Genomic DNA, 57,017 nt, shown 5'->3' on the forward strand with positions numbered 1-57,017 from the left:
TGGCTCGTGTCTGGACTCGGACTCGGTGCCCTCATCGTTGCAGGATTGGCCGGTCGGAGAAAGAATGCCTAACGTCGTCGTGGTGGTTCCCACCTACAACGAGATCGAGAACATCGCCTCGATCGTCGGTCGTCTGCGCCAAGCGGTGCCGCGTGCCCATGTGCTTGTAGTGGATGACTCGAGCCCCGACGGCACGGGGGAGCGCGCTGAAGAACTTGCCGCTGCTGATCCCGGAGTATCGGTGCTTCACCGGCCCGCGAAGGAAGGGCTGGGAAAGGCGTACCTCGCGGGCTTCGCGCTCGCACTGGAACGCGGCTACACCTACATTGTCGAAATCGACGCGGACGGATCGCACGACCCCGCCGAATTACCCGCGATGATCGCCCTCGCTAAGGCTGGCAACGATCTCGTCATCGGATCACGCTGGGTGCCGGGTGGATCAGTAAAGAACTGGCCGTGGTACCGCCACAGCGTCTCGCAGGCCGGAAACACCTATGCCCGACGAGTGTTGCACTCCGACATTCGCGATCTCACCGCGGGCTTTCGGGTGTTCCGCGCGAGTGCTCTGCGCGAGCTCGGCCTCGAAGGCGTATCGTCGCAGGGGTACTGCTTTCAAGTAGAGCTGGCCTGGAACTTAGAACGTGCGGGCTACCGAGTGACGGAGCATCCGATCACCTTCGTTGAGCGCTCAACGGGCCGGTCAAAAATGCATGCAGGAATTGTTGCAGAGGCACTGCTCAGGGTCACCGGATGGGGAATATCGGCGACCCTGAGTTCAGTACGTCGTTAGGCGCCGATCTTCTGCTGACCGCGACGGGCGCGCAGGAAGTCGAGACGCTCTTGAAGGAGCTCTTCTAGTTCGGGGCGAGTGCGACGTTCGAGAAGCATGTCCCAGTGGCTACGGGGAACCTTCACGTCGACCTCATCGAGTTCTACCAGCTCGCCGTTGTCATCGAGGAGTGTTCCTTCTTGACCCGTCTTGGCGTCAAGCCACTGCTGGGGAACTTCGGCGTCAGACGAGAACATCACTTCAAAAGTGTTTCCGTCGGTCGCCTTGTATACGCTCTTTTTCCGCGGGGAAAACTCGACACCCTCTTCGCTCTGTAGGCTCTGGGTACCAAGTCTCATGCCGCGCAAGCTGCGATCTGCCATCGTGTGGCCTCCTTCAATTCGCGGTTTCTACAAGTAATAAACCCTCTTGCTGAACGTATGCTTCCAAGCGCGCAGTCTTCACAGCGAGTTGTCAGCATTTGCCAACATTTCTCGCTGCCGTGAAGTGGAGTGTGCGCGACTTCGTTAGGCGCGCGATTTCACAACTTCGAGGGCGAGGTCTGCTCGGTCGGTGACGATTCCATCGACGCCGAGGTCGAGCAGGTGACGCATTCGCTGCGGTTCATTGATTGTCCAGACATGCATCTCTAGTCCGAGATCGTGCACGCGGGAAATCATCCGCTGAGTGGTCACCCGCAACCCTAGCGCTTTCTCTGGCACTTGGATGGCAACTAGCCCAGAAAGGGCACGGCGCATGGCGGGGGAGATGCCGGCTTTCGCGCTGATCAGAGCCATCAAGAAGCGGCGAGCGGAGGCTGAGCTCGCGATTCCGGGCAACTGCTCGACAATTGCGGCACGACGCGCTTCGTCGAATGACGTCACGAGAACGCGATCGACGGCTTTCATCTCGCGAATCGCACGCGCACTGGGAAGGACAGCGCCCTTGATTTTTACGTCCACGTTGAAGCGGGTTTCAGGGAACGCGTCGAGCGCTTCGGCGAGAGAGCAGAAACCTTGACCATCGCCCAGGTCAATACGTCGCAGCTCTGCCATCGTGAGTTGCTCTACCTTGATAGCCCGACCGGCAACGCGAGTGAGGCTGGGGTCGTGCGCAACGACGGCTACTCCGTCGAAGCTGACATGTACATCCGTCTCGATGAACTGAGCCCCCTCGGCGACAGCCTTCGCGAAAGCAAGCATCGTGTTTTCGGGTGCGTCAAGCGCAAGCCCCCGATGCGCGAACACGCGGGGGCCTGCGGGGGAGAGAAATGACGAGTTGGCGCTAGCGCGCGACTGGTCCCTTGCCACTAAAGAATCCTTCACCAATGCCCTTGAGCGCCTCCGTCAGTTCTGACGGGATGATCCACATCTTGTTGGAGTCACCTTCTGCAATCTTAGGCAGCGTCTGGAGGTATTCGTACGCCAAGAGCTTCGGGTCGGGATCACCCTCGTGAATCGCCGCGAAAACCGTCTTGATTGCGGCGGCTTCACCGTCGGCGCGAAGAACTGCTGCCTTCGCTTCACCCTCAGCTTCGAGAATGGCAGCCTGGCGCGAGCCTTCTGCCTCGAGAATGGCAGCTTGCTTGGTTCCCTCGGCGGTCAGAATCTGCGCACGGCGGTCACGCTCGGCACGCATCTGCTTTTCCATCGAGTCTTGAATGGAGAGGGGCGGGTCGATGGCCTTGAGCTCGACGCGTCCAACACGGATGCCCCACTTGCCGGTCGCTTCGTCAAGAACTACCCGCAGTTGGGAGTTGATGTTGTCGCGACTCGTGAGCGCTTCCTCAAGGTTGAGTCCACCCACGACGTTGCGCAGCGTGGTGGTCGTGAGCTGCTCAACGGCTCCGAGATAGTTGCCGATCTCATAAGTCGCGGCACGCGCATCCGTTACTTGAAAGAACACCACGGTGTCGATGGAGACCACGAGGTTGTCCTCGGTGATGACCGGCTGCGGTGGGAACGAGACGACCTGTTCGCGCAGGTCGATGAGGGGCAGCATCCGATCGATGAAGGGTACGAGGATGTTGAGGCCCGGGAGCAGGGTTTTGCGGTACTTTCCGAGGCGTTCAACTACGCCGGCGCGTGCTTGCGGAACAATGCGAATCGCACGGAACAGCGTCACGAGCACGAAAATGGCGAGGATGACGAGCAGAATCACCACGAATACCTGGCCTACAAAGCCAGCGGGATCAGTCACTTTTCTTCCTTTCTCGGCGACTACGAAGTCGCTCGAGGCTTGGTGGTGCCGGGGGTTCGTTTCTCAAGAACAACGACCGCAATGGCGCCTTCGATAGCCATCACGGAAATTCTTTTGCCCACTGGGATCGTGGAGGGGGCTGAACCGTCACCGATGCGTGCGGTCCAGGTTTCCCCGTTGTCGAGCTTGACCTCACCGATGCCCTTGGTGAACGAGCCGGTGACGTGGCCGCCGAGTTCGTAGAGCGCCTCGACGTTGCTTTTAGCGGGATCGGCACCTTTTTCGAGGTTCATCAGCAACACGGGGCGGATCGTGAAAATGAGAAGGCCGGCGATGGCCGCCGCCAGAGCGATCTGCACGTACCAAGGCCACCCCAAGAGGTTGGAGCCGAGGCCACCAATGAGCGAGCCGGCCGCAATCATGAGGAAAGTGAACTCAAGAGTGAGCACTTCAACAACGATGAAGAGCACGACGAGGGCCAGCCACAGAATCCACAAGTATTGGGTGAGGTCTACGAGCATTAGCTGGCGCCCTTCATCGTTGCGCTGTTCGACAAATCTTCAATCACGACGCTAGCACTTAGATCACTGCAGAGCGCCGCTTCGACCGCTAAAGTCGTAGCGTGAATAGCGATAATTCGAATCCTCTGGCCGCTCACTCGCTCGATGGCGCTCGCGCGCTCATCACCGGATCTTCGCGGGGGATTGGCGCGGACACCGCCGCCTACTTCGCGCAGGCGGGTGCTCGCGTTGCCGTGAACTACCGCAACAAAGAGGCTCGCGCCCTCAAGTTGGTGGCGCAGCTCAACGAGACCGATGGTTCCGCTATCGCTATCGGTGCCGACCTCACCGACCCCGAAACTGTCTCTGCGCTCTTCGAGACCGTCAAGGAAGAGTTCGGTGGCCTCGAGATTCTGGTGCTCAACGCATCCGGCGGCATGGAAGGCGGCATGGCGGAGGACTACGCCATGCAACTGAACCGCGACGCGCAGGTCAACTTCTTGAAGACCATGATGCCTCTGCTGCACCAAGGTTCGCGCGTCGTATTCGTGACAAGCCACCAGGCACACTTCATTCGCACGGTTGAAACCATGCCCGAGTATGTTCCTGTCGCGCTCAGCAAGCGTGCTGGCGAGGATGCACTGCGCGAACTGATTCCCGAGCTCGAAGCCAAGGGCATCAGCTTTGTTGTCGTCTCAGGCGACATGATCGAGGGCACCATCACAGCAACGCTGTTGCAGCGCGCCAACCCCGGTGCGATTGAGGCCCGCAAGGAGGCCGCCGGCCGCCTGTACAACGTGAGCGAATTCGCCGCCGAGGTTGCCTCTGCCGCGGTCGAGCCCGTGCCGGAAAACAACACCCGCTACGTCGGCGACGTTTCAGACTTTCTCAACAAGTAACGGTCTCCGGATGCCGGTGAACCGGGCCACCAGCCGGGTACTGCTTTTCGACCGCGATAACCGCTTCTTGCTCTTCCTCACGAAGGCGCCTGACACGAGCGGCATCTCACGCTGGCTGACGCCCGGAGGCGGTGTGGATGCGGGGGAGTCTCATCACGAGGCTGCCGTACGCGAGCTTCACGAGGAGACTGGGCTCGAGCTTTCCGCACTGGGTGAGCCCGTGTGGACTCACGATTTTGTCGCCGAGTGGAATCAGGCTGACCACGACACCGGTCATGCCGTGTTCTACGAGACCAGCGTGGACGCCTTCGAGCCGTCGCAGGAGTTCTGGACCGACGACGAGCGCATCGACGTGCTCGAACACCGCTGGTGGACACTCGACGAGCTGGCCGCGACATCCGATCGTTTCGAACCGGCCGAGCTCGTTGATCTCGTTCGGTCCCGCATAGAGAAGAGAAGCCAATGACTCGCCCCTTGCCGGAATACGCTGTCGCCGACCTCGAGTACTTGAACGTGCTCGATTGCGTTCGACTGACCAACGACGACGCGGTGGCGTTAGGTCTATTCGCCATTCAGGTCATCAAGGAGTGGGATCTTAATCTTGCAGTCGAGATCGCACTCGGTTCAGACGTGGTGTTCAAGGCAAAGCTCAAGGACACAAACGCCGAGAACGATTCCTGGCTTGCGGGTAAGGCTGCTGCTGCCGTGCGGTTCGAAGAGCCGTCGCTGCTGATCAAACTCCGCCACCTTGCGGCTGGCGCGCCATTTGAGGATCGCACCGACGTGGATCACGACCGCGTGAAAGCTCACGGTGGGTCCATACCTTTGCGAGTGGGCGGCAAGGTCGTCGGCACGCTCACAATGTCGGGGGAGCCGGATGCCCTTGATCATGAGGCAGCAGCGGAAGCGCTCGCTCGGTTTCTCGATAGTCGGCGACATCTTTTCTAGGCGACAGAAGTTGACATATCCTCTAGTAATGGGTGTATTCTCGAGATAGCAGCCACCGCACACTGTTTCACTGCCAACGTGAGCGAGCGCTACACCGAGACAGGGGAGTGGCATGAGTTCACCACTGATTCGCCTTGGCATCGCCGCGGCCATGATCAGCCTTGGCGCTCTCGCGGGGTGCACTTCGGCCGACCTCAACATCGTCGGAAGTGACTCGCGAGAGTTGGAAGTCGAGGACAGCACCGGCGGCAGCGATAGCCGCAGCGAGGCTCACGTTATGTCAGAAAGCCAGATTCTGGTCGAATTTGACATTCAGGATGAGAAAGTACTGGCTCAGAACTCACACCTGAGCGAATCAATCGACATGACTGCATTCACGCCGAAAACTGGCCGAGTCGCCATTTATTCAGACTGCATCGGTCCGGGACGACTCACGATTGCACTCGGCGACGGCACTGAAACGTCGCGTGAGTGCCGCACGAGCGCTGAAGATGCTGTTCACAGAGACGACCTGGTGATCGATGCGTCGGGACGCTATTCAGTTTCCATTTCCACAACCAACGAGCAGCCGTGGGCTGTGACAGTGACCGAGTTGCCGCCAGACTAGCCAGCGGAGCCCTCGAGGTCACCAGCTACCCTCAGCCCCTCTCGTCGCCACGGTTGGTATCCGATAATGCACATTATGTCAGCTTGTAAATGAAACGGCCCCTCACTACAGCTCATCCCACAGTAAGCACTGGAGGCTACAAACTATGGACTTCGTTATCGCCGTCGTTCTTGTCGGCGTTTTTCTCTACATACTCCACGGCGTCATCCGCAGTGCCGTTCGTGATGGCATCCTGATGGCTGACGAGGAACGCGCATCCACCAACACACTCCACTCTGAATAGTTCTCAGAGCTGTTACACAAAAGGAGCAGGCGGCCGATTCGACCGCCCACTCCCCTGCATCGTTATGAGAGCTCGAGGCTCAACGACTTAGTACTTGTATGACTGTCCGCCGTCGATGGGTAGGACGGTTGCGTTGACATAGCTTGCGTCATCGCTCAGCAGGAACGCGACGACTGCAGCAATCTCGGGCGCTTCGCCGAAACGCTTCGTGGGGTTGCCCTGAATGAACTGATCAGCGGCGCCACGAGGGTTCTCAGCATCCAACTGCTTCATGGAGTTTTCGACCATGGGCGTCCAAATGGCGCCAGGTGCGATGGCGTTGATGCGGATGCCGTGCTCCGCGTATTCAATGCCTGAGTTGCGAGTGAGGCCCACAACGCCGTGCTTGGCCGCTGCGTAGCCGGACTGGTTTCCGATTCCGCGGATGCCGCCAACACTGGCCGTGTTCACGACCATGCCGGATCCTTGCTCGCGCATGATCTTGAGAACCTTTTCGAGACCCAAGAAAACACCGCGGAGGTTGATGGCGACGACCTTGTCGAATTCGTCTGCGGAGAAGTTCTCGGTGAGGTTCTGCTTGCCTTCGATGCCGGCGTTGTTGAAGAAGCCATCGATGCGCTCAAAGCGAGCGATTGTCTCCGCTACGTAACGGTCGACATCCTCTTCCTTGGAAACGTCGGCGACGACCGTCAATACCTCGGCGCCGGGTGCAGCCTCAGCGACGGCCTTCACTGAGTCAGCCAAGCCAGCCTCGGAGACGTCGACGAGCGACAGTTTCGCGCCCTCCGAAGCGAGACGAACGGCAGCGGCGCGGCCGAGGCCGGATCCCCCACCAGTGATGAGAACTACGCGGTCTGAGAAGCGATTCATGAGTAACCTTTCGAGTGGTTGCGTCGCTCGCGGTTGAATTGAGCGACGATGGTTCATCGAACTTTTGTGCCCGACTTACCGATAGGCCTCGAAAAGTCAGTCGCGGCAAATCGAGCTTTATACAAGTTTGACTATACATTTCGATTCTGGATGTCGCCTCAGTGTTCGCTGGCCGACTCGCACCCTCTCCCCCGGAACCAGTCATAGAACCATCCGCTAGTATCAGCGGCGCTCGCGTTCAGCAGCCGCGCAGCCTGGATCTTCTAGGGGGCTCTTGCCATGATCACTCGTTCGACAACGTCACGCACGACACTCGCTCTTGCGCTGAGCGGTGTTCTTATCCTCAGCGCCTGTGCGTCTGGCACCACCGACTCCGAGGCCCCCGCGGTCGCAACGCCCGGCTCTGAGCCGACCACCGCAGCCTCCGCCATCGACATCCCCGATGAGTGGCCGGGAATCATCGATGTCACCGCAATTCCTCTCGGCGACGACAAAACCTCCACCTCCCCCGCCGTCGATTACCTGTATTCGTGCAAGACAGATTTCAGCGGGCGCGGGCCGGTAAACGGCGGGCCCTGGATCGATTACGACAACGGCACGTGGGATTCGACGACCAAGGCGATCGTCGAGGGCGAAGTGTCGTGGCCTCAAGCCTTCTATAGCGAAGAAGTCAGTCACGACATTCGCACCATTGTGACGGCCAATCTGCCCACCGAGCAGATGACCGGCACCTTCCCTATCGCGGACACTGATCCGGCGAAAGAGTTCGACCGCAACCCCAACGAGATTGACGAGAAGGTTGTCGAGCTCACCTTGAACGTTGATCCCAAGGTGGCTACTGAGCCAAGCTGCGTAGACATGGGTGCGGTTGGAGTGCTCAAGAATGGCGTGTACCTCTATAACGCGGTGGATGCTTCGGGCGGGGACGCGGTGGCGCACGAGACGCAAGACCTCTGCGACGGGCATCCGGATGGCGGAGATTATTACCACTACCACGGCGTGCCGTCGTGCCTCTTGGATGCCGCCCCTGAGACCGGATCAACCCTCGTCGGCTACGCCCTCGACGGTTTCGGAATCTACGTCGAGCGCGACTCCGCGGGAAACCTGCCCACCAACGCTGACCTCGACGAATGCCACGGCCGCACCAGTACCGTGCTCTTCGACGGTGTCGAGCAGGAGATGTACCATTACAGCGCCACGCTCGAGTTCCCCTTTACCGTCGGATGCTACGCCGGGGACCCTGCGCCCGTGCCGTCGCACGAGCACTGAGCAGCGGCCGCGCACGTGGGTGACATCGACGGCATCCGGGTATCGCGCGTATCAGGAGCATCTGCTGGCGCTTCAGGCAATCATCGATCAGGGATGAACAACTGAAATGCGCCCAGTTAGCCTCCGAGGGCCGGCGACCTCACTACTCGGCCCCGCGCGCCCGCGGCTCGGAGGGCTTTCACAATCTTTGTCTAATAGTTTTAGTGAGCACATCTGTTCCCTGCCCAAGCACCCGATGACAGGACCACCTGAATGCCACCCCGCGACTCGCAATCCTCCGCCAACTCATCCGCCGGCAAAGATCTCACGGTGAAACAGCAGCGCGATGCGCGCCGGGCGGAAAAAGTCGCCGCGATGAAGAAAAAACACGCTGCGGAGAAACGCCACCGGATGATCGGAATCGTCCTTGGCATTGTTGCCGCGGTCGGGGCGCTGGCGCTCGTCATCGTGTTGGTCGTGACGAACGGAACCCCGCGCACGAGTCCCGAGGCAATTGAAATCGAGGGACTTCAGAATTATCCGAACATCACCGCCGGCCATGTCACCGGGGCGGTTGAATACGAACAGAGTCCCCCTGTCGGCGGTGAGCACGCCGCGGTCTGGCTGAATTGCGGCGTCTACACGGAGCCTGTTCCCAACGAAAATGCCGTGCACGCTCTTGAGCATGGAGCCGTCTGGGTTACGTACAATCCGGAGCTAGTGTCCGGCGACGAACTCGAAGAGTTGCAAGGCACCGTGCCGTCGACGTATTCGGTACTGTCGCCCGTCGTTGATCTTCAATCTCCCGTCGTCATCTCCGCCTGGGCCAACCAGGTTGAACTTGATGGAGTCGACGATCCACGGATGCAGGACTTCGTCGATAAGTTCTGGCAGGGCGGCGATGCACCAGAGATCGGCGCTTCGTGCTCCGGAGGTATCGACGGCGGCGGACGCATCGCATGACCGACGGCGACAGCGGATCGCCACGCCACTCTTGGCTCCGTTTAAGCGCCATGGCTCTCGCAGCGATTCTGCTGGTTGGAGTTGGTGTTCTCGTCGGGCAGAAGTTGCTGCCGGCTGAATCCTCAGATCCCTTGACGACGAGTGCCGAAGCCGGTTTCGCGCGCGATATGCAAACGCACCATCTGCAGGCTGTCGACATGTCGATGATCATTCTGGAAAAGAGTGAGAATCAAGCCATACGAACCTTGGCCTATGACATTGCCACGGCGCAGGGCCAGCAAGCGGGTCAAATGTTCGCGTGGCTCATCATGTGGAATTTGCCGCAAGCGTCCAGCGAACCCCCAATGACCTGGATGATGGATGACGGCGAGCACGACTCGCACGGCACTTCGGATTCCGACTCCTCGACCGCGATGACGATGCCTGGGCTGGCTACCTACGATCAGATGGAAGCGCTCAGAGCGAGCACCACCGATGCTGACGCCATGTTTCTTGAGCTCATGATTGCCCACCATGCGGGCGGTGTTGACATGGCCGAAGGCCTTCTCGAGCGCTCGACGAACAATGTCGTGACGTCGCTGGCCGAGGGAATGGTTGCCGTGCAAATGAGTGAGATTACCTACATGAATGAGTTGCTCGAAGGTCTAGAGGAATAGAGCTCAGACTCCACGGCGACGAAACAGCACCCACGCGCTCGCTAGGCTGCCGGCCGCCCACAGAAACAGCACTGCCATCTGCGCGCCGGGTGGAGGCTGCAAAATGTTGCCAAACTGAAACCACGGCCAATCTATATTTGGATCGAGGGTTTCAGCGGCTTCGCGCCCCGACGGAAATATTCGGCCAATGTTGGTGAGCCACACAAGCGGGGTGTCGACGGTGACGCGCTCCATTTGGCTCGTCAGCGTCGACACGACGACGAATATCGTCGCCAGAGCGAAAAGTGCGCCGGAGGGCGACCGAGCGATCATGCCGACGCCGCACCCGAGTGCCGCGACTAACCCGAGCGCGATCGTTCCTTTTCCGATAGAGATCCACACGATGCTCGCTGACAACGTGGCGGGAAAACCTTGATCCTGCTGAATCGGTGTCGCCACTATCGCGGCCAGCAGTAACCCGATTGCCCCCGCTGTCATCGCCGAGGTGACGGCAACCCCTGTTTTCGCCGCGAGCACCCATCCGCGCAACGGTATTGCTGATAGAGCGGGGCGGATGTTGCCCGTAGCAAAATCTGAGGTGGCGATCGCGGCCCCCAGAGCTGCGATCAAGAACTGGCTCAGAGCTAACCCACCAGTTATCGCGGTCATTTGCTCGTAAAAGGTTTGCGCAGCCAAATCCCACGCAGTAATTGGCGCCACCAGAATGTCGGCAGCATTTCTGGTGCCAGCCCAGCGCCACGCCATGAAAACCATTGAACCCGCACTCAATGCCAGCAGCCACCGCGATGACGGCAGGCTAAACGCCTTCAGACCTTCGGATCGAACTACTCCCATGAAATTCAATCCACGGGCGGAGCTCTCTACGCCCATCGCCCGCCGCGAGACTCGCGACTGACGGCCAATGCGCGAGACTTCCAGATGCACTGACCGTCGCACGAAGATTGCAACTGCGGCTGCTAGGAGGAGCACTGATCCGGAGGCGAGCACCGCGAATCCCGTCAACGGCTCCAGCTCCGACGCGGACGTCCCTTCCAATACGAATGGCTCTGCCGGTGATCGCGTAGTGAGCGCTTGGAGCGCGCTGGCGGGGAGCAACTCGACGAACCGCGGCACCCAATTCCCCCCGAGATAGAAGAGTGTGCTCGGCATCAACAAGATAATCCCGACAAAGACGATTGAGGCAGAAACCGCTGATCGAGCGAGCGCGCCAAACGCAAGGCCCAGCACCGCGAAGCATGCAGCGCCCGCGACGACGCTGAGCAACAACTCAGCCGAACGATCGAGGCTGGCCAGGGTGTAACCGCGCGACGTCAACGTGATGGACGACATCCAGCCAGCGACAGCCGTCCCCGCCGCCACGGTAAGCGCGGAGAGACCCATGGCCGGCAACGTCTTCGCCAAGAGGAGCGATACGCGCGAGGGCACGGCAGCCAACGACGCCGCCAAAGAATCATCTGTGTACTCCGACGTTATGGCGATGAGACCCAGAGTCGCGGATAACACCGCCAGCGGTAACGCACTCACCGATATCGATTCGAAGAGCGCTGAGGTGCCATCGGCGTCCAGATCGGTGCCCACAACCAGTGGCACGAACAGCACGCGCACTGTCGCCAGCACAACCGGCAGGAGAAACATCAGCACCACGATGAGACGCGGCGCGCGAAGAGACCAGAGCTTGACTGACTCCGAACGAACAACACCCCAAGCCTGAGTGAGCCTCTTAGTCTCGACTCCGCGTGCAACCGCGGAACTCACTTCTCCGATCCCTGCCGGTATTCGACACTCGAATCGGTGAGCTGACGATACGTTTCTTCGAGGGATTCCACCTGAGTGCGAAGCTCAATAAGCGGGATGTTCAGCCGAGCCGCCAGTACTCCGACGTCTTCGGCAGTCGAACCCACGATGACCAACGTGTCGTGCTCCTCGGCAACGCTTGCGCCAGATACAACGAGCGGCTCGATCAACTCGCGCACGTTACGGCCACGCACGACGACGCGTTCTGCGCCTTGTAATCGCGCGAGGTCCGACAGCGGAGAATCCGCGAGCACCTTCCCGCGCCCGACAATGACGACGTGGTCAGTGGTGAGTGCAACCTCGCTAATCAGATGGGATGAAAGCAGCACTGTGCGTCCCTCCGCCGCAAAGTCGCGCACCAGCTCCCGAAACCACATCACACCATCAGGATCTAGACCGTTGACGGGCTCATCAAACACAAATACGTCGGGATCGCCCAGCATGGAGGCTGCGATTCCGAGGCGTTGCCGCATCCCCAACGAATAGTCTCCCACTCGACGAGAGGCCACAACGCTGAGCCCCACCTCTTCGAGCACGAATTCGACTCGCTCGTTAGATATCCCATGAGTGAGGGCAAGCGCCCGCAGGTGATCGAAGCCGGAGCGCCCCGGATGCGCGTTGCGAGCATCCAACAGTGCGCCCACCTGAAACAGCGGATTTTTTATCTTCCGATAGGTCCGGCCCCCGACGAGAGCCTCCCCCGAACTCGCCGTTTCGAGGCCAAGCAAGATGCGCATCGTCGTGGTTTTTCCTGACCCGTTCGGCCCGAGGAACCCGGTGACGCGCCCGGGCTCAGCAGTGAAGCTCAGGTCGTCGAGCGCACGCTTGTCGCCAAACCGCTTCGAGAGGTTGCGAAACTCAATCAAGTCAACTCCACATATTGATGGATCATCATGTTAGGTTGCCACGCGCTTCCGCTGAGCACCAGATTTCGCTGCCAATTAGCTGCGTTATCGCAATAATGGTCACTAGCGTCCGCGATTTCGCAGTGCCGCGACATCCGCACCACCAGGGAGGCACCCACCATGGCCAGCACGAGCAACCCCGACTCCCCCAGCGCCCACATGGCGGATAGCCACGACCTCATACGGGTACGCGGCGCTCGCGAGAACAATCTCACCGACGTGAGCGTCGACATTCCGAAGCGCCGGCTCACGGTCTTCACAGGTGTCTCCGGCTCGGGCAAAAGTTCCCTGGTCTTTGGCACCATCGCCGCCGAGTCGCAGCGGATGATCAACGAGACCTACAGTGCGTTCCTTCAGGGCTTCATGCCTTCGCTCGCACGCCCCGACGTCGACGTGCTCGAGGGTCTCACGACTGCGATCATCGTCGACCAAGAACGCATGGGTTCCAATGCCCGCTCGACAGTCGGCACCGCCACCGATGCCAACGCCATGCTGCGTATCGTGTTTAGCCGCCTCGGTGACCCGCATGTGGGATCACCGCAAGCCTTCTCCTTCAACGTGGCCTCCATCTCCGGCGCCGGTGCGGTCACCTTTGAAAAGGCCGGCGTCACGACCAAGGAGCGTCGCGAGTTCAGCATCACCGGCGGCATGTGTCCCACGTGCGAAGGTCGTGGCACCGTCAACGACATCGATCTCACGCAGCTCTACGACGACAGCAAGTCGCTCGCCGAGGGCGCGCTGACCATCCCCAACTACACCGCCGATGGCTGGATGGTGCGCATTTTCACCGAGTCAGGCTTCCTCGACCCCAATAAGCCCATCAAGAAGTACACCAAGACTGAGCTGCATGACTTTCTCTACAAAGAGCCAGTCAAGGTCAAGATGCAGTCGATCAACATGACCTACGAAGGATTGATCCCGAAAATTCAGAAGTCGATGCTGTCGAAAGACCGCGAGGCGATGCAGCCCCATATCCGCGCGTTTGTCGATCGGGCCGTCACGTTCACGGCCTGCGCCGATTGCGGAGGCACTCGACTCAATGAGGGTGCCCGAGCATCCAAAGTCGCGGGAATCAATATTGCGGATGCCTGCGCCATGCAGATCAGTGACCTCGCCGCGTGGGTGCGCGGGCTGAAAGAACCGTCGGTCGCCCCGCTGCTCGAAGCCCTGCAGCAGACCCTCGACTCCTTCGTGGAGATCGGGCTCGGCTACCTCTCGCTCGATCGCCCGGCCGGCACGCTCTCCGGCGGTGAAGCGCAGCGCACCAAGATGATCCGTCACCTGAGTTCGTCTCTCACCGACATCACGTACGTCTTCGATGAGCCAACCATCGGCCTCCACCCGCACGATATTCAGCGAATGAACGAGCTGCTGTTCCGGCTGCGCGACAAGGGAAACACCGTTCTCGTGGTTGAGCACAAGCCGGAAACAATCTCGATTGCCGACCATATTGTCGACCTCGGGCCAGGCGCCGGAACTGAGGGCGGCCAGATTTGCTTCGAGGGCAGTTTCGACGAGCTGCGCCAGAGCGACACGGTCACCGGCCACCACATTGACGACCGCGTCTCGGTCAAAGACACCGTGCGCTCCCCCAGTGGTGTCATGGAAATTCGCGGCGCCGCTACCCACAACCTCAAGAACGTCGACGTTGATATCCCGCTGGGCACTCTCGTGGTGGTGACGGGGGTCGCTGGTTCCGGCAAGAGCTCCCTCATTCACGGCTCGGTCGTCCCGCGTGAGGGCGTCGTGTCGGTGGATCAAGCCGCTATCAAAGGCTCACGCCGCAGCAATCCCGCCACCTACACCGGATTGCTCGAGCCCATTCGCAAGGCGTTCGCCAAAGCCAACGGTGTCAAGCCCGCTCTGTTCAGCGCGAACTCCGAAGGCGCCTGCCCCAATTGCAACGGCGCCGGTGTGACTTATACCGACCTCGGTGTCATGGCGACCGTCTCAACGCCCTGCGAGGTCTGCGAGGGGAAACGTTTCATGGCCTCGGTCTTGGAGTACAAGCTTGGAGGAAAGGACATCAGCGAGGTTCTCGGGATGTCCGTTGCCGAGGCCGAAGCGTTCTTCGGCGAAGGCGAGGCACGCACTCCCGCGGCCCACGCCATCCTCGACCGGCTCGTTGATGTCGGGCTGGGCTACCTGCGTCTCGGCCAACCGCTCCCCACGCTCTCGGGTGGAGAACGGCAACGCCTCAAGCTCGCCACCCAGATGGCCGACAAAGGCGACGTCTATGTGTTGGATGAACCAACCACGGGTCTGCACTTGGCCGATGTTGAGCGGCTCCTCGGCCTTCTCGATCGGCTCGTCGATTCGGGAAAATCCGTCATTGTCGTCGAGCACCATCAGGCAGTCATGGCCCATGCAGACTGGATCATCGATCTCGGTCCCGGCGCTGGAAACGACGGCGGCTCGATCGTCTTCGAAGGCACTCCGGCAGATCTCGTCGCGGCTAAGTCAACGCTCACGGGGGAGCATCTTGCGCAGTACGTTGCGTCGGCGCGCTAGACCACCACAACCCTGTTCGAGCGCCCCGCACAACCACCCCGTAGGGTTGCACCAACCACTAGCGCGCTGGAGCACTCATGACTTTCTTCGAATCAATCACCACAGTTTTTCGCAAGTACGCGGATTTCACCGGTGTCGCAAGCCGCCCCGAGTACTGGTGGTTCGCGCTGTTCTCGTTCATCACGACGTCGATTGCTGCCTCGCTTGACCCCTCGGCGAGCAGCGAAATGGGCAACTTTGGATTCTCTGTCGGTCTGAGTAGTGCGTGGTCGCTCGCCCTGCTTGTTCCGCAGCTTGCCGTCGCAGTGCGTAGGTTGCGCGATACCGGCCGCCATTGGACCAACCTCTTCTGGATCCTCGTTCCGATCGCCGGTGTCATCGTTCTCATCGTGTTCCTGACCCAGCCGAGCATCAACCAGCAGCCGACCACTCCCCCTCAGCCCACAGCGGCTCCATAAGGGTTTCATAGGAACCACCGCCACCATGGCTCTCATCACGATCAGGAGAGACCATGAAACGACGATTTTCCACGGTGGCCGCGACAAGCGTGCTGCTTCTTGCCCTTGCAGGCTGTACCGCAGCAGAGAGCACGGATGCTGAAACAAGCACCCCCACGGTCGAGGCGACAGAAAGCGCTACGACCGCGACCACGGCATCGTTCGCCGCGTCCAACGGAGACTGCGACGCTATGGCCGCAACGCTGCGTGAGGTTGAAAGCGCGAACCCCGATCTTGTCGACCCCGAGTTATCAGCAGTGTGCGATGGCGACACCCTGACGATCACCAGCAACAGCATCCCTGACTACCTCTACATCGCCACGACGCCTGGTTCGCCCAAGGTTTCTGAGGTCACGATGACTATCCCCGTAAACCCCACGGTGGCGGATGAACCCACCGACGTTCCTCTCCTCGGCGCTCTCGGCGTCGCCGTGAACGGCGTCCCCATCTATGGCCCCACGGAAGGCACGGGCGGTGACGTGAAGTCGCTCGCGGGTGCGCTCTCGGAGTGCGGCAGCCACAGCGGCCCCGCCGACTTCCACCTGCACTGGTTCGGTTACGCCGACGGCGTCGACTGCCTCTATGACGCGGATGAGGTCGAAACCGGTGAGTCGCTCGTGATCGGCTGGGCCGCTGATGGCTACCCGATCATGTCCGGAGTCGTGTGCTCCGACGACGAATGCAGCGAAACAGTCCAGCTCACGAGTAGCTGGCAGCTCACCGACGAATCGCTCTTTGCCACGGACACCTGGGCTGCCCACAGCTACGTCGAAGGCTCGGGAGACCTCGACGAATGCAACGGCCGCGTCGATAGCGACGGCCAATACCGTTACTACTCCACCACCACATTCCCCTACTTCGTCGGTTGCTACTACGGCGATGTCGCAGACGACGCCCTCGGCGGCAACAATGCTGCCAATCCCGGCGGCGGCGCTGGCGGCATGCCCGGAGCAGGGGGCTAACGATGCGCCGCACAACACGCACCGATGACGGTGCCCCCAACACCGCTCGCCGCAGCTTCCTCGCTTTCGGGGCGCTCGCGGTTGCAGGCACGGCGCTCGCGGCATGCACCGCCACAGACTCGGATGCCGCGGGCGAGAGCGCAGAAACTCCCAACGACACCGACATCGGTTTCTTCACTGACATGGCCCTGCACCACGAGCAGGCTCTCGCCATGTGCCAGCGAGTAATCGGACGAGACAACGGAGATTCCGTGCAGTCGCTGGCCGCTGACATCCTGCAGAACCAGTCGTTCGAACGCGGGGTCATGCACACGTGGCTCACGGTCTGGGGCGAAAGTACCGCCCCGCCCGAAACCGTCATGGGGTGGATGGGCATGGAAATGCCCGCAGCCGAAATGATGGGCCTCGCCACTGACGAACAGATGAGTTCTCTCGCCACGGCCACGGGTATCGCCCAGGGACGGCTATTTCTCACCCTCATGCGCGCTCACCACGTGGGCGGCGTCCACATGGCCGAGATGGCGACTGAGAATGCGGCAATCGCAAACGTGCGCACCACGGCAGAACGGATGGCCACGATCCAGAACTATGAAATAGGGATCATCGACCAGCTTGTGGCGACCACCTATGCGTAGCGAAGTGGCCGCGAGTAGCTAATCTGGGTAGATGAACGCGTGCCCGTGCCAATCGTCCGAGACCTACGACGAGTGTTGCGGCCGCTTCCATCGCGGTGAGGCACTCGCTCCCACGGCTGAACGCCTCATGCGCTCGCGGTACAGCGCCTACTCTGTCGGCGACACCGCCTATCTGCTGAAGACGTGGCATCCGTCTACCCGTCCCGCAGCGCTCGAACTTGATGCGGATGTGCGCTGGTTTCGACTCGACATTGTCTCGCGCACCGGTGGCAGCATGTTCGATACCACCGGCACCGTCGAGTTTCGCGCGCACTATCGGCACGATGGCGGAGCCGACCAGCAGCACGAGAACAGCAACTTTGTGCGCGAAAATGGCGCCTGGCTTTACGTTGACGCTATCTAATGAGTGAGAACCAAGGAGAACCGGTGAACTACATACTCTCGATCGATCAGGGCACCACCAGCACGCGCGCGATCATTTTTGATCACGACGGCAAACCGGTCACTTCGGGCCAGCTGGAGCACGATCAAATCTTCCCCAAGGCGGGCTGGGTCGAACACGACGCCACCCAAATTTGGAACAACACGCGCGAGGTCATCGGTCAAGCGCTCTCCAAGGCCAACATCACCCGCCACAGCATCGCCGCGGTCGGCATCACCAACCAGCGCGAAACGGCCATCATTTGGGATCGCGCCACCGGCAAGCCCGTCTACAACGCCATCGTCTGGCAAGACACTCGCACCCAGGCGATCATCGACCGCATTGCGGATGGCGACACCGACAAGTTCAAGAAGATCACCGGACTGCCCCTGGCGACGTATTTCTCGGCGTCCAAGATTGTGTGGATGCTCGACAACGTCGACGGAGTTCGCGAGCGTGCCGAGGCGGGCGAGCTCGCCTTCGGAACCCCCGACACGTGGGTGCTATGGAACCTCACTGGTGGCCCCGACGGCGGAGTACACGCCACCGACGTCACCAACGCGAGTCGCACGCTGCTGATGGACCTCGAGTCGCGCACGTGGAGCGAAGATATTCTCGCCGAACTGGGCATTCCGGCTTCGCTGATGCCCGACATCCGCAGCTCATCTGAGGTGTACGGCACCGTTTCGACCTCGAGTCTGCTGCGCGAAGTTCCCGTCGCAGGCATTTTGGGCGACCAGCAGGCAGCAACTTTTGGGCAGGCTGCCTTCGAAGCCGGCGAATCGAAGAATACCTATGGCACCGGAAACTTCCTCATCACGAACACCGGCACCGACATCGTGCACTCCGACAACGGACTCATCACGACGCTCGCCTACCAACTCGGTGACGACGCACCCCGTTACGCGATCGAAGGCTCGATTGCTGTAACTGGCTCGCTCATCCAGTGGCTGCGTGACAACCTCGGCATCATCTCTCGTTCCGAAGAGGTCGAAACTCTTGCCGCGTCAGTCGACGACAATGGCGGCGTTTACTTCGTGCCGGCGTTCTCTGGTCTCTTTGCGCCTCACTGGCGTCCGGATGCCCGGGGAGCGATTCTCGGCCTCACCCGTTTTGCGAACAAGGGTCACATTGCTCGCGCCGCACTCGAAGCCACCGCGTTCCAAACCAGCGACGTGATCGAAGCGGCCAATGCGGATGCCGACGTCGCGATGACGGAACTGCGAGTGGATGGCGGCATGGTCGCTAACTCCGCGCTCATGCAATTTCAAGCGGACATCCTCAACATGTCCGTCGTTCGCCCCGAAGTCGCCGAGACCACGGCACTCGGTGCCGCATACGCTGCCGGCCTCGCCGTTGACTACTGGAGCGGGCTCGATGAGTTGCGCGATCGCTGGAACGAAGGCGAACGCTGGGAGCCTCAGATGGATGCTGCTGAGCGTGAGCGCCTCATCCGCAACTGGAAAAAGGCCATCACCAAGACGCTCGACTGGGTCAACGAAGACACCGACTAGGCGGCTCTCGCTCGCCTAGCGATTAGTCGCGGCGACCCATTCGTCGAGCTTGGCGCTTGCGCGGCCGGAGTCAACGATGTCTTCGGCGCGCTCAAGCTGTTCGCGCAGTCGCTGCACGAGAGGTCGCCGGCTTTGATCGGCATCCTTCGCGAGTTCGAATGAGGCCAGTCCAGCGGCTGCGTTGAGCAAGACAACATCGCGCGCCGGAGACTTCTCCCCCGCCAGAATCGAGCGAATCACCTGAGCGTTGTACTCCGGGTCCTTGCCCAAGAGTGCTTCGATCGGCGCGCGCGGGATGCCGAGCTCAAGCGGGTCGAGATCGTGCTCGGTCACGAAGCCGCGCGATACTTCCCACACGTGGCTGTGACCAGTCGTCGTCAACTTGTCGATTCCATCGTCGCCTCGGTAAACGAGCGCCGTTGCTCCGCGCGTTTGGAACACACCCACGAGCAGGCTCACTCGCTCACGGCTACCAACTCCCACGGCCGAGGCCTGCGGACGAGCGGGATTGCAGAGCGGACCAAGAATGTTGAACAGGGTGGGAATGCCCATCTCACGTCGGGTCGGCCCAGCGTGGGCAAAGCCGGGGTGGAAAAGAGCGGCGTAGACGAAAGTGATGCCCACTTCATCCAGCACTTCAGCGACGCGTTCCGGGGTGAGATCGAGCTTGAGCCCCAAAGCACTCAGAACATCGGATGCTCCACTCTTGCTACTCGCGCCACGATTGCCGTGCTTAATAACGGGCACGTCCCCCGCTGCAGCGATCACCGACGCGACGGAGGAGATGTTCAACACAGCGCCGTAGGGGTCTCCGCCGGTGCCTACTATGTCCAATGCCATCGGATCTACGGGCAGAGGCAGGGCACTAGCCAGCGCAGCATCGCGGAATCCGACGACCTCGTCGACTGTTTCGCCCTTGATGCGAAGCGCGATCAACATGGCGGCCAACTGAGCGGATGTCGCTTCACCGACCATCACAGAATTCATCGCCCAGGAGGCTTGGCTGATCGACAAATCCTTGCCGGACACAAGCGTTGAAAGGATTTCTGGCCAAGTTGGGGATGCAGACATGAATGAAATCCTACCGATCCTGAGCCGACAGGCCGGGGATTGAAAAACTTACGCCGAGTTATCAGCCATAATAGATACGTGACCACAGCTGCCCTCAACCGCTCTCTTGGAGCCCAGTCTGTCCAGCGACCGAACACTGTTGCGGTCGGTACCATCGTTTGGCTTGGTAGCGAGGTGATGTTCTTCGCCGGCCTCTTCGCTATTTACTTCACGTTGAAGTCGACGTCCCCCGGATTGTGGGCGGAACAGACCGAAAAGCTCAACGTGCCATTCGCGACGACCATCACGATCATCCTCGTGCTCTCGTCCGTGACCTGCCAGTTCGGTGTCTTTGCCGCCGAGCGTATGCAAGTGAGCCGCACAGGTTCGCTGTTCGACATGCGCAAGTGGGGCATGACCGAGTGGTTCTTCATGACTTATGCCATGGGAGCTGTCTTCGTCACCGGCCAGGTCTGGGAGTACGCAACGCTCGTTTCCGAGCACGTCAGCCTGTCGAGCGACTCTTACGGCTCGGCCTTCTACATCACTACCGGGTTCCACGGACTCCACGTAGCTGGTGGCCTCATCGCCTTCCTGCTCGTGCTCGGTCGCGGCTTTGCCGTCAAGAAGTTCGGACACAAAGAGGCAACGACCGCAATCGTTGTTTCCTACTACTGGCACTTTGTCGACGTAGTGTGGATCGGCCTCTTCCTCATCATCTACGTGCTCAAATAAGAAACGGAATAGACGTAATGGCCTCAAAGGCAGCTCGCGCGTCAGGCGGATCTCGATCCGCTGGGCGACGCCATCCCCTTGCGACTGTAGCCCTTCTGCTCGTCGGCCTCCTGGGAACGGGCGGTGCATATGCGCTGTTCACTTCCAGTGCAACGGCAGAGACCAGCGCATCCGCTGAAGCTCTCGTAGAAGAAGGCGGAAAGCTCTTCGCCGCAAACTGTGCAACGTGCCACGGTCTCGACCTTCAGGGAACGACTCAGGGCCCCACGCTTATCGGCGTCGGTGCGGCAGCAACCGACTTCCAGGTCGGAACCGGTCGTATGCCCATGGCAATTACCGGCCCGCAGGCTGAAGTTAAGCCGGTGCAGTTCACCGAAGAGCAGATTCAAGCTCTTTCTGTCTTCGTCGCAGCGCAGGGCCCCGGCCCCGCAATCCCCGCCGACATGTACCTCACCGGCAAGGGCGACGTTTCCAACGGTGCTGAGCTCTTCCGCATCAACTGCGCAATGTGCCACAACGTTGCTGGTGCTGGTGGAGCACTGACCGAGGGCAAGTACGCCCCGGCACTCTCCGGCGTCACCTCAAAGCACGTCTACGAAGCCATGCTTACCGGCCCGCAGAACATGCCCGTATTCAACGACACCAACCTCACCCCTGAAGAGAAGGCTGACGTCATCACGTACCTCAAGTACCTCGATGAGACTCCTTCTGTTGGTGGATTCACGCTTGGATCACTCGGCCCCGTTTCTGAGGGTCTGTTCATCTGGATCTTCGGCCTTGGCGCGATCGTGGCAATCACGGTCTGGCTCACGGCTAAGTCAAACTAGTTAGCGACCGCTTCACAGCGGACGGTTGAAGGGATAAGAATGGCAGACGACCACGGCGACACCGCCGGCAGCACGGCTGCGGGTAAGGACGTCGAGAAGCACGGCGCTCCTGCACACAGTGCAGGCACCGCCGTCGTCGCAACTGATGAGGTGCCCAACCCCGGGTTCCTCCCGCATCGCCCCCGCGTAACGGACCTCGACCCCAAGGTCGACAAGCAGCAAGAGCGTCGAGTATCGATGCTGTTCGTGCTGTCGATCGTGGGCAGCGTGCTCGCAGTAGTCGCCTACTTTGCGTTCCCGATCGAGCCCGGCAACATGCAGTCGGTTCGCAACAACACTCTCTTCCTCGGCTTGGGAATCACCCTGGGCCTTCTAGGAATCGGTGTTGGCGCCGTTCACTGGTCCAAGGCGCTCATGCAGGGTCACGACCTCGTCGAGCAGCGCCACGGAACACGAGGCAGCGAAGAAACTCGCGCTAAGGCGATCGAAGTGTTCACGCTGGGCAACAAGGACTCCGGCTTCGGTCGTCGTACGCTCTTGCGCAACACCCTCATCGGTGCTCTCGTAGTAACGCCTCTTCCCGCCATCGTTCTTTTCCGCGACTTGGCACCCGCTGAGGACCCCGTAGGGCTGCTCAAGCACACCTACTGGGAAAAGGGCATGCGCTTGACGCGCGACCCCAGCGGAACCCCCATCAAGGCATCTGATCTCACGATCGGTTCTGCTTTCCAGGTCATTCCCGAAGGACTCAACGACTCCGAGCACCGAATCGAAGAGAAAGCTAAAGCTGCTGTTCTCCTCGTTCGCTTGAAGCCAGAAGACCTGCAGGTTTCCGAGGGACGCGAAGATTGGAACTACGACGGAATCGTCGCTTACTCCAAGATTTGCACCCACGTCGGATGCCCCGTTGCACTGTACGAACAGCAGACGCACCACTTGCTGTGCCCGTGCCACCAATCACAGTTCGACATCAAGCGCGAAGCAGCCGTAATCTTCGGCCCAGCAAAGCGTCCACTTCCGCAACTGCCGATCACGGTCGACTCAGAGGGCTACCTCATCGCTAAGAGCGACTTTGAAGAGCCCGTCGGTCCAAGCTTCTGGGAGCGCCAGCTATGACAACCACCCCCACCCAGGACGCACAGCCCAAGACGCGCGGACAGCGTTTCACGGGAGCTGCAGCGAACTACATTGACGAGCGCACCAGCATTTCTGGCCTCGTCAAAGAGGTAGGTCGCAAGATCTTCCCCGACCACTGGTCCTTCATGCTCGGTGAAGTAGCTCTCTATAGCTTCATCGTCATCCTGCTCTCGGGAACGTTCTTGACGTTCTTCTTCGAGGCGTCGATGGTTGAAGTTCACTACGAGGGTTCCTACGCACCGCTCAAGGGAATCGAGATGTCGGCGGCTATGGCTTCCACGCTCGATATTTCCTTCGACATCCGCGGTGGCCTCTTGATGCGCCAGGTTCACCACTGGGCAGCACTGCTGTTCGTGGCTTCCATCGGGTTGCACATGCTCCGCGTGTACTTCACGGGAGCATTCCGCAAGCCGCGTGAGATCAACTGGTTCATCGGTTTCGTTCTCTTCGTTCTCGCAATGGCTGAGGGCTTCACCGGCTACTCGCTTCCCGATGACCTGCTTTCCGGTAACGGTCTGCGCATCATCGACGGAATGGTCAAGGGAATCCCCGTCATCGGAACGTGGATCTCCTACCTCCTGTTCGGTGGCGAGTTCCCCGGAATCGACATCGTGAGCCGTCTGTACATCCTGCACATCATGTTGCTGCCGGCGATCATCATCGCTGCAATCGGTATTCATATGCTGCTGCTCGTGATCAACAAGCACACGCAGTTCGCTGGCCCCGGTCGCACCAACGACAACGTCGTAGGCTCCCCCGTCATGCCTGGCTTCGCAGCCAAGGCCGGTGGATTCTTCTTCATCGTCTTCGGTGTGATCACGCTGATTGCGTCGACGTTCTCGATCAACCCTGTCTGGGTCTACGGACCGTACGACCCCTCGCCTGTTTCTGCAGGTACTCAGCCTGACTGGTACATCGGGTTCGCCGACGGCGCCCTCCGACTCGTGCCGCCAGGGTGGGAAACCGAGTGGTTCGGCTTCACGTGGTCATTCAACATCATCGCTCCACTGGTGATCTTGGGTCTCTTCATCGCGATCGTCGCCTTCTACCCCTTCATTGAGGCGTGGATCACCGGCGACAAGCGTGAACACCACATTGCTGACCGCCCCCGTAACGCTCCGACCCGTACCGCTATCGGTGCAGCTGGCGTCACGTTCTACGCAGTTCTGTGGGCCGCCGCAAGCTCGGACTTGATAGCGACGCACTTCAAGCTATCGATCGAGGGCGTTATTCACTCTTGCCAGGCTCTGCTCATCTTCGGACCGATCATCGCGTACTTCATCACGAAGCGCGTCTGCCTCGGCCTGCAGAAGAAGGACCGCGAGATTGCTCTCCACGGCTACGAGTCAGGACGCATCGTTCGCCTGCCACACGGTGAGTACATCGAAGTTCACGAGCAGCTCTCCGAGTACGAGCGCTGGAAGCTCGTCAGCTACACGGACTACAAGCCGCTGATGATTCGCCCCAACGATCAGGGTCGTATCACCTTCGGACAGCGTCTGCGTGCTTCGGCTTCGCGTTGGTTCTTCGAAGACCGCATCGCTCCCGTTTCGCAACAGGAGATCGAGCAGTCCAAGGACGAGCACCACTAAGGCTGCTCCCCCGTTCTAACCCGTGTGGGCCTCACCGAATTTCTTTCGGTGAGGCCCACACGGCGTTAACGGGATGATCGACGGCGAATCTAGCGGCCGCGGCAAACTTAAGGTGGCCCTATGCGGAACCTGCGATCACAGCACCGTGGGGCGCCTCTCAAACGGAACCAGCGGTCCTGCGAACCCCACACCGCAGTTCATATTGCGAACACGAAGACCACGCGGCCCCGGACGGCCGCTTTCGCCGACTACCCTCTCACCTCAATACTCCAGCAAGAGTCCCCGTGGAGCCTCATCTGCACGACGCGCACGTTTGTCGGCTGCGCGAGAACAAGCGCTGCGGAACGAAGAACCCCCGGCTCAACCACCTTCGCGCACCCCAGGGCGTCGACTGGTCTACCCCGCTGGTTCCGGGTGGTCCCGGCTGCCCGACTATCCCGGACTGCCCGACTATCCCGGACTGCCCGGCTATCCCAAGCTCCCGGCTACACCAGACTTCCGGCAGTCCCGTGCTTCCGAAGCTTCGCTGGATAACGCAGGCTTCCTAGACTTCCAGAGCAGCGCAGGCCGCCCGAGCTGCCCAGACCTGAGCCGATCTCTCCTGCAGCCGCTAGAGCGCCAAACGGGGCCGACTCTCACGCCGAGTTCGCGTTCTCACTGAGAACGGGCGCGAGCGTAACGCACTAAGAACCCCGCGACTCCTGTGGGAGCGCATGAACAGTCTCGCTCAGGCGGCGAGCACAGAGAACCTCGTGGAGGTTCACAACGACTGCTGACGTCGCTCAGCAACCCGAGTTGGTCCCGCGTCGGGACGGTCACGTCACGGGTTAACCCGCGGCCTTATGGCGTGCAGATCTCCCGGGGCGATAGCAGAGGCGCAAACGGAGAATCCCGTCGCACACGGCCCAGAGACTGTCCTCAGTCGCGAAGCACGCAACGCGAACCGCGAAAATTAGAGTGGTTAGTCGAAGACGCGCTTCAAGAAGTCGGCGGTCGACATGTAGCCGATGCGCTCAAAGAAGTCTGCAGAACCACGGCTGGGAACGGTGAGCTGACGCACTCCCCGCTCGAGGCAGACGGCCTCCACCGCTTCAACGAGCCGAGTGCCGATACCGGTGCTTTGGACACTGCTATCCACTACCAGCTCTTGAAGTTGAGCTGAGCTGCCGTTGGTGTGGAGCAAGTGTGCGATTGTCGCAAAGGCGTAGCCGACAACCGCGCCAGCCGGCTGCGCTGCAACGAGCATGAGGGTGGTCGCCCGATCGTCGACCGCATGAGCGAAAGCAGAATCGAACGCTGCGCGATCCGGAGCGTACTCGGTACCCAGCTGCTTGAGCAGCTCGAATACCGAGGACGCGTCCTGAACAGTCGCGGGGCGAATCTGCGTCGCGTTAGTGAGCGAAGTATCCGCGGTAGTACTCATACGTCCACCCTACGAGGCTAACGACGAGAATTCCTCCGCCGATGAATGCAATCCATGGTCCGATCGCTACGCCCAAGAATACGAGCGAAGCAGCACCAGCGAGAACGATGGGCCACCAGCTCCAGGGGCTGAAGTGCCCCTGCTCGGCGTCGCCGTCTTCAATGTCGGCATCCAGGCGGTCTTCCGCCAGCTCAGCGCCCTGTGCCTTGTGAACCTTGTCGAGGTAGAAGGCAATCAGAGCCCAGAGCATTCCGCTCAGGAGAAGCGTGACGGTACCGACCCACTCGACCTGCTGATGAGCAGCATCGAGGAGCGACCATGCGGTGTACAGGCCGGCCAAGATGAAGAAGAAGACCGTGAGAATCCAATAGAGCTTGACGTTTGCATTCATCGGTTACTTCACCTTCTCATCTGCGAGGTCGTAGACGGGAGCTTCAGGAGCATCCTTGCCTGGACCAATACCAACCGGGATTCCCGCTTCGGGGTGGTTCAAGTCGAATGCTGGGGACTCTGAACGGATCCGAGGGATAGACGTGAAGTTGTGACGAGGCGGAGGGCAGCTCGTTGCCCACTCGAGTGAACGTCCGTAGCCCCACGGGTCATTGACCGTGACCTTGGGCGCCTTGCGGGCCGTCACGTAGACGTTGTAGAGGAACGGGATCATCGAGATCGCGAGAACAAATGCACCGATCGTCGAGACCTGGTTCATCCACGTCACGCCATCTTCTTCAAGATAGGTGCGGTAACGACGCGGCAGCGCGACGACGCCAGCCCAGTGCTGGATGAGGAACGTCATGTGGAAGCCGATGAACAGCAACCAGAAGTGGATCTTTCCCAAGCTCTCGTTGAGCATCTTGCCGGTCCACTTGGGCCACCAGAAGTAGAACCCGCTGAACATTGCGAATACAACGGTTCCGAAGACTACGTAGTGGAAGTGAGCTACGACGAAGTACGTGTCAGACACGTGGAAGTCGAGCGGCGGGCTAGCCAGGATGACACCCGTGAGTCCACCGAAGGTGAAGGTCACGAGGAATCCGATAGCCCACAACATGGGAGTTTCGAAGGTGATCGAACCGCGCCACATTGTGCCGATCCAGTTGAAGATCTTCACACCCGTTGGCACCGCGATGAGCATTGTCATGAGCGAGAAGAACGGGAGAAGAACAGAACCGGTGACGTACATGTGGTGAGCCCACACCGTGACCGACAGCGCAGCAATCGAGATTGTCGCGTAGATGAGGGTGCTGTAACCGAAGATCGGCTTGCGACTGAAGACCGGGAATACTTCAGAGACGATTCCGAAGAACGGAAGCGCGATGATGTACACCTCGGGGTGCCCGAAGAACCAGAAGAGATGCTGCCAGAGCAGAACCCCACCATTTGCCGGGTCATAGATATGACCGTCGAATACGCGATCCATGCCGAGGCCAAACATCGCTGCGGCCAGAACGGGGAACGCCATGAGGATCAGCAGCGACGTCACGAGGGTGTTCCACGTGAAGATCGGCATGCGGAACATGGTCATACCCGGAGCACGCATCGTAATGATCGTGGTAATGAAGTTGACTCCACCAAGAATGGTTCCGAAACCACTCATCGCGAGGCCGAAGACCCAGAGGTTTCCACCGATTCCAGGCGAGAACGTGGTGCTCGACAGCGGTGCGTACGCGAACCAACCGAAGGATGCCGCACCCTGAGGGGTAAGGAATCCAGCGACGGCGATCAGCGAACCGAAGCTGTATAGCCAGTAGGCGAAAGCATTAAGACGCGGGAAGGCGACATCGGGAGCACCGATCTGAAGCGGCATCAGCACGTTCGCGAAGCCGGCAAACAGTGGCGTAGCGAACATCAACAGCATGATCGTGCCGTGCATCGTGAACAACTGGTTGTACTGCTCACCAGTTGCCACGATCGAGAGACCCGGCTCAAAGAGCTGAGCACGGATGACCAGCGCCATTACACCGCCGAGAAGGAAGTAGAAGAATGACGTGATCAGGTACATGTACCCAATAGTTTTGTGGTCCGTCGAGGTGATCCAGTTCACCATGACGTTGCCCTTACGTTCGACGCTCATGAGCCCTATTCCTCGTCGCTGCTGCCGTTGCCGGGCAAGTTCTGGTTGACGTTGTATTCGAGTCCGATTTGACCCTCGAAGCCTGCGTCGCGCTGGCCCTCGATGTAGTCGTCGTACTCAGCCTGAGACACAACCTTGACGGTGAAGAGCATGAGCGAGTGGTACTCACCGCACAGCTCCGCGCACTTGCCCTGGTACGTGCCTTCCTTAGTGGGGATGAAGTACATGTAGTTGCTCTTGCCGGGGATCATGTCCTTCTTGTAAAGGAAGTCCACCACCCAGAAGGAGTGAATAACGTCGCGAGACTCAATCTTGATCTCGACCTTCTTGTCAACGGGAAGCACCAGCTGAGGAAGGTTGTCGACGTCGACAGTGCCGTCGGGGTTGAAGTCTGCCTGAACACCCGCGCTGTAGACGTTGTCGTCAACGTAGTTGAAGTCCCAAGCCCAACGCTTGCCGATGACCTCGATAGTCACGTCGGGGTTGACCTCGACCTGCTCGATGGCAGCCTGGTCACGCGCGGTGAACGCGAAGAAACCGATGACAAGGATCAGAGGCACGATCGTGTAGAACACTTCGATCGGCATGTTGTAGCGGAGCTGAACGGGTAGCCCGGTCTGTCCACGGCGACGGCGGTAAACAACCGCGGCCCAGATAATGAGGCCCCACGTGATGACACCCACCACAAGCAAAACGATCCACGATGTTACCCACAGCCCGATGATGCGGCTTGTGTGGTTAGTGGTTTCGGGATCTCCCGGGAGCCAGCCCTGCAACTGCTCTTGAGTACAGCCGGTCAGCACCAGCATCGTAACCAGAGCGAGTGGGATCGCTGCCCATCGAATTCGGCGGTTAGAGCGCACCTGTGACCTCTCGAAGAACACGGACTAATACCTTTCCAGTGTATATGCAGCGAGAGGGGGTAATGATTACCGCCTCGCCCCGCACAAGCGAAAAGGTGCACCAAATCGGCGCACCTTCTCGCAAAATTGCTATGAAATTAGTGAAAACTGTCGCCGCAGGCGCAGCTGCCTTCGGCATTGGGGTTGTCGATAGTGAACCCCTGCTTCTCAATCGTGTCTTCGAAATCGATGCTGGCACCGTCGAGGTACGGAACGCTCATTTTGTCGACGACAACCTCGACACCGTCGCCGAAGTCTCGGCTGACGTCTCCGTCGAGGAAGCGCTCGTCGAAGTAGAGCTGATAGATGAGCCCTGAGCATCCGCCCGGCTGAACGGCCAAACGAAGACGCAAGTCATCGCGGCCCTCTTGCGACATGAGGCTACGCACCTTGTTCGAGGCAGCCTCGGTCAGCGCAACACCGTGGGTGTCAGTTTCAACAGCGGAATCAGTCATGACGTAATTCTACGCCCGCCGTTCCAACTTTGCGAGCAGCAACGCCTCCGTGAGGATGGCGCGCTTGAAAACCCCGAGGTGGAGCGACTCGTTCGGGCTGTGAGCACGCGACTCTGGGTCTTCAACCCCGGTGACGAGAATTTGCGCCTCAGGAAAAACTTCGACGAGGTCCGAAATGAACGGGATTGACCCGCCGATCCCCGTCTCGAGAGGTTCGTTGCCCCAGGCCTCGTGCATTGCCGACTTGACGACTTCAACGGCCCATCCACTCGTGTCAACCAAGAACGGGCTGCCCTTGTCGACATCGGAGATCTCGAGGTGGGCGCCAAAGGGTGCGTTTGCTTCGAGATGGTCGCGAAGCGCTACGAATGCCTCCTCGGGATCTTGACCGGGTGCGATTCGGGCGCTCACCTTGACCGTCACGCTCGGCGTAAGAGTGTTGGATGCGTTCATCACGGTGGGCGCGTCGATGCCTGTCACCGTCACCGAGGGCTTGTCCCACAGCCTGCTCAACACGGTTCCATCACCAATCGACGAAACGCCATCGAGAAGTCCCGCTTCGTGGCGCAGCTTCTCTTCGCTGTACTCGGGGGTCTGCGATTCGCGACTAGTGAGTCCCTCCACCGCGACCGCGCCGTCTTCGCCATGAAGCGTCGCAAGCAGCTTGATCGCCGCGAGCATCGCATCCGGAACCGCTCCCCCGAACATGCCAGAGTGCGAGGCGTGCGCCAGAGTGGATACCTTGAGCTTGAACGTCACGTTACCGCGCAGTCCAACTGTCAGCGACGGGGTATTGATATCCCAGTTGTCAGAGTCGGCAACCACGATAACGTCGGCCGCAAGCTTCTCGCGGTTCTCCGTAATGAAGTTCGCGAACGAGCGAGAACCAAACTCTTCTTCGCCCTCGAAGAACGCTACGAGACCGAGATCAAAGTCGGTTCCGACCGTCTCCACAAAAGCGCGAATCGCGGCGACGTGCGCCATGATTCCGGCCTTATCGTCAGCCGCACCACGGCCGTACAGGCGGTCGCCGCGCACTGTGGGCTCGAAGGGAGGCGAATCCCAGTCTTCATCGTGGCCAGGAGGCTGAACGTCGTGGTGGGCGTAGAGCAAGATCGTGGGCTTACCGTTCTTGGCCTTCCGCGTTGCCAAAACCGCGGGATGCCCCAGCTTGTCACCCTCGATCGGCGCTCGCGCAAGCTCGACGGTCTCGAAAATACCGATGCCCTCGATCAGCGCTTTGGCCGCTTCTGCGCTGCGCTTGACTTGGTCTGCGTCGAAGCCATCCCACGATACTGAGGGAATGCGAACAAGAGCCCCGAGCTCGGCAACGGTGGCCGGCAGAGCCGCTTCCACGGCCTCGGTAAGGGGAACGAGCAGAGGATCGGGAGTCGTCGACGCTGACGTCGGCTGCGGCGTGTGAGTCATACGAGTAATCTTAGATCGACACCAACGCAAGGAACCCCGTGGCAAAAACATCTTCGACCGATAACACCCCTACTCCCGAGAACTCCGACGAGCACGACAGCGTCACCTCGGGCAAGGGGCGCCCTACCCCCACTCGCAAGGAGCGCGAAGCCGCAAACTTGCGCCCTCTCGTCTCCAATGACCGCAAAGAAGCGCGTCGCACAGCTCGCACTCAAATGCAGGCAGAGCGCGAACGAGCCCGCATTGGCATGGCGAACGGCGAAGAAAAGTACCTTCCGATTCGTGACCGCGGACCGCAGAAGCGTTTCGTCCGTGATTACGTGGATGCGCGCTTCAACGTAGGCGAACTGCTGGTGCCGATGATGTTCGCTGTGATCATCATGACCTTCTTCCCGCAGCCCGAGGTGCAGGTCATCGGCCTCATGGCGCTGTGGGGCTTTTTCCTTGTCGCCACTCTCGACGCCGTACTGCTCGGACTTCGACTGCGTAAGAAGATCAACGAGAAGTTTGGCGAGTCTCGCGCCGAACGCGTCCGCTGGTACGCCGCAATGCGCTCACTCCAGCTGCGCATCATGCGTCTTCCCAAGCCGCAGGTTAAGCGCGGCGAGTTCCCGGCCTAAGGTTCTTTCGTCCGAACGGCGCCGCGCGTGAGAACACTCGCGTGGGGCCGTTCAATGACGTCGCCGTAGCGGGCGTCGTCGTAGCGGGGCGACCTCAGCGCTGCGCTGCTAGGCGCCCTCTGAACGCGTCAGTTTCGCGAGCTTCGAGTTGATCGACCGCGCCCAGAACGGGCCGCGGTAGATGAACCCGGTGTAACCCTGCACGAGCGTGGCTCCTTCACGAAGCCGCTCGGCAACGTCTTCGGCGGTCTCGACTCCGCCGACGGAGATTACACAGAACTCTGAGGGCACGACCGCCCGGATGATGCGAAGCAGTTCGAGAGAACGCGCCGCGACCGGCTTGCCCGATACTCCCCCGGCCCCGGCGGCTGCGACCGTCTCGGCGGGCGTTGAAAGACCTTCACGGGAGAGCGTCGTGTTCGTCGCGATGATGCCATCGAGTTCGTCGACAGCGAGACGCGCGATGGCGCGAGCTTCGTCGTCCGTCACGTCGGGAGCGATCTTCACGAGAACCGGCGTCTGGCCCGCAGCCGACTTAACTGCGGTGAGCAAAGGCTTGAGCTTGTCGATCTCTTGGAGCCCTCGGAGACCGGGCGTGTTGGGTGAGCTGACGTTGACGACGAGATAGTCAGCAAGCGGCGCCAATGCCCGAGCGCTCGTAAGGTAATCCGCCACCGCATCGTCGACCGCGACCACTCGCGACTTGCCGATGTTGACACCAATGATTGGTCGACCTGCTCGGCGACGAGCACGCTCGATCACGTGGGCGGCTCGAATCGCTCCCGCGTTATTGAAGCCCATGCGGTTGATGACGCCACGATCTGCCACGAGACGGAACAGGCGAGGCTTCGGGTTACCAGGCTGCGGCAACGCCGTGATCGTGCCGACCTCCACGTGGCTGAAGCCCAGCTGACCCAGGCCCTGAATACCCACACCAGATTTGTCGAACCCGGCAGCGACACCAAAAGGCGAGTCGAAGGTAAGCCCCAGAGTCTCTACGCGCAATGAGGGATCAACCGGACGCTGCAACAGCTTTCCCACGCCAACTACGGGCAGCGCACGAATCACTGAGAACGCCAACGAGTGCGCGAACTCTGGATCGAGTCGCTTGAGAACAGTGCGGAAGAAAATGTCGTACATGGCTAACGGTGCTCTCAGCGGTAGGAGGTGGGGAGAATCAACAAGTCACCGCGGCGACTACGAAGCGGTGCCGTGGTCGAGACGAAGTTGGTTGATCGCGGCGTCAAAGTCGTCGAGCGAGTCAAACGCTTGATAGACGCTAGCGAAACGGAGGTACGCGACCTCATCGAGATCACGCAACGGCGAAAGAATCGCAAGACCAATCTCATTGGCGTCGATCTGAGCCGCACCCGTTGCGCGAATCGCTTCTTCGACCTTCTGGGCGAGCACCGCCAAATCGGTATCGGTGACGGGGCGCCCCTGGCACGCTTTACGTACACCACTGACGATCTTCTCGCGACTAAACGATTCCACGACGCCGTTGCGCTTGATCACGTTCAACGATGCGGTCTCGGTGGTGGAGAAACGGCGGCCACACTCGGGGCACTGGCGACGGCGACGAATCGAAAGGCCGTCGTCACTGGTTCGTGAGTCGACAACCCTGCTGTCAGGATGCCTGCAAAAAGGGCAATACATAGTTCCTCAAGAGTACCCGGTTAGCGATCGGTGAATCGCTTACTCACAGCCGAGCCGTGAGCCGGGAGATCCTCAGCGGTACTGAGCGCCACGATGTGGGGCTCAAGCGCACGCAAAGCGTCGTGGCTGTAGCGAATAACCTGCTGCGGACGCAGGAACGTGTACGCGCCGAGGCCGGATGAGAAGCGCGACTGGCCGCCGGTAGGGAGTACGTGATTCGAGCCGGCGAGGTAATCGCCCAAACTGACGGGTGACTGGTCACCGAGGAAGATTGCTCCGGCGTTATCGATCATGTCGAGTACCGCCCCCGATTCTTCCGTCTGGATTTCAAGGTGCTCGGGACCGTAAGCGTTACTGAGCGCAGCAGCGGCAGCCATGTCGCTAACCAAAACGATCGCCGACTGCTGCCCGTCGAGAGCCACGGAGGCGCGCTGAGAGTGCGGCGTTGCTGCCAGTTGTTCAGCAAGGTGCGTTCGCACGGCATCCGCTAGTTCTTCGGAATCGGTGACAAGAACGGCAGCGGCAAGCTCATCGTGCTCTGCTTGGCTCAGTAAGTCTGCAGCGACGAGGCGGGGATCGGCCGAGCCGTCCGCGATGATCAAGATCTCGGTGGGACCAGCTTCGGAGTCGATGCCGACTACACCACGCACAGCACGCTTGGCTGCGGCAACATAAACGTTGCCCGGGCCCGTAATGATGTCAACGGGGTCGAGTCCAAGTTCCTGAACGCCATAGGCGAAGGCACCGATAGCACCCGCGCCACCCATGGCATAAACCTCGTCCACGCCGAGCAGACCGGCCGCACCCAAAATCGTGGGGTGCACTGCTCCCCCGAAACTACGCTGCGGCGGGGAGGCTAAGGCGACCGACGAAACGCCCGCGATCTGGGCAGGAACGACATTCATGATCACGCTCGAGGGATAAACAGCCTTACCGCCAGGAACATAAAGACCCACACGGTTGACCGGCTGCCAGCGCTGAACAATCTCTGCCCCGTCACCCAGCTGCGTCATCATGGGCGGCGGCACTTGGGCCTTGCTCGCCGTGCGCACACGGTCAATCGCCAGTTCAAGGGCCTCACGAACGGATGGCTCAAGGGCACGAGTTGCTCGAGTGATCTCATCGGCGTGAATTCGTACACGCGCAGGAAGAACGCCGTCAAGGCGCTCGGCCTGGTCAAGAAGAGCTTGCTCGCCGTGCTCCCTCACATCGTTGATGAGCTGGATCGCGGCGGCGGAGGCCACCGACACGTCCATTTGGGCACGCGGGATGACACGAGAGAGTTCCGCACGGCTCAGAGCGGCGGACCGGAGATCAATTGTATTCAGCGACATGGCTTGACCATGCTAGTTCTTTCTCTGCTTGGAATTCGCCTTGGGCAATTAGGGTTGAGGTGAGCATATGGATAATTCAGACGTAGCAAACGGAATCGACGCCTTCAAGGCTGCCTTCAGGCGCCATGCCGCGGGTGTTGCCGCCATCACATCAGTCGCCCCGGACGGTCGCCCTGTGGGGTTCACTGCGACCTCTCTTGCGTCGCTCGCAGCCGTGCCACCCATGGCGACCTTCAACATGGCGCAAGTGTCGAGCTCGTGGCCCGCAATCACTGTCGGGAACCAGATCGCGATCCACATGCTGGGCCCCCACAGCCGCCACCTTGCCGAAACTATGGCCGCCGACCACGACCTGCGATTCGTGGGAGACCACTGGAAGCCCACCGAGAGCGGGCTCCCCCTGCTAGAAGGCGCGACCGCAGTCATGATCGGGCGCATCGTTGACGTGCATCCAGTGCACAACAACGCCGTTGTCGTAGTCGAGATCGAGCATGGCATCCTCGGCGACGAAGACGAAGCACTGCTCTACCACGAGCGCACCTATATGCGGCCAATAGAGCTGGAGCACGAATCGCCTAGCGTCTAGCTACCGCGCGCAGTCGCACCCCCGGTGGCCACGATTGAGCGGACTACCGAAGTACTCCGCAATCAGCCGAGCGAACCCGGCCCCAGCAGAGACTTCACTTCGCCATAAAGATCAGCGGAGACCTTTACTCGGTATGGGAGTTCGAACACTCGCGCGACATCGCCGCGAACGAGGCGCAAGCGCACTTCGACATCACCAGCGTGCCGGATGAGAACCTCGCCTAGGCCCGACACAACATCCGTCGTTGCCCGTTGTTCTTTCACCGTGAGCACGATCGGCCCCGAGCCCAAGCTAGGCCCTAGATCAGGCGAGAACATACTCACGGCGTGAAGGTTCATACCGTCGTCACGTGCGCTAGCTCGACCGCGCACCACGACGATGGAGTCATTGACTAGCCCAGGTGCAAATTCTTGATACGTCTTGCCCAAGAACATAACGTCGATCTCGCCCGCAAAGTCTTCTACTGTGACGATGCCGTACTGATTTCCGCTGTTGCGGGCAACTCGATGTTGCACGCTCGTCACGAGACCCGCGATGGAAACGTGCTCGCCATCGGCGACCGCGTCCCCCGACAACACCTCGGTGATCGTAAAGTCCTGATGCTTGGCAAGCTGAAGCTCGAGGCCGGACAGCGGATGATCGGAGACATAGAGCCCGAGCATCTCGCGCTCGAAGGCCAGCTTGTCGCGTTTCGACCATTCTGGGCGGTCAGGAACACCGTCGTCATCCTCGTCGAAATCGAAGATTCCCCCGAAGAGATCAACTTGACCGTTCGCCTCATTGCGCTTAAGGCTCACCGCGGAGTCGCAAGCACCCTCGTGAATTTCGAGCAATCCGCGGCGCGTTGCGCCCAAGGAGTCGAACGCTCCCGACTTAATCAACGACTCCACGGTTCGCTTGTTGGCGACCTGAATCGATACCTTGCGCAAGAAATCATGGAACGACTCGAAACGACCCTTTTCGGTGCGCGCGCGCACGATCTGCTCCACGACGGCGGCACCGACGTTACGCACTGCACCGAGGCCGAAGCGGATGTCGCCGGCGACGGCAGTGAAGTTGACGGTCGACTCATTGACGTCTGGCGCCAGCACCTTGATGCCCATGCGCCGACACTCGCTCAAGTACATCCCGAGTTTGTCTTTGGAGTCGCCGACGCTGGTGAGAAGCGCCGCCATATATTCGGCCGGGTAGTTGGCCTTGAGATAGGCAGTCCAATAGCTGAGAACGCCGTAGCCCGCACTGTGCGCCTTGTTGAAGGCGTAGTCGGCGAACGGCATGAGCGTTTCCCACAACACCTTGACAGCTTCTTTGCTGTAGCCGTTGTTTTGCATGCCGGCTTCGAAGCCGAGGAATTGCTTGTCGAGCTCTTCCTTCTTCTTCTTACCCATGGCGCGGCGAAGAACGTCGGCTTGACCGAGGCTGAAGCCAGCAACCTTCTGGGCAACCGACATCACTTGCTCTTGGTACACGATCAGGCCGAACGTTGTACCAAGAATTTCGCGCAGGGGCTCTTCAAGCTCGGAATGAATAGCATCGATGCCTTCAAGACCGTTCTTACGAAGCGCGTACTTCGTGTGCGAGTTCATTCCCATGGGGCCCGGACGGTACAGGGCGATTACCGCAGAAATATCTTCGAAGTTGGTGGGTTTCAGCTGCTTGAGCAGGGCACGCATTGGCCCACCATCGAGCTGGAATACACCGAGGGTGTCTCCTCGCGCAAGCAAGTCGTAGGTCTTTTGATCCGCATCCAGATCGAGATCTTCGATGATGAGAGGGGACCCGGTATTGGCCTCGATCATCTTGAGCGCATCTTCGATAACTGTGAGGTTTCGAAGACCCAAGAAGTCCATCTTGATCAAGCCAAGGCTCTCCAGCGGCGGCTGGTCGAACTGAGTGATAATCGCGCCATCATCTTCTCGGCGCATGATCGGCAACACATCGAGCAGCGGCTCAGCCGAAAGGACAACCCCGGCGGCGTGAACTCCCCATTGGCGTTTCAGCCCCTCAAGGCCAACAGCGGTTTCGAATACTTTCGCGGCTTCGTGATCAGTATCGACGATGCCCCGGATGTCGGCGGCCTCTTTGTACCGCGCCGCGTCCTTGTTGCGCACATCACCGAGCGAAATATCTTTACCCATGATGGCCGGAGGCATCGCCTTGGTGAGCTTCTCGCCCACCGAATACGGCATGCCCAGCACTCTCGCCGAATCTTTCAGCGCTTGCTTGGCCTTGATCGTTCCGTACGTGACGATTTGAGCTACTCGGTCGTCGCCGTATTTATCGGTGACGTAGCGAATGACTTCGCCGCGTCGACGATCGTCGAAGTCGACGTCGACGTCGGGCATCGAGACACGTTCAGGGTTGAGGAAGCGCTCGAAGATCAAACCGTGCGCGAGCGGGTCAAGTTCGGTGATTCCGACCGCATACGAGGCCATGGAACCGGCAGCGGAACCACGACCGGGCCCCACACGGATGCCCTGGGACTTGGCCCACTGGATGAAGTCAGCGACCACGAGGAAGTAGCCGGGGAAGCCCATCTGCTGAATAACATCAACTTCATACTTGGCTTGCGCCAAATGGGCCTCGGATGGCGCGTTATTGAAGCGCTTGTTCATGCCCCGCGCGACTTCTTTTTCAAACCAGGTCGCTTCGGTCTCCCCTTCGGGGACCGGGAAGCGCGGCATCAAGTCACGGCCTTCAAAGTTGATCTCGCTGCGCTCGGCGATCAACAGAGTGTTGTTGCACGCCTCGGGATGCTCGCGGAACAACGATCGCATTTCCGCTGCCGACTTGAGGTAGAACTCGTTGGAGTCGAACTTGAAACGGTTGGGGTCGTCAAGCGTTGAGGCCGACTGTACACACAGCAGCGCTGCGTGGGCGGTGGCATCGTGAGCATGCGTGTAGTGCAGGTCGTTGGTGGCCAGCAACGGCATATCGAGCTCTTTAGCGAGCTTGATGAGATCGAGCATCGTGCGTCGCTCAATGTCGATGCCGTGATCCATGACTTCGGCAAAGAAGTTCTCTTTGCCGAAGATATCTTGGAACTCAGCGGCCGCTTGACGCGCCTCGTCGTAGAGCCCCAAGCGGAGTTTGGTTTGCACCTCGCCACCGACGCAACCCGTGGTGGCGATGATGCCCTTGGAGTACTGACTCAGCAGCTCGCGGTCCATACGGGGCTTGAAATAGAAACCCTCGATGGAGGCGCGCGACGAGAGACGGAAGAGGTTATGCATTCCCTCGTTGTTTTGAGAAAGCAACGTCATGTGGGTGTAGGCACCGCTACCACCGACATCGTCGCGAGCTTGGTCGCTACGACCCCAACGAACTCGGGTCTTATCGCCGCGTGCCGTACCCGGTGTTACGTAGGCTTCCGTACCGATAATCGGCTTGATGCCTTTGGCCGTTGCCTGTTTCCAGAAGTCGTAGGCACCGAACATGTTGCCATGGTCGGTAATCGCAATTGCAGGCATTCCCTGCTCGACAGCGGCATCCAACAGCGGTCCGACGCGGGCAGCGCCGTCGAGCATCGAGTACTCACTGTGAACGTGCAAATGCACAAACGAGTCGTTATTAGCAGCCACAGACACTCCGAATTCTTTCGAAATCTAGCCTAAGCCAGCACCCCAGACGGACTCTAACTGACGCGCCCTAGTCGGCCCGAAGCACCTCAAGTGCTGCCTGAAGGTCGGCCGGATACGGCGACTCGAACGTGACCTGTTCGCCCGTGGCAGGATGGGCAAATCCCAGCTTGTGAGCGTGCAACCACTGGCGTGTGAGCCCCAGTCGAGACGAGATAGTGGGATCGGCGCCGTACATGGTGTCTCCGACGCACGGATGCCGTTGTGCGGCCATGTGAACCCGAATTTGGTGCGTTCGCCCGGTTTCGAGGTGCACCTCAACAAGCGCCGCCGAGGGAAATGCCTCGAGTGTCTCGTAGTGAGTGATCGAGTCTTTGCCGCCGGCAACGACTGCGAACTTCCAACTCGACCCCGGATGACGACCGATCGGTGCGTCGATAGTTCCGGCGAGTGGATCGGGGTGTCCCTGCACGATGGAGTGGTAAATCTTGCTGACCTCGCGGTCGTGGAACGCACGCTTGAGCGCCGTGTAGGCGATTTCAGACTTCGCAACGACCATAAGTCCACTCGTGCCCGCGTCGAGGCGGTGAACGATTCCGGCGCGTTCAGCCGCACCCGAGGTGGAGATCCGGTAGCCGGCGCCCGCAAGAGCACCGAGAACAGTGACGCCGTCCCAACCGATGGAAGGATGCGCGGCAACACCCGCAGGCTTGTCGATCACGACAATGTGCTCATCGTCGTAGATGATGCCCAGAGTGTCGAGCACCACTGGCACGATCTGCGGCTCGGTCTTTGATACCCACGACACTTCGAGCCACGCACCGGCAGCGAGCCGATCGGACTTGCCCACCGTGGAACCGTCCATGGTGACGCCACCACCGGCAGCTACCTCAGCGGCGAAGGTACGGGAGAAACCCAACAACTTGGCGAGAGCGGCATCAACTCGTTGCCCCGCGAGGCCCTCGGGAACCGGCAAGCTTCGAGTTTCCACTGATGCTCCTTGATAGTTATGACGAACGGTGTGACGCCACACTCCCCCGGCTTCGCCGAATGGGGTGCGAACACAGCAAAAGCCGCCAGCGGCGGTGGAGCCTAAGCTCGCACCGACCGACTGACGGCCACTGCAGAAAAACTAGCTACCGGAGAAACCCGAGAAGCTGGCCGGAGGCTGCTGTGCCGACTGAGGCGCAGCGAAGTCTTCGGGGGTGAGGTGACCAGAGGGCTGCGAGACCGGAGCCTGGCCCTGCTGAGCGGACTCTTGAAGCGAAGGGCCACCGGCGGTGACCAGGCTCGACGAGTCGAGCTCGTGCAGCTGGTCTTCGATGTAGCTCTTGAGCTTCTCGCGGTACTCGCGCTCGAAGTTACGCAGCGATTCGATGCGACCTTCGAGAGCTTCGCGCTGCTGCTCGAGAACTCCGAGCTGTTCGCGCTGCTTAGCCTCAGCCTGAGCAGTGATCTCAGCCGCAGCCGACTTGCTCTCGGCGAGAATCTCGGCAGCAGATGCCTGCCCCTCAGCAACAATTTCAGCGGCGGATGCCTGACCCTCAGCAATGAGAGCGTCACGCTTCTGCACACCTTCGCGGACGTGCTCCTCGTGGAGACGACGCGCGAGCTGAAGAAGGTTGTTGGTGCTGCTCGCGTCGTCAAGAACTGACGACACAGGCTCGGGAGCGGCGACGGCCGGAGCCGGCGCACTCTCGATAGCAGCGGGAGCCGGAGCAGCAATTGCTGCCGGCGCAGGAGCCGCGGCAGCTGCGCTACCGGCGGACTGCTGAAGTTCAGTCGCCCGAGCTTCAGCCGCACTCAAGCGCTGACGAAGCTCGTCGTTTTCTTGGTTAAGTCGGCGCAACTCAACAACAACCTCGTCGAGAAAATCGTCGACATCATCTTGGTCGTATCCCTCACGGAATTTTGTTGATTCAAACCGCTTGTTGACCACGTCTTCTGGAGTCAAAGCCATTGCCGCCACCTCTAAAACTTTCTTTCAACGTATACACAACGTTCAACGTTCGCGTCACGATCGTACTGACGGAACCTGATTAGTTGCCGCATGCTCTCTGACAAGAGTACATCGGCAGTCGCTAGTTCTAAAAGCCCCGCAAAATGGAGGTAAGAATTATGCACACAAGCATGACGAGCATCCACGATAGATCGAGCGCTCCGTTGCCGATTCTCACCATTGGCACGACCTTGCGGACCGCCTTGATCGGAGGATCAGTAATTGTGAAGACAAGCTCGGAAAGCACAAGACCGACGCCGCTGGGGCGCCATCCTCGAGCAAAAACGACGACGAGGTCGAGGATGAATCGCGCCCACATCGTAAACATGAACAAAGTGATGGCGTAGTAAGCCACCAGGGCAATAACAGAAACGGGATTCACCCCTCTAGGTTAGCGGGCTGTGAAGGGCCCGCCGCGCAGCGGGCTACTGGCCGAAGAAGGAGGCGTCGACGTCGGACTCGACCTCGGCCTGCTCGCCACTGACAGCAACGTGGGCGGGAGACAGCAGGAAGACCTTGCTCGTCACACGCTCAATCTTGCCGTAGAGGCCCAGTGAGAGTCCGCTAGCGAAGTCGACCAAGCGACGCGCATCCGGCTCACTCATCTGCGACAGGTTAATGATGACGGGGATGCCTTCACGGAAGTTTTCCGCGATCAGCTGAGCGTCCTTGTACTGGCGCGGGTGCACCGTCAAAATCTCGTTCATCTCTGCCTCCGCAGTGCTGGGCGCAGCACGACGCAACGGGGTAACCGGCGCGCGGTTAGAGCTCGCTGGAGCCGGTGCTGCTGCGACAGGGGCAACCGGCGCGGCTGGCGCAGTCGTTCCCTGCTCGTACTCGTAGTCCTCATCGGCGAGGCCGAGGTAGACCATTGTCTTGCGCAGTGGGTTGGCCATGATAATCCTCCGAATGGTGAAGCTTCTGCTTCGAGATTAACCATGGTCGGGTCGATTTCCCGTGATTGCCGTGCCAATGCGTAGGTGTGTCGCGCCTTCGCTGATCGCTTCTGCGAAGTCGCCAGACATGCCCATCGAAAGGGCTGAGGCTTCCGGATGCTGCAGCTGCACGCGCTCAGAGAGACCCCTCAACGCGGCGAACGCCGGCCGCGGGTCTTCACCTAAGGGAGCGACGCCCATGATGCCGCACAGGCGGAGCCCTGGAGCCGCGGCGACACGATCGGCGAAGGCCTCAAGGTCAGCCGGGACGACGCCACCGCGACCGTGGTCATCAGTGAGGTTGACCTGCACGAACGCATCAATTGGCGTCTCGGCCTCATCGTTCGCCAACGCGGTAATGAGCGAATCACGATCAACAGAATGAATCGATTGACAGTAGGCACGAACTTGCCGTGCTTTCTTGCTCTGGAGCTGGCCAACAAAATTCCATCGCAAGTCGAGATCAGCCAGTTCAGCTGCTTTCGCTTGCGCCTCCTGATGTCTGTTCTCGCCGACATCACGAACACCAAGCCCGTGCAACTCGCGCACGAGACTCGCTGGGTGGAATTTGGTGATCACGATACGCGTGATCGACGACAGATCGCGGGATGCCGCACGTGCGGCATCCGCGATCCTGTCGTCGACCTCGGCAAGTCGTTCGCCCAACGGAGTTAGGTCGACCATCGTGACTACTTCAGGAAGTCAGGAACGTCGAGATCGTTGTCGTTCTCGTCGTCATCGTCAAAGCTGCGGTCGATCGGCGTTGCCGGAACGACACTCGGCTGCGACTTCCAGTCAGTGTCCTTCGTCGACGCGGAGTCATCCGCTGCAATGTGCTCGGCCGGGGGCTCGGGCACAACGTAGTTCGTACGACGACCTTCTACGGGCTTAGCCGAAGGCTCTCCCCCGTCGAAGCCGGCAGCGATCACCGTTACGCGCACCTCATCACCGAGAGTGTCGTCAATGACGGCACCGAAGATGATGTTGGCTTCACGATGGACGGCCTCTTGAACGAGACGCGCGGCATCGTTGATCTCAAAGATACCGAGGTTGGATCCGCCCTGAATGGAGAGCAGCACACCGTGCGCTCCATCGATGCTGGCTTCGAGCAACGGGGAGGCAACAGCCAACTCAGCCGCTTTTATGGCCCGGTCGGCCCCGCGTGATGAGCCAATGCCCATCAGCGCAGAACCAGCACCCTGCATAACCGACTTGACGTCGGCGAAGTCGAGGTTGATCAGACCCGGGGTCGTGATCAGGTCGGTGATGCCCTGAACGCCGGCGAGGAGCACCTGGTCAGCGGTCGAGAAAGCCTCGAGCATGCTGATGCCACGGTCGCTGATCTCGAGAAGGCGATCGTTGGGAACGACGATGAGGGTGTCGACCTCGTTCTTGAGAGTCTCGACACCGATTTCGGCCTGAGATGAACGGCGCTTGCCCTCGAAGCCGAAGGGCTTCGTAACGACACCGATCGTGAGTGCACCGATCGACTTAGCGATACGGGCGACCACGGGGGCGCCACCGGTACCGGTTCCACCACCCTCTCCGGCCGTGACGAAGACCATGTCAGCACCCGCAAGTGCTTCTTCGATCTCTTCGGCGTGATCTTCGGCGGCACGACGCCCGACCTCAGGGTCAGCGCCGGCTCCAAGTCCGCGGGTTAGTTCGCGACCGACGTCAAGCTTCACGTCGGCGTCGCTCATAAGCAGCGCCTGGGCGTCGGTATTGATCGCAATAAACTCGACGCCTCGCAGGCCGAGCTCGATCATTCGGTTGACGGCGTTCACGCCACCGCCACCGATGCCGACTACCTTGATGACTGCGAGGTAGTTCTGGTTTGATGTCACTTTCGGCCTCCACTGGAAACTATCAACCTCGACTTGAGGTTTAAAGTTATGCTCAGTATGTATTTCTTTTGTTGAGAGTATGCGGATAGCGCCCCACACGGATGCACCGTGAGCCGCGTGTCGGAAAGTGTTCAGCCAAATCGGGGCACAGCGCACCACACCGAGGGCGCGGCACTAGCTGGGACGGAAAATTCCGTTGCTGGGAGCCGAGACATCGAACTCGCCGGCCTCGGCAGGATCCCGCTGAGAAATGAGAGCTTCGAGCAGCGCAGCCTTGCGTGCTGAGTCGCTAGCGCTACCCCACACCACGCGCTGGCCCACACCGGAGAGCACAAACGACACGTCGTCTTTTGTGGTCGCCGACACACTTTCCACACGGGCACGAAGATCAGCGGGCAGCGCGAGCAACACCTCAGTGACTGCGGCAAAGGCGGGGCTCGACGTATCTGCTCCCCCAATATCGATGAGCGGCACACCAGCGATCCGTTCAGCCGACTCTTGAATTGTGATCCCGGCAGGATCGACGAGCGTGAAGACGCCATCAATCGTGACCGAACCGATCGGCTCACGTTCGACGATGTGAACCAGAAGGGTATCCGGGGGCACGATTTCGGTCACGTAGCTGCGGATCAAAGGGAATACCGAGAGCTCGGTATTGATGGCGTCAAAGTCGAGCAGCGCGAGCGGCGTGCCCTCTTGAGTCTCTACCGCTGCTTGGATCTCAGCAGGATCAATACGGTTCGTGCCGTCGACGATCACGGTTCGCAGAGCCAAAATGGGCGAGAAAACAGCGACCGCGATGAGCCCGAGGAGAACAGCGACAAGAGCTGCAATCGAGAGCAGCGTGTATTTGCGAGTGCGAGCTCGACGAGTGAATCGACGCAGCTCAGCCTTCTCTGCCCGTCGTCGATCGCGCGCCGCACGACGAAGCTGCCGCTTGGCGACCACATCAGGACTTGGTTCTGCGCGGCTGAGCCGAAAACGGCTGCGCTCCCGTGGAGTGCGGGGTGCTTTCTTCCCGGCAGTCGGAGTGCTCGCCTCGCGCGCGGCACTCGGCGCTGGAGCGCGCGTGGCGGTGGGAGAACTGACCTTCGGTGCACGCGACGCCCGCAGTTTCTTCGAGGAAACCGCACTGTCACCACCGGTTGCACCAGAATCGGCGGCACCGCGCTTACGACGTGGCTTTGCCGATGCGGGGTCGGGCTGTTGCGCAGCCTTGTCGAATCCTTCAGGCCTCTTCACTCGGCACCTGATCTGCCCCGGGCGCGGTGTGCCCAGCCCCGCCGGAACGGCGATCGATTGCGGAGATGAGCTGCGGAATGATGCGATACACATCGCCACAGCTCAACGTCATCACGATGTCGCCCTCGCGAGCGACCTCGGCGACGCGCTGCGCGGCCAACTCCCAATCGGGAACAAAATCAACGCGCTTCGAGTCAACAAAGCGCGATGACACGAGCTCGCCGGTGACTCCCGGGATCGGGTCTTCGCGCGCCCCGAAAACATCGAGCACTACTGTGTGATCGGCAAGTCGCTCATACACTTCGGCAAACTCGGATGCCATATCGCGCGTGCGACTGAACAAGTGCGGCTGGTGAACGGCGATCAATCGCCCCTCGCCGACAACGCTGCGAGCCCCACTCAGCGCGGCTTCCACCTCGGTGGGATGGTGGGCGTAGTCGTCGTACACACTGACGCCATCGACCACCGCGTGCAGCTCAAAGCGGCGCTGAGTACCCGCGAACGTGGAAACCGCATCGATAGCAGCGCCCAGCTCGTGGCCAAGCCCGATCAGCACGGCAATGGCGCCCGTGGCGTTTATGGCGTTGTGGCGGCCAGGGACGGCGAGTTGAACTCGCTCTTCGCGACCGTCGACAACGATCGTGAAGGCTACCGGCCCTTGAGCCGTAATCGAGTGAATGCGAACCGTGGCATCCGCCGCTTCACCGAACGTGACGACGTTGTCGTGTTCAAGGCGCTGAGTTACGCGCACCGCTCCAGCATCATCACTCGACACCACCACAGCTTCGGTCGCCTTGGCAGCGAACTCAACGAACGCGTCATCGAACGCTTCGTGCGAGCCATAGTGGTCAAGGTGATCGGCGTCCACATTCGTAATGAGGGCGATCGCTGTGGAGTACAGCAAGAACGAGCCATCGGACTCGTCGGCTTCGACAACAAAGATGTCATCGGTGCCTGAGCCTGAGCTCGTGCCCAATCCCTGGATAATGCCGCCGTTGACGAAACTCGGCGATGCACCAAGTTCACGGAGCGCGGTGATAATCATTCCCGTGGACGTTGTCTTGCCGTGTGCCCCTGCAACAGCAATCAGTCGATCGCTACCGACCAGCCACGCTAAGGCCTGGGAACGGTGCAGTACCGGGATGCCGCGCTCAACCGCAGCGACGTACTCGGGGTTATCGGGCCAGAGCGCACCCGTGTAGACGAGAGCCTCAGCATCACCGAGGTTTGCGGCGTCGTGCCCGATAGCAATTGTGGCGCCGGCGGCGCGCAGCGACTCGACGTTGGCGTTCGCTGCGCGGTCTGAACCTGTCACGGTAATTCCGGCATCCAAGAACATGCGGGCGATGCCGCTCATTCCTGAGCCACCCACCCCGACGAAGTGCGCCGAGCGCAAGGGTCCGGGCAGCGGCATAGACAAATCGGGGAAGATCATGATGTCAATGGTAGATCGCGCGAGAGGGCCAGATCGACGAGCTCGAGCATCCGGTCGGTTCCGTCAAGAGAACCCACCGTGGATGCGCGGGCCGCCATATCAGCGATGAGTGCCCGTTTACGCAGCATGGGCACGAGCTCGGAGCTCACCCACTGGGGAACAAACTGGCTGTCCGCGACAAGAATGGCGGCGCCCGCATCCACGGCGGTGCGAGCGTTGTACTTCTGCTCGCCGTTGCCGACCGGGTAAGGAACATAGATTGCCGGGATGCCCAGGCCAGTGAGCTCCGCCACCGTCGAGGTTCCTGCGCGTGCGATTGCCAGGTCAGCAGCCGCGAGAGCCAGTTCCATCCGGTCGCAATATTTGACGACAACATACCCGGGGAGTTGAGGGTCCTCCACGGCATCGCGGTACTCCCCCGTGATGTGGAGCACTTGCCAACCGGCGCCGAGAATGCGGGTGATTGACGCCGCAATCGTGTCATTGATGCGCTTGGCGCCGGAGGATCCGCCCGTCACGAGCAGCGTCGGCTTCTGGGGGTCGAGCCCAAAGAACGGGTCAGCTTCGGTGCGGGCGGCGAAGCGATCGAGTGTCTCGATTTCTGCACGCAACGGCATTCCGACGACCACGCCACCACGGATGGGCGTGCGGTCGAAAGCAGTACCAACGAATGGAGTGAAAAACGATCCCAAGCGGTTGGCAATACCCGGGCGGCTATTTGCCTCGTGGATAACGAGCGGAATCTTGGCCTTGCGCGCCCCCAGATAGGCGGGTGCAGCGACGTAGCCGCCGAAACCGATGACAACATCTACCTGGCGTTCGGTGATGATCTCGACCACTTCGTCGATCGTTGCGCGAAGGCGAGCAGGAAACTTCAGCGCGGCGCGGTTGGGGCGACGAGGGAACGGGAGCTTAGCAATCGTGAGCAGTTCGAAACCGCGCTCGGGCACCAAACGCGCCTCAAGCCCTTCTTCGGTGCCCAAGACCAGCACTTCAGCTTCGGGCTCACGCACACGAATGCGTTCGGCGACAGCCAGCAAGGGATTGACGTGGCCGGCTGTGCCGCCACCCGCCAGTAAATACGTGGTCATCGACGTCCTCGAGCTCGATTTGCGGCCAACATGCGTGAACGATCCGCGGGCGACTGTACAGGAGCTTCCTGCACCGCGGCAGCCCCCTTGCCTGCAGCCTTTGGCTTGCCAGGGGTTGCGGCCGGGCGTGGCGTCGAAGCCCCCGGCTTGTTGCCAGCGCGGGCGAACGAGAGCACAACGCCAATAGCGAGCAGCGTGGCGATGAGCGCCGAGCCACCTGTCGATATTAGTGGCAGCGGTACTCCCAGAACGGGGAGAACACCAAGCACTACAGCGATGTTGACGAAGGCTTGACCAACGACCCACACCATTACACCGGCCGTGGTGATGCGCACAAAGCTGTCGTTCGTCGAGCGGATAATGCGCACGAATGCGACAGCGAGCGTGACGAAGAGGAGGAGCACAACGACGGCGCCGATAAGTCCAAGTTCTTCACCGATGATGGCGAAAACATAGTCGCTGTCGGCGTGAGGCAGCCAACCTCGTTTAGCGACCGAGTTGCCAAGACCCCGGCCAAAGAGGCCGCCACCCGCAAGCGCCCAATAAGCGTGCTCGATTTGCCAGCACGTGTCTTGGTAGTCGAGTTCAGTACAACCGTTAAGCCACACGCCGATTCGCGAGGTACGAGACCCGCTTGTGGTTGCGAACATGATTGCGCCTAGCGCAACGACGACTACGCCCACAGCGAGGAAGCGCAGCTTCACCCCGGCAAAGAAAAGGCAGGAGAAAACAATGAGCAGCATGATGGATGCTGTTCCCAAGTCGTTTCCGATCAGCACGAATCCAATAGCGGCGCCGGCCACCGGGCCAACGGGCAGCAGCACCTGTTTCCAGTCGCCGAGCTGATCTTGCTTTGTGGAGAGCACCCATGCCACCCACACGATGACTGCGACCTTGACGAACTCCGATGGTTGCGCGCTGAACGACCCGATCTGAATCCAGTTTTGGTTTCCGCCGTAGCCCCAACCGATACCGGGAACGAAAACGAGAAGTTGCAGTACTCCGCCGAGGATGAGCCCGGGAAGAGCCCAGCGCTTCCAGAATCGCACCGGGGCGCGCGAGGCGACGAGCATGAGCGGGATTCCGATGAGGGCGAATGCGGTCTGGCGCAAGAAACTGCCGAAGAAACCTTGGTCGGCAGCGTACGACTCCACCGAGGACGACGAGAGCACCATGACGAGGCCAAAAATGACCAAGAACAAGGTGGTGCCGAATAGCAAGAAGAAGTCACTCGACTGTGCAGAGAAGATCTTCTTGACGGGAACGCGAGCGGCGACCGGCTTGTCGGAGGGTCCAGTCGACGCCGCGGGCTTCGCGGCGGGATCCTGTCGAGGCTGCGGCGCTGAGTTAGTCGACCGCGGGGGCCGTTGTGGTCGCTGAGGAGGCGCCATCGTCGTTTCCTCCTACTCGTTCGAGCACTGCTGCTGCGAACTTTTCTCCGCGATCCGAATAACTACTGAACTGATCCATGGATGCCGCTGCCGGCGCCAATAAGACGGTGTCGCCTTCTGAAGCGATCCCGTGCGCCATCTCTACGGCGCGCGGCATCACGTGATTAGTGTCAGTCGCGTCGACCTCGAAGACCGGAATCTGGGGCGCGTGTCGCTCGAATGCCGCCCGGATTGTCAGCCTGTCGTTACCAATAACGATCGCTGCTTTGAGCCGCGGCGCGTGCTTGGCCACGAGTGGCGCAACATCCACGCCCTTCAGCAGACCGCCCACAATCCACACCACAGGGTCTGCGGCAGACAAGGAAGCGCTGGCGGCGTGCGAATTGGTCGCTTTGGAATCGTTGATCCACGTCACTCCCCCACTCACGAGCACGACCTGGTTACGGTGTGCATCAATCTCGAAGCTCGCAACTCCAGCGCGCAGCGCTTCGACGCTCACCCCGGCCGCGCGCACGAGCGCACTAGCAGCCAGAATGTTCGCGACCATGTGAGGCGCAGCGAGATGACGTTGCTGCAGTTCGTCGAGTGTGAAAAGTTCGAGCGCGGCGTTGTGACGGTCGTCTCCGAACGCACGGTCAGCCAGAATGTCGCTCACGATTCCGAAGTCGCTGGGCCCCGGAGTGTCGAGGCCAAAGCCGATTGCCCGGCATCCCTCGATGACATCGGCGTCTTCGACCATCGCCTGAGTCTCGACGACTGCTCGGTTGTAGACCGCCGCGACCTTCGTGTTGGCATAGACCGTTGCTTTCGCTGCGGCGTATGCGTCCCGCGAGCCATGCCAGTCGAGGTGGTCGTCCGCAAAATTGAGGCACACGCTAGCGAGGGGCGAGATTGCACCAACGCCGTCGCGCGGCATCCCGTGCAATTGGAAGCTCGAGAGTTCGACCACGAGAAAGTCGAAGCCATCGGGATAGCGGATCGCATCGAGAACGGGAATGCCGATGTTGCCGACGGCTCCTGCGCGAAAACCTGCGGTTGTCAGGATGTGAGCGGTCAACTGCGCCGTGGTGGTCTTGCCGTTGGTTCCCGTGATCGCGATCCATTCGGCGGGAGTGCCCGTTTTGTCGCGCAAGCGCCACGCGAGTTCGATCTCGGTCCACCGGGCAACATTATTCTCGCGGCACCATGCCAGCAGAGCGTGGTCGAGAGGGTAGCCCGGTGAAACGATCACGACATCGGGGGTATGCGCTGCTAGCGCGGCGACTTGAGCCTCTGAACTACCGCCGAGCGCGAGCGTGGCACCAATGACCTGCGCCATTTCGATGCGGTTCTCGGATGCGGCATCCGCGATCACTAGAACGTCAGCTTTCAGCTCGGTGAGGGTGTCTGCCGCAGAGAAGCCTGTTGCGCCCAGCCCGAGTACGGCAACGCGGAGCTCGCTCCACGCTGCGTTCCAACTGGTGAATGAAGTGAGGTCACGCACAGCTACTGATTGATCCATTCGAGATAGAAGGTTCCGACACCGGCAGCGACGAAGAGCGCCGCGATAAGCCAGAAGCGCACCACAACGGTGACTTCGGCCCAGCCTTTGAGCTCGAAGTGATGATGCAGTGGACTCATCAAGAAGATACGTTTTCCACCGGTGATCTTGAAGTAAGCGCGTTGCAAAATTACTGAACCGGTGACGATGAGGAAGAGACCACCGATGAGCACGAGGAGAAGTTCAGTGCGGCTCATGATGGCGAGAGCAGCAAGTGCGCCACCGAGACCGAGCGAGCCGGTGTCTCCCATGAAGACCTGAGCCGGCGACGTGTTCCACCAGAGGAATCCGATGAGCGCTCCGGCGATAGCGGCAGCGATGATCGCGAGGTCTAGCGGGTCACGCACCTCGTAGCACTTGTAGAGCACCTCGCGGTCGATGCTGGGGTTGCTGCACGACTGGTTGTTCTGCCAGAACCCAATCACGATGTACGAGGAGATCGCGAAAATTGCCGACCCCGTCGCAAGACCGTCGAGCCCGTCAGCGACGTTGACACCGTTCGAGGTGCTCACGATGATGAGCGTCACCCAAATAGCGAACAGAATTGCGCCGGCAACAACGCCGAACGTCGCAAGGTCAAGCCACGGAATGTCGCGGATGCCCGAAATCATCGATGACGCCGGCGTCAAACCACCCGGGTCCGGAAAATTCAACGCAAGAGCGGCGAAACCTGCAGCCACGATGACCTGGCCGGCCACTTTAGACCAGCCGCCCAATCCAAGGCTGCGCTGCTTGCGGGTCTTCATGAAGTCATCGATAAAGCCGATGAGACCGAGGCCCACCATGAGGTAGATCACCAAAAGGCCTGAAAGCGTCACCGGCTCGCTCGCGACCCAATGACCGACGAAGTAACCAATCGTCGCGCCCAAAATAAAGACGATTCCGCCCATTGTGGGCGTTCCACGTTTGGTGTGGTGACTCTCGGGGCCGTCGTCACGGATGAACTGGCCCCACTTCAAACGGACGAAGAGCCGGATGAACATCGGCGTGAGTAGAAGGGTAAAGACGAGAGAGAATCCCGCCGCAATGAGCAGAGCGATCATGCGGTCACCTCAGCAATCCGGTCACCGAGGTGCCGTAGGCCAGCAGAGTTCGACGATTTCACCAACACCACATCGCCCTCTCGCAGTTCTTCACGCAGCACAGCGTATGCCTCTTCGACACTATCGACGAGTACCGACTCTCCATCCCACGAACCTTCGAGACCTGCAGCGTTATGGATGTGACGGGCTGCGTGGCCCACCACGATCAGCTTCTGCACGTTCAATCGAACGATCAGGCGACCGATGCGGTCGTGCTCTTCGTTGGCGTAGTCGCCCAGCTCGGCGATCTCCCCGAGTACGGCAACAGAACGATTGTTCGGCCCGACGACCTGAACAAGGGTCTTGAGCGCAGCCGCCATAGAGTCGGGGCTCGCGTTATAGGCGTCGTTGATGACGGTGATGCCCCCGGGAGCTTCCAGAAGCTCCATGCGCCAGCGCTCAGCGCGGTCAATCGACTCCAACGCCGCTACCGAATCGGTCGGCGAAACGCCCAAGGCGCGGGCCGCCGTGATCGCCGCTAGGGCGTTAGTGACGTGATGCTCGCCCAGGATGCGCAACTGTACCGGCACTACCGTGTCGTCGACGTGCAGGTCGAAGGCGGTGCCCTTCGCGGTCGCTTGGATGTCGTCGGCCCAGATCTCAGCGGAGGCGTCGAGCCCGAAGAACGCCACCTTCGCGTCCGTCTGCTGCGCCATAGCCTTGACGCGGCCGTCATCACTGTTCAATACGGCTGTCGCGGTAGCAGGAAGGCTGGAGACCATCTCGGACTTGGCACGGGCCGTGGCCGCGGCATCCCCAAACTTGCCGATGTGGGCGAGGCCAACCATGAGAACAATGCCGACATCGGGCATTACGACCGATTGCAAACGAGCGATGTCGCCAATGCCGTCGGCACCCATTTCGACGACCAAATAACGCGTGGAGTCGGTGACGCCCAACATAGTGATGGGAGCACCCACATCGTTGTTGAACGAGCCCTGCGGTGCGACAGTTTCACCGCTGCGCTCAAGAATCGTGCGCAACATGTTCTTTGTCGTCGTCTTACCGTTCGAACCGGTTACAGCAACTACCTGGAGGTCGCCCTTGTCGCGCACCGAAGCAACGACGAACCGTGCCAGAGCTTGAAGGGCGGCGACGCCGTTGCTCACGATGATCTGCGGCACGTCGAGTTCAAGGGGGCGCTCAGCGATGACGAGAGCGGCACCGTTCTCAACAGCCTTAGCGGCAAAGAGGTGTCCGTCGGTCGTTTCGCCACGAAGCGCAAAGAAGATGGATCCCGGAGTGTTCAGTCGCGAATCGGTCTGGACGCTGCTGGCTGGGAGTCGCCGCTGACCGTCGCTGCCGTCGCTCAGCTCTCCGCTGACGGCGGTGGCAATCTCGGCAAAACTCAGTTCGATCACGTGGGGTGCTCCAGGGTTGATAAACGCGGGGGAACTCACCAACGCAACGGCAGATCCGGCCCTGATGTGCTTGAGGGGGTAACACGGTAGGTGGTGAGCGTTTGGGCCATGATGTCGCGGAACGTCGAGGCGATGGCGCCGGAATATATGCTATCCGGGATCCCGGCAGTCGCGATCACAATGTACTCAGGGTCGTCTGCTGGAGCTAAGCCAGCGTAGGAGATTACAACTTTCCCCACGTAAGCACCGTTCTCAGCGACTTGCGCCGTTCCGCTCTTCACAGCGACGCGGTAACCGGGAATCTCAAGATTCGGGGCTGACCCACTCGAGCTATACACCATCTCCATCATCTGCAGGGTTTGTTCCGCAGCGGTCTCGGAGATGACTCGCGTGCCTTCGGTCGACGGCGTATCAGTGACGGTACCGTCTGGCCACGTGCAGCTCTCGACGAGAACCGGAGGCAGTCGGACTCCGTCGTTGCCGAGCGCCTGATACGCGCTCGCCATCTGAATGGATGTCGTGCTCAGACCTTGACCGAATTGAACGGCGTAGTTGGTGCGAGCGTCCCAGTCGGCCGCGTCGTACAGGGTTCCACTCGATTCACCGTTAAAGCCGATGCCCGTCGCTTGCCCCAGGCCAAACTTTTCGAGGTAGTCGTGGCGGGTGGCAGCGTCGAGCAAATCGGTGTACTGCGCAATCGCGGTATTCGAGGACTCGACCAGCGCACCCGCAAGGGTGAGGCGTTGATCCTCGTGATAAAACGAGTCGCTGATAACGCCGCCACCGTTGGTGAGCTCAAGCGCGTAGGGCGAAACAACCTGCGTTCGCTGGTTGGCCACTCCCGCGTCGATGAGGGATGCCGCCGTCAATGCCTTGACCGTTGATCCTGGTTCGTACGGGGTACTGAACGCACGCGAGCCCAAGGCTCCGCGGTCAGCAAGATTGACATCGTTGGGATCAACCGTCGGCCAATCGCTCACGGCAAGCAGGTGGGCATCGCTGACGCGCATAACAACACCGGTCGCCCAAGTCGCACCGAGAGATTCGGCAGTCTGCGCCATCCGCTGCTGCACGTAGAACTGGAGGTCACGATCAATTGACAGCGCGAGGGTGCCGCCGTCTTGAGGCGCGAGCGTTTCTACGGCACTGCCCGGCAGAGCAACACCGTCTTCACCACGGGCATAACTCGCTTCGACATCGGTGCCGGCGAGGCACTCGTCCGCAGTCAGTTCGACTCCGGCCTGCGGCCCATCTGTACCGATGAAGCCCACGAGGTTGCCGGCGATCTCTCCGTTGGGATAACTGCGCTCCGGATTGAGCTCGTAGTAGAGCCACGAGATCCCAAGGTCGGCAACGGCTTGATACTGCTCAAGAGTGATGCTTTTCGCGAGATACTCGAAGTCTGATTCTGGGTTTTCCAGAATCATTGTGAGCATCTCGTTGGGGTCTCCCCCGATGATGTCCGTTATCTTCTTCAGGTCTTCCAGAACAACCACTGAGGCGTCTTGCCGCAGCAAAGTCACGCGGGGCGAGATGACGATGTCGAAGCGCTCAACGCTGTCGGCGAGCACGGCACCTCGCGTGTCAACAATGTCTCCGCGCGTGCCATAGGTGATTTTGGTGAGGGTGCGTTTGGTGTCAGCTTCGGCATTCAGCGCTTCGGCCTGCACGATCTGCAGATCGATCAGACGCACCATGAAAATGGCGGTCAACACCGTAACGGTGAGGACAACAAACGACACTCGAGCGCGAGTAGAGCGTGGTTTCATCGGTCCTCCCCCAGAGGGTTCACCTCAATCATCGCGTGACAGGAGCAGGAATCGCGTTATTGGCGGGCTCTGGCGCGGCGGTCTCTGCTGCGGCTGCCGCAGTGCCCGACGTGGCAGCACCAACGGTCGCAGCAGTTGTAGTCGCAGTCTTCGCAGCGGCTTCTGCAGCCGCGGCTGCTTCTGCACTCACCAAGGGGACGCCTGAGAGCAACGTGTTGCCGACTAGGCCACAGCTTCCGCCACAGCCAGTGGGATCCGCGCTGCCCGGCAAACGGAAAACGGATCCGTCGGTGATATCAAGTGAGTACGGCGTCGCGTTAGGAACCATTCCAAAGCCTGCAGCTTGGGCGGCAAGGTTTTGCGAAGACGACTGCAAGGACAGCGACTCGAGCAAGCTCTGCTCGGTGCGGATAAGAACCTTCTGCTCGTACTGCAGAGAGTCGATCTGGTACGCACCCTGCGTGACGACAATGCTCAGCAACAGCTGGGCGGCAAGGATCACGAAGAAACTGGCAACGGTGACAACGGCATAGAGCATGCGCGGGCGTGCTTTGCGCTGGGCCTTCGTCGTGGTGACGATCTCGATGTGCGAGGGGCGCCCCGACGGACGGTGCAGCGGTTGTGGCTGTGCATAAGCGAGGTTAGTGCTCATGAGGTGACTCGCATTCGTTCAATCGCTCGCAGTCGTACGGGCTTTGCTCTCGGGTTCAGGTCTTGCTCTTCTTGGCTGGCTTGTTCGGAGCCACGGACCAAGAGTTTGAGTTCTGCTTTGTGCTCGGGAAGCTCGACGGGCAATCCCGCCGGCGCCGTTGAGCGTGAACGGCGCTGCAATTCGCGCTTCACGATCCGGTCTTCTAGCGACTGATACGCCAGAACGACCATTCGACCGTTCAGGGCCAAAGAATTGACCGCAGCGGGGATAGCGCGCTCCAGAACCGAAAGTTCTTGGTTGACCTCGATACGGAGGGCTTGAAAAACTCGCTTAGCCGGGTGGCCGGCACGCTGTGCAGCGGCAGGAGTAGCCGCGATGATCAACTCAACCAATTGGGCAGACGTTGTCAGCGGCTGCTGTTCACGGAACTGAACGATCTTGCTCGCGAATCGAGGAGCGAGCTTCTCGTCGCCATACGCATAGAAGATGCGGCGCAATTCAAGTTCGCTGTAGGTCGCAAGGATGTGCTCGGCCGTTACCGGCGTCGAGGCATCCATTCGCATGTCTAGCGGAGCGTCTTGAGAATAAGAGAAGCCCCGCTCAACGCGATCGAGCTGGAGGGATGAGACGCCGAGGTCAAAGAAGATGCCTTCGACTGACGCGATTCCCAATGAATCGAGTGCCTGCGGAATCTCGTCGTAGACAGCATGAACAAAGTGCGTGCGGCCAGCGAAAGGCTCAAGCCGGCGTCGAGCGATAGCAAGAGCATCCTCATCTCTGTCGACTCCCACGAGCGTGAGGTCGGGGAATCGCTGGAGGAATGCCTCCGCGTGACCGGCCATGCCGAGGGTTCCGTCAACAAGAACTGCTCCCGGAGCGTTCAGTGCCGGCGCGAGCAACTCAATCGAGCGCTCGAGGAGTACTGGGGTGTGGATGGTGTTGTCAGCCATGGCGTAAGGGCCTAGTTCTTGGATGCTGATCCCCATCCGATTCGACCTGATATCGGGGAAGAAAATCAGGGCGTTCGGCTGGGAGTCAGCGTCGAAGAGCTAGAAGAGTCCCGGAATCACCTCCTCGGTGGTGTTGGCGAAGTCGGCCTCGGTGGCCTCGTAGTAGTTGTTCCAGGCTTCGGTGTCCCAGATCTCAGCGCGATTACCCGCACCAATGACAGTTAGGTCTCGCCCCAGCCCGGCGTATTCGCGAAGCGAGGCAGGGATGGTGACGCGGTGTTGCTTGTCCGGCGTCTCTTGATTTGCGCCCGAAAGGAACAGACGCAAGAAGTCGCGACCCTGCTTGCTCGTTACGGGAGCTTTGCGGATCGCTTCGTGCATCACTTCGAATTCGCGCTGACTGAAGACGTACAGGCACCGTTCCTGGCCACGAGTGACCACAACACCGGAGGCGAGTTCTTCACGAAACTTCGCCGGCAGGATGATGCGGCCCTTGTCGTCGAGCTTGGGGGCGTAGGTGCCTAGAAACACGGCGCCCTCCCCTCAATCTCCGGCCCGGATTCTGGTTGCCTCCACTTTACTCCACTTTCAACCACATATCTAAGGTTTTCGACGAAGTCGCGTGAAAGTTATCCACAGATGCCAGTAAATACAAGGACTTTCGGGGTGGAGGGAAATGGAGCAATTTTCCACATTGGGGAGCAATCAGCCCTGTTCAGGGCACAAAAAAAGGACCAGCCCGAAGGCTGGTCCTTGAAAGTGGAGTAAGCGGGAGTGCTAGCTGCGGCCGTCCTGGCGGCGATCCCAACGCTGGTTGATGGTGTCCATGAAGGACGAACCACGCTTCGGTGAACGCCCCGCCGAAGCCGGAGAGATATCCGGTTCGGTCTCGGCAGCACCGGAACGAGAAGGAGACACAAACAAGAGGACTCCGGCGAACATCACAACGAAACCGAGAACTCCAATGAGTGGCTGCTGAATGATTACGCCGGTAAGCAGCGCGATGATTCCAGCGACGCCTACCAAGACGCCAATAACCATCATTCGATAGTTGGGCTTGCCTTTGCGAGGACTGACTGCGCTGACGAAATCGGCGTCGTTTTGATAGAGGCTGCGCTCCATCTCATCGAGGGCCCGCTGCTCTT

58 protein-coding genes (2 of these 58 running past the window's edge) are annotated in these 57,017 nt (G+C 60.2%); 22 read left to right on the forward strand and 36 right to left on the reverse strand.

Annotated features, from left to right (window positions below):
• A protein-coding gene (gene lnt, locus CLV85_RS08195; protein WP_100389040.1) for an apolipoprotein N-acyltransferase crosses the window boundary here: on the forward strand, positions 1–72 show its 3' end. It extends 1,494 nt beyond the left edge of the window; 72 of the gene's 1,566 nt are visible here — the last part of the coding sequence; its start codon lies beyond the left edge, outside the window; its stop codon occupies positions 70–72.
• Entirely contained in the window at positions 65–790 is a 726-nt protein-coding gene (locus CLV85_RS08200) for a polyprenol monophosphomannose synthase (protein WP_100389041.1), read from the forward strand. Before lnt ends, CLV85_RS08200 begins: the two co-directional genes overlap by 8 nt.
• Here the strand turns inward: CLV85_RS08200 and CLV85_RS08205 are convergent.
• The 4 genes from CLV85_RS08205 to CLV85_RS08220 form a co-directional block, all read right to left on the reverse strand.
• Entirely contained in the window at positions 787–1,152 is a 366-nt protein-coding gene (locus tag CLV85_RS08205; RefSeq protein WP_100389042.1) for an RNA polymerase-binding protein RbpA, read from the reverse strand. The two genes, CLV85_RS08200 and CLV85_RS08205, sit on opposite strands and share 4 nt — an antisense overlap.
• A gap of 144 nt (positions 1,153–1,296) precedes the next feature.
• Positions 1,297–2,079 (reverse strand): glycerophosphodiester phosphodiesterase family protein, encoded by a 783-nt coding sequence (locus tag CLV85_RS08210; RefSeq protein WP_100389043.1) that lies wholly within the window; start codon positions 2,077–2,079, stop codon positions 1,297–1,299.
• Positions 2,054–2,968 (reverse strand): SPFH domain-containing protein, encoded by a 915-nt coding sequence (locus CLV85_RS08215; RefSeq protein WP_100389044.1) that lies wholly within the window; start codon positions 2,966–2,968, stop codon positions 2,054–2,056. The genes CLV85_RS08210 and CLV85_RS08215 overlap by 26 nt, the downstream gene beginning before the upstream one ends.
• Positions 2,969–2,988: 20 nt before the next feature.
• Complete coding sequence (locus CLV85_RS08220) at positions 2,989–3,489, reverse strand: NfeD family protein (protein WP_100389045.1); 501 nt, start codon at positions 3,487–3,489, stop codon at positions 2,989–2,991.
• A gap of 101 nt (positions 3,490–3,590) precedes the next feature.
• Here CLV85_RS08220 and CLV85_RS08225 point away from each other — a divergent pair, with 101 nt between their 5' ends.
• The 5 genes from CLV85_RS08225 to CLV85_RS13425 all read left to right on the forward strand — a co-directional run bounded on the left by CLV85_RS08225 (position 3,591) and on the right by CLV85_RS13425 (position 6,205).
• A complete protein-coding gene (locus CLV85_RS08225) occupies positions 3,591–4,367 on the forward strand; it encodes an SDR family oxidoreductase (protein ID WP_100389046.1) in 777 nt (258 codons plus the stop codon).
• A 10-nt stretch (positions 4,368–4,377) separates the two neighbouring features.
• Positions 4,378–4,833, forward strand: coding sequence for an NUDIX hydrolase (locus CLV85_RS08230; protein ID WP_100389047.1), 456 nt, complete (start codon positions 4,378–4,380; stop codon positions 4,831–4,833).
• Positions 4,830–5,315, forward strand: coding sequence for a heme-binding protein (locus tag CLV85_RS08235; RefSeq protein ID WP_100389048.1), 486 nt, complete (start codon positions 4,830–4,832; stop codon positions 5,313–5,315). Before CLV85_RS08230 ends, CLV85_RS08235 begins: the two co-directional genes overlap by 4 nt.
• A 112-nt stretch (positions 5,316–5,427) precedes the next feature.
• A complete protein-coding gene (locus tag CLV85_RS08240) occupies positions 5,428–5,922 on the forward strand; it encodes a hypothetical protein (protein WP_100389049.1) in 495 nt (164 codons plus the stop codon).
• A 145-nt stretch (positions 5,923–6,067) separates the two neighbouring features.
• Positions 6,068–6,205 carry a hypothetical protein gene (locus CLV85_RS13425; protein ID WP_169925795.1) on the forward strand — a complete coding sequence of 46 codons (138 nt, stop codon included), beginning with the start codon at positions 6,068–6,070 and terminating at the stop codon, positions 6,203–6,205.
• Positions 6,206–6,292: 87 nt separating this feature from the next.
• On the opposite strand, the gene CLV85_RS08245 is transcribed toward CLV85_RS13425, so the two are convergent.
• Positions 6,293–7,075, reverse strand: a complete 783-nt coding sequence (locus tag CLV85_RS08245; protein WP_100389050.1) for an SDR family oxidoreductase — start codon at positions 7,073–7,075, stop codon at positions 6,293–6,295.
• Between the two features lie 279 nt (positions 7,076–7,354).
• On the opposite strand from CLV85_RS08245, the gene CLV85_RS08250 reads away from it, so the two are divergent.
• From CLV85_RS08250 to CLV85_RS08265, 3 genes are all read left to right on the forward strand, one after another.
• Positions 7,355–8,344 (forward strand): YHYH protein, encoded by a 990-nt coding sequence (locus tag CLV85_RS08250; RefSeq protein WP_100389051.1) that lies wholly within the window; start codon positions 7,355–7,357, stop codon positions 8,342–8,344.
• 309 nt (positions 8,345–8,653) lie between these two features.
• Positions 8,654–9,286, forward strand: a complete 633-nt coding sequence (locus CLV85_RS08260) for a DUF3105 domain-containing protein (protein ID WP_229820218.1) — start codon at positions 8,654–8,656, stop codon at positions 9,284–9,286.
• Positions 9,283–9,942: a DUF305 domain-containing protein gene (locus tag CLV85_RS08265; RefSeq protein ID WP_205030343.1), complete on the forward strand. Its 660-nt coding sequence runs from the start codon at positions 9,283–9,285 to the stop codon at positions 9,940–9,942. The genes CLV85_RS08260 and CLV85_RS08265 overlap by 4 nt, the downstream gene beginning before the upstream one ends.
• Positions 9,943–9,945: 3 nt before the next feature.
• On the opposite strand, the gene CLV85_RS08270 is transcribed toward CLV85_RS08265, so the two are convergent.
• Entirely contained in the window at positions 9,946–11,697 is a 1,752-nt protein-coding gene (locus CLV85_RS08270) for a hypothetical protein (protein WP_100389054.1), read from the reverse strand.
• The gene (locus tag CLV85_RS08275) at positions 11,694–12,602 is read right to left on the reverse strand and encodes an ATP-binding cassette domain-containing protein (protein WP_169925796.1); all 909 of its coding nucleotides are present in this window, start codon (positions 12,600–12,602) and stop codon (positions 11,694–11,696) included. Before CLV85_RS08275 ends, CLV85_RS08270 begins: the two co-directional genes overlap by 4 nt.
• Positions 12,603–12,761: 159 nt before the next feature.
• Between CLV85_RS08275 and CLV85_RS08280 the strand changes: the two genes are divergently transcribed.
• From CLV85_RS08280 to glpK, 6 genes are all read left to right on the forward strand, one after another.
• Complete coding sequence (locus tag CLV85_RS08280) at positions 12,762–15,152, forward strand: ATP-binding cassette domain-containing protein (RefSeq protein ID WP_100389055.1); 2,391 nt, start codon at positions 12,762–12,764, stop codon at positions 15,150–15,152.
• A 77-nt stretch (positions 15,153–15,229) separates the two neighbouring features.
• Positions 15,230–15,610 (forward strand): DUF805 domain-containing protein, encoded by a 381-nt coding sequence (locus tag CLV85_RS08285; RefSeq protein ID WP_100389056.1) that lies wholly within the window; start codon positions 15,230–15,232, stop codon positions 15,608–15,610.
• Positions 15,611–15,663: 53 nt separating this feature from the next.
• The gene (locus CLV85_RS08290) at positions 15,664–16,611 is read left to right on the forward strand and encodes a YHYH protein (RefSeq protein WP_100389057.1); all 948 of its coding nucleotides are present in this window, start codon (positions 15,664–15,666) and stop codon (positions 16,609–16,611) included.
• A 2-nt stretch (positions 16,612–16,613) separates the two neighbouring features.
• Entirely contained in the window at positions 16,614–17,246 is a 633-nt protein-coding gene (locus CLV85_RS08295) for a DUF305 domain-containing protein (protein WP_100389058.1), read from the forward strand.
• A 31-nt stretch (positions 17,247–17,277) separates the two neighbouring features.
• The gene (locus CLV85_RS08300) at positions 17,278–17,649 is read left to right on the forward strand and encodes a YchJ family protein (RefSeq protein ID WP_100389059.1); all 372 of its coding nucleotides are present in this window, start codon (positions 17,278–17,280) and stop codon (positions 17,647–17,649) included.
• On the forward strand, positions 17,649–19,181 hold the full coding sequence (gene glpK / locus CLV85_RS08305) for a glycerol kinase GlpK (protein WP_420852720.1): 1,533 nt from the start codon (positions 17,649–17,651) through the stop codon (positions 19,179–19,181). The genes CLV85_RS08300 and glpK overlap by 1 nt, the downstream gene beginning before the upstream one ends.
• A gap of 15 nt (positions 19,182–19,196) precedes the next feature.
• On the opposite strand, the gene trpD is transcribed toward glpK, so the two are convergent.
• Complete coding sequence (gene trpD, locus CLV85_RS08310) at positions 19,197–20,252, reverse strand: anthranilate phosphoribosyltransferase (RefSeq protein ID WP_100389061.1); 1,056 nt, start codon at positions 20,250–20,252, stop codon at positions 19,197–19,199.
• A 78-nt stretch (positions 20,253–20,330) separates the two neighbouring features.
• Between trpD and ctaE the strand changes: the two genes are divergently transcribed.
• The 4 genes from ctaE to qcrB are packed head-to-tail and all read left to right on the forward strand — an operon-like array spanning position 20,331 to position 24,522.
• Positions 20,331–20,966 carry an aa3-type cytochrome oxidase subunit III gene (gene ctaE / locus CLV85_RS08315; protein WP_100389062.1) on the forward strand — a complete coding sequence of 212 codons (636 nt, stop codon included), beginning with the start codon at positions 20,331–20,333 and terminating at the stop codon, positions 20,964–20,966.
• A gap of 17 nt (positions 20,967–20,983) precedes the next feature.
• Entirely contained in the window at positions 20,984–21,793 is an 810-nt protein-coding gene (gene qcrC / locus CLV85_RS08320; RefSeq protein WP_100389063.1) for a cytochrome bc1 complex diheme cytochrome c subunit, read from the forward strand.
• Positions 21,794–21,832: 39 nt separating this feature from the next.
• The gene (gene qcrA / locus CLV85_RS08325) at positions 21,833–22,909 is read left to right on the forward strand and encodes a cytochrome bc1 complex Rieske iron-sulfur subunit (RefSeq protein WP_100389064.1); all 1,077 of its coding nucleotides are present in this window, start codon (positions 21,833–21,835) and stop codon (positions 22,907–22,909) included.
• Complete coding sequence (gene qcrB, locus CLV85_RS08330) at positions 22,906–24,522, forward strand: cytochrome bc1 complex cytochrome b subunit (protein WP_100389065.1); 1,617 nt, start codon at positions 22,906–22,908, stop codon at positions 24,520–24,522. Before qcrA ends, qcrB begins: the two co-directional genes overlap by 4 nt.
• A 961-nt stretch (positions 24,523–25,483) precedes the next feature.
• On the opposite strand, the gene CLV85_RS08335 is transcribed toward qcrB, so the two are convergent.
• The 6 genes from CLV85_RS08335 to CLV85_RS08360 form a co-directional block, all read right to left on the reverse strand.
• Complete coding sequence (locus tag CLV85_RS08335) at positions 25,484–25,945, reverse strand: GNAT family N-acetyltransferase (RefSeq protein ID WP_100389066.1); 462 nt, start codon at positions 25,943–25,945, stop codon at positions 25,484–25,486.
• Positions 25,914–26,336, reverse strand: a complete 423-nt coding sequence (locus CLV85_RS08340) for a cytochrome c oxidase subunit 4 (protein ID WP_100389067.1) — start codon at positions 26,334–26,336, stop codon at positions 25,914–25,916. Before CLV85_RS08340 ends, CLV85_RS08335 begins: the two co-directional genes overlap by 32 nt.
• A gap of 3 nt (positions 26,337–26,339) precedes the next feature.
• Positions 26,340–28,019 carry an aa3-type cytochrome oxidase subunit I gene (gene ctaD / locus CLV85_RS08345; RefSeq protein ID WP_100389068.1) on the reverse strand — a complete coding sequence of 560 codons (1,680 nt, stop codon included), beginning with the start codon at positions 28,017–28,019 and terminating at the stop codon, positions 26,340–26,342.
• A 5-nt stretch (positions 28,020–28,024) separates the two neighbouring features.
• Positions 28,025–28,882, reverse strand: coding sequence for an aa3-type cytochrome oxidase subunit II (ctaC, locus tag CLV85_RS08350; RefSeq protein WP_189621811.1), 858 nt, complete (start codon positions 28,880–28,882; stop codon positions 28,025–28,027).
• Positions 28,883–29,019: 137 nt separating this feature from the next.
• A complete protein-coding gene (locus CLV85_RS08355) occupies positions 29,020–29,376 on the reverse strand; it encodes a HesB/IscA family protein (protein ID WP_100389070.1) in 357 nt (118 codons plus the stop codon).
• 9 nt (positions 29,377–29,385) lie between these two features.
• A complete protein-coding gene (locus CLV85_RS08360) occupies positions 29,386–30,804 on the reverse strand; it encodes a dipeptidase (protein WP_100389071.1) in 1,419 nt (472 codons plus the stop codon).
• A gap of 38 nt (positions 30,805–30,842) precedes the next feature.
• Between CLV85_RS08360 and CLV85_RS08365 the strand changes: the two genes are divergently transcribed.
• Positions 30,843–31,424, forward strand: coding sequence for a DUF3043 domain-containing protein (locus CLV85_RS08365; RefSeq protein WP_100389072.1), 582 nt, complete (start codon positions 30,843–30,845; stop codon positions 31,422–31,424).
• Positions 31,425–31,532: 108 nt separating this feature from the next.
• Here the strand turns inward: CLV85_RS08365 and CLV85_RS08370 are convergent, their stop codons facing one another.
• Genes CLV85_RS08370 through hisD form a run of 3 tightly spaced genes read right to left on the reverse strand, consistent with a single transcriptional unit; the run spans position 31,533 to position 34,414 of the window.
• Positions 31,533–32,564, reverse strand: a complete 1,032-nt coding sequence (locus CLV85_RS08370; RefSeq protein ID WP_100389073.1) for a quinone-dependent dihydroorotate dehydrogenase — start codon at positions 32,562–32,564, stop codon at positions 31,533–31,535.
• A gap of 57 nt (positions 32,565–32,621) precedes the next feature.
• Positions 32,622–33,080 (reverse strand): transcriptional regulator NrdR, encoded by a 459-nt coding sequence (gene nrdR, locus CLV85_RS08375; RefSeq protein ID WP_100389074.1) that lies wholly within the window; start codon positions 33,078–33,080, stop codon positions 32,622–32,624.
• Between the two features lie 20 nt (positions 33,081–33,100).
• Positions 33,101–34,414 carry a histidinol dehydrogenase gene (hisD, locus tag CLV85_RS08380; protein WP_100389075.1) on the reverse strand — a complete coding sequence of 438 codons (1,314 nt, stop codon included), beginning with the start codon at positions 34,412–34,414 and terminating at the stop codon, positions 33,101–33,103.
• A gap of 67 nt (positions 34,415–34,481) precedes the next feature.
• On the opposite strand from hisD, the gene CLV85_RS08385 reads away from it, so the two are divergent.
• Complete coding sequence (locus CLV85_RS08385) at positions 34,482–35,000, forward strand: flavin reductase family protein (RefSeq protein WP_100389076.1); 519 nt, start codon at positions 34,482–34,484, stop codon at positions 34,998–35,000.
• Between the two features lie 62 nt (positions 35,001–35,062).
• On the opposite strand, the gene dnaE is transcribed toward CLV85_RS08385, so the two are convergent.
• The 19 genes from dnaE to CLV85_RS08480 all read right to left on the reverse strand — a co-directional run.
• Entirely contained in the window at positions 35,063–38,581 is a 3,519-nt protein-coding gene (gene dnaE / locus CLV85_RS08390) for a DNA polymerase III subunit alpha (RefSeq protein ID WP_205030344.1), read from the reverse strand.
• 67 nt (positions 38,582–38,648) lie between these two features.
• Entirely contained in the window at positions 38,649–39,569 is a 921-nt protein-coding gene (locus CLV85_RS08395; RefSeq protein ID WP_100389078.1) for an RluA family pseudouridine synthase, read from the reverse strand.
• 141 nt (positions 39,570–39,710) lie between these two features.
• Positions 39,711–40,538 (reverse strand): DivIVA domain-containing protein, encoded by an 828-nt coding sequence (locus CLV85_RS08400; RefSeq protein ID WP_100389079.1) that lies wholly within the window; start codon positions 40,536–40,538, stop codon positions 39,711–39,713.
• 127 nt (positions 40,539–40,665) lie between these two features.
• Positions 40,666–40,959, reverse strand: coding sequence for a YggT family protein (locus tag CLV85_RS08405; RefSeq protein WP_100389080.1), 294 nt, complete (start codon positions 40,957–40,959; stop codon positions 40,666–40,668).
• 43 nt (positions 40,960–41,002) lie between these two features.
• The gene (locus CLV85_RS08410) at positions 41,003–41,473 is read right to left on the reverse strand and encodes a cell division protein SepF (RefSeq protein ID WP_100389081.1); all 471 of its coding nucleotides are present in this window, start codon (positions 41,471–41,473) and stop codon (positions 41,003–41,005) included.
• Positions 41,474–41,509: 36 nt separating this feature from the next.
• Positions 41,510–42,196 (reverse strand): YggS family pyridoxal phosphate-dependent enzyme, encoded by a 687-nt coding sequence (locus CLV85_RS08415; RefSeq protein WP_100389082.1) that lies wholly within the window; start codon positions 42,194–42,196, stop codon positions 41,510–41,512.
• 5 nt (positions 42,197–42,201) lie between these two features.
• A complete protein-coding gene (gene ftsZ, locus CLV85_RS08420; protein WP_100389083.1) occupies positions 42,202–43,359 on the reverse strand; it encodes a cell division protein FtsZ in 1,158 nt (385 codons plus the stop codon).
• Positions 43,360–43,533: 174 nt separating this feature from the next.
• Entirely contained in the window at positions 43,534–44,601 is a 1,068-nt protein-coding gene (locus CLV85_RS08425) for an FtsQ-type POTRA domain-containing protein (protein ID WP_229820215.1), read from the reverse strand.
• Complete coding sequence (gene murC, locus CLV85_RS08430; RefSeq protein ID WP_100389085.1) at positions 44,588–46,036, reverse strand: UDP-N-acetylmuramate--L-alanine ligase; 1,449 nt, start codon at positions 46,034–46,036, stop codon at positions 44,588–44,590. Before murC ends, CLV85_RS08425 begins: the two co-directional genes overlap by 14 nt.
• The gene (locus tag CLV85_RS08435) at positions 46,033–47,127 is read right to left on the reverse strand and encodes a UDP-N-acetylglucosamine--N-acetylmuramyl-(pentapeptide) pyrophosphoryl-undecaprenol N-acetylglucosamine transferase (RefSeq protein ID WP_100389086.1); all 1,095 of its coding nucleotides are present in this window, start codon (positions 47,125–47,127) and stop codon (positions 46,033–46,035) included. The genes murC and CLV85_RS08435 overlap by 4 nt, the downstream gene beginning before the upstream one ends.
• A complete protein-coding gene (gene ftsW, locus CLV85_RS08440; protein ID WP_100389087.1) occupies positions 47,124–48,518 on the reverse strand; it encodes a putative lipid II flippase FtsW in 1,395 nt (464 codons plus the stop codon). Before ftsW ends, CLV85_RS08435 begins: the two co-directional genes overlap by 4 nt.
• On the reverse strand, positions 48,475–50,019 hold the full coding sequence (murD, locus tag CLV85_RS08445) for a UDP-N-acetylmuramoyl-L-alanine--D-glutamate ligase (protein ID WP_100389088.1): 1,545 nt from the start codon (positions 50,017–50,019) through the stop codon (positions 48,475–48,477). The genes ftsW and murD overlap by 44 nt, the downstream gene beginning before the upstream one ends.
• Complete coding sequence (gene mraY / locus CLV85_RS08450; protein ID WP_100389089.1) at positions 50,004–51,101, reverse strand: phospho-N-acetylmuramoyl-pentapeptide-transferase; 1,098 nt, start codon at positions 51,099–51,101, stop codon at positions 50,004–50,006. The genes murD and mraY overlap by 16 nt, the downstream gene beginning before the upstream one ends.
• Positions 51,098–52,501: a UDP-N-acetylmuramoyl-tripeptide--D-alanyl-D-alanine ligase gene (locus tag CLV85_RS08455; protein WP_100389090.1), complete on the reverse strand. Its 1,404-nt coding sequence runs from the start codon at positions 52,499–52,501 to the stop codon at positions 51,098–51,100. Before CLV85_RS08455 ends, mraY begins: the two co-directional genes overlap by 4 nt.
• 35 nt (positions 52,502–52,536) lie before the next feature.
• The gene (locus CLV85_RS08460) at positions 52,537–54,270 is read right to left on the reverse strand and encodes a peptidoglycan D,D-transpeptidase FtsI family protein (RefSeq protein ID WP_100389091.1); all 1,734 of its coding nucleotides are present in this window, start codon (positions 54,268–54,270) and stop codon (positions 52,537–52,539) included.
• A gap of 28 nt (positions 54,271–54,298) precedes the next feature.
• Positions 54,299–54,922 carry a cell division protein FtsL gene (gene ftsL / locus CLV85_RS08465; RefSeq protein ID WP_100389092.1) on the reverse strand — a complete coding sequence of 208 codons (624 nt, stop codon included), beginning with the start codon at positions 54,920–54,922 and terminating at the stop codon, positions 54,299–54,301.
• Positions 54,919–55,872 carry a 16S rRNA (cytosine(1402)-N(4))-methyltransferase RsmH gene (gene rsmH / locus CLV85_RS08470; protein ID WP_100389093.1) on the reverse strand — a complete coding sequence of 318 codons (954 nt, stop codon included), beginning with the start codon at positions 55,870–55,872 and terminating at the stop codon, positions 54,919–54,921. Before rsmH ends, ftsL begins: the two co-directional genes overlap by 4 nt.
• Positions 55,873–55,971: 99 nt before the next feature.
• On the reverse strand, positions 55,972–56,403 hold the full coding sequence (gene mraZ / locus CLV85_RS08475; protein WP_100389094.1) for a division/cell wall cluster transcriptional repressor MraZ: 432 nt from the start codon (positions 56,401–56,403) through the stop codon (positions 55,972–55,974).
• Between the two features lie 246 nt (positions 56,404–56,649).
• Positions 56,650–57,017: the 3' portion of a DUF3040 domain-containing protein gene (locus tag CLV85_RS08480; RefSeq protein WP_100389095.1), read on the reverse strand. The gene runs 16 nt beyond the window's last position; the window shows 368 of its 384 coding nt (coding positions 17–384); the start codon falls outside the window, past its right edge; it ends in the stop codon at positions 56,650–56,652.

It is taken from the genome of Salinibacterium amurskyense, assembly GCF_002797685.1.
Lineage (GTDB): Bacteria > Actinomycetota > Actinomycetes > Actinomycetales > Microbacteriaceae > Rhodoglobus > Rhodoglobus amurskyensis.

Excerpts from the sequence above, each read along its gene's own strand:
- CLV85_RS08200 (WP_100389041.1), top strand. The coding sequence starts at position 65 with ATGCCTAACGTCGTCGTGGTGGTTCCCACCTACAACGAGATCGAGAAC.
- CLV85_RS08205 (WP_100389042.1), bottom strand. The coding sequence starts at position 1,152 with ATGGCAGATCGCAGCTTGCGCGGCATGAGACTTGGTACCCAGAGCCTA.
- CLV85_RS08220 (WP_100389045.1), bottom strand. The coding sequence starts at position 3,489 with ATGCTCGTAGACCTCACCCAATACTTGTGGATTCTGTGGCTGGCCCTC.
- CLV85_RS08230 (WP_100389047.1), top strand. The coding sequence starts at position 4,378 with ATGCCGGTGAACCGGGCCACCAGCCGGGTACTGCTTTTCGACCGCGAT.
- CLV85_RS08235 (WP_100389048.1), top strand. The coding sequence starts at position 4,830 with ATGACTCGCCCCTTGCCGGAATACGCTGTCGCCGACCTCGAGTACTTG.
- CLV85_RS08240 (WP_100389049.1), top strand. The coding sequence starts at position 5,428 with ATGAGTTCACCACTGATTCGCCTTGGCATCGCCGCGGCCATGATCAGC.
- CLV85_RS13425 (WP_169925795.1), top strand. The coding sequence starts at position 6,068 with ATGGACTTCGTTATCGCCGTCGTTCTTGTCGGCGTTTTTCTCTACATA.
- CLV85_RS08245 (WP_100389050.1), bottom strand. The coding sequence starts at position 7,075 with ATGAATCGCTTCTCAGACCGCGTAGTTCTCATCACTGGTGGGGGATCC.
- CLV85_RS08250 (WP_100389051.1), top strand. The coding sequence starts at position 7,355 with ATGATCACTCGTTCGACAACGTCACGCACGACACTCGCTCTTGCGCTG.
- CLV85_RS08265 (WP_205030343.1), top strand. The coding sequence starts at position 9,283 with ATGACCGACGGCGACAGCGGATCGCCACGCCACTCTTGGCTCCGTTTA.
- CLV85_RS08280 (WP_100389055.1), top strand. The coding sequence starts at position 12,762 with ATGGCCAGCACGAGCAACCCCGACTCCCCCAGCGCCCACATGGCGGAT.
- CLV85_RS08285 (WP_100389056.1), top strand. The coding sequence starts at position 15,230 with ATGACTTTCTTCGAATCAATCACCACAGTTTTTCGCAAGTACGCGGAT.
- CLV85_RS08290 (WP_100389057.1), top strand. The coding sequence starts at position 15,664 with ATGAAACGACGATTTTCCACGGTGGCCGCGACAAGCGTGCTGCTTCTT.
- CLV85_RS08295 (WP_100389058.1), top strand. The coding sequence starts at position 16,614 with ATGCGCCGCACAACACGCACCGATGACGGTGCCCCCAACACCGCTCGC.
- CLV85_RS08300 (WP_100389059.1), top strand. The coding sequence starts at position 17,278 with ATGAACGCGTGCCCGTGCCAATCGTCCGAGACCTACGACGAGTGTTGC.
- glpK (WP_420852720.1), top strand. The coding sequence starts at position 17,649 with ATGAGTGAGAACCAAGGAGAACCGGTGAACTACATACTCTCGATCGAT.
- trpD (WP_100389061.1), bottom strand. The coding sequence starts at position 20,252 with ATGTCTGCATCCCCAACTTGGCCAGAAATCCTTTCAACGCTTGTGTCC.
- qcrC (WP_100389063.1), top strand. The coding sequence starts at position 20,984 with ATGGCCTCAAAGGCAGCTCGCGCGTCAGGCGGATCTCGATCCGCTGGG.
- qcrA (WP_100389064.1), top strand. The coding sequence starts at position 21,833 with ATGGCAGACGACCACGGCGACACCGCCGGCAGCACGGCTGCGGGTAAG.
- qcrB (WP_100389065.1), top strand. The coding sequence starts at position 22,906 with ATGACAACCACCCCCACCCAGGACGCACAGCCCAAGACGCGCGGACAG.
- CLV85_RS08335 (WP_100389066.1), bottom strand. The coding sequence starts at position 25,945 with ATGAGTACTACCGCGGATACTTCGCTCACTAACGCGACGCAGATTCGC.
- CLV85_RS08340 (WP_100389067.1), bottom strand. The coding sequence starts at position 26,336 with ATGAATGCAAACGTCAAGCTCTATTGGATTCTCACGGTCTTCTTCTTC.
- ctaD (WP_100389068.1), bottom strand. The coding sequence starts at position 28,019 with ATGAGCGTCGAACGTAAGGGCAACGTCATGGTGAACTGGATCACCTCG.
- CLV85_RS08355 (WP_100389070.1), bottom strand. The coding sequence starts at position 29,376 with ATGACTGATTCCGCTGTTGAAACTGACACCCACGGTGTTGCGCTGACC.
- CLV85_RS08360 (WP_100389071.1), bottom strand. The coding sequence starts at position 30,804 with ATGACTCACACGCCGCAGCCGACGTCAGCGTCGACGACTCCCGATCCT.
- CLV85_RS08370 (WP_100389073.1), bottom strand. The coding sequence starts at position 32,564 with ATGTACGACATTTTCTTCCGCACTGTTCTCAAGCGACTCGATCCAGAG.
- nrdR (WP_100389074.1), bottom strand. The coding sequence starts at position 33,080 with ATGTATTGCCCTTTTTGCAGGCATCCTGACAGCAGGGTTGTCGACTCA.
- hisD (WP_100389075.1), bottom strand. The coding sequence starts at position 34,414 with ATGTCGCTGAATACAATTGATCTCCGGTCCGCCGCTCTGAGCCGTGCG.
- CLV85_RS08385 (WP_100389076.1), top strand. The coding sequence starts at position 34,482 with ATGGATAATTCAGACGTAGCAAACGGAATCGACGCCTTCAAGGCTGCC.
- CLV85_RS08400 (WP_100389079.1), bottom strand. The coding sequence starts at position 40,538 with ATGGCTTTGACTCCAGAAGACGTGGTCAACAAGCGGTTTGAATCAACA.
- CLV85_RS08410 (WP_100389081.1), bottom strand. The coding sequence starts at position 41,473 with ATGGCCAACCCACTGCGCAAGACAATGGTCTACCTCGGCCTCGCCGAT.
- CLV85_RS08415 (WP_100389082.1), bottom strand. The coding sequence starts at position 42,196 with ATGGTCGACCTAACTCCGTTGGGCGAACGACTTGCCGAGGTCGACGAC.
- murC (WP_100389085.1), bottom strand. The coding sequence starts at position 46,036 with ATGATCTTCCCCGATTTGTCTATGCCGCTGCCCGGACCCTTGCGCTCG.
- CLV85_RS08435 (WP_100389086.1), bottom strand. The coding sequence starts at position 47,127 with ATGACCACGTATTTACTGGCGGGTGGCGGCACAGCCGGCCACGTCAAT.
- ftsW (WP_100389087.1), bottom strand. The coding sequence starts at position 48,518 with ATGGCGCCTCCTCAGCGACCACAACGGCCCCCGCGGTCGACTAACTCA.
- murD (WP_100389088.1), bottom strand. The coding sequence starts at position 50,019 with ATGGATCAATCAGTAGCTGTGCGTGACCTCACTTCATTCACCAGTTGG.
- mraY (WP_100389089.1), bottom strand. The coding sequence starts at position 51,101 with ATGATCGCTCTGCTCATTGCGGCGGGATTCTCTCTCGTCTTTACCCTT.
- CLV85_RS08460 (WP_100389091.1), bottom strand. The coding sequence starts at position 54,270 with ATGAAACCACGCTCTACTCGCGCTCGAGTGTCGTTTGTTGTCCTCACC.
- ftsL (WP_100389092.1), bottom strand. The coding sequence starts at position 54,922 with ATGAGCACTAACCTCGCTTATGCACAGCCACAACCGCTGCACCGTCCG.
- rsmH (WP_100389093.1), bottom strand. The coding sequence starts at position 55,872 with ATGGCTGACAACACCATCCACACCCCAGTACTCCTCGAGCGCTCGATT.